The organism is Acidovorax sp. NO-1 (assembly GCF_000238595.1).
Classification (GTDB): Bacteria; Pseudomonadota; Gammaproteobacteria; order Burkholderiales; family Burkholderiaceae_C; genus Acidovorax.
Genome location: NZ_AGTS01000159.1, coordinates 1 through 57,671, shown reverse-complemented (window position 1 = coordinate 57,671; position 57,671 = coordinate 1). Strand labels below are relative to the sequence as shown.

At 66.0% G+C, this 57,671-nt stretch carries 48 protein-coding genes and 3 pseudogenes; 16 read left to right on the top strand and 35 right to left on the bottom strand.

What is annotated here, in order from left to right:
- Positions 1–92: 92 nt before the first annotated feature.
- A complete protein-coding gene (locus tag KYG_RS22810) occupies positions 93–2,228 on the bottom strand; it encodes a SulP family inorganic anion transporter (RefSeq protein WP_008907303.1) in 2,136 nt (711 codons plus the stop codon).
- 191 nt (positions 2,229–2,419) lie between these two features.
- Positions 2,420–3,295: a neutral zinc metallopeptidase gene (locus KYG_RS22805; RefSeq protein WP_008907302.1), complete on the bottom strand. Its 876-nt coding sequence runs from the start codon at positions 3,293–3,295 to the stop codon at positions 2,420–2,422.
- A gap of 111 nt (positions 3,296–3,406) precedes the next feature.
- Between KYG_RS22805 and pcp the strand changes: the two genes are divergently transcribed.
- From pcp to KYG_RS22790, 3 genes are all read left to right on the top strand, one after another.
- Entirely contained in the window at positions 3,407–4,093 is a 687-nt protein-coding gene (pcp, locus tag KYG_RS22800; RefSeq protein WP_008907301.1) for a pyroglutamyl-peptidase I, read from the top strand.
- 109 nt (positions 4,094–4,202) lie between these two features.
- On the top strand, positions 4,203–5,174 hold the full coding sequence (locus tag KYG_RS22795; RefSeq protein WP_008907300.1) for a delta(1)-pyrroline-2-carboxylate reductase family protein: 972 nt from the start codon (positions 4,203–4,205) through the stop codon (positions 5,172–5,174).
- Positions 5,171–6,868, top strand: a complete 1,698-nt coding sequence (locus tag KYG_RS22790; RefSeq protein ID WP_008907299.1) for a diguanylate cyclase — start codon at positions 5,171–5,173, stop codon at positions 6,866–6,868. Before KYG_RS22795 ends, KYG_RS22790 begins: the two co-directional genes overlap by 4 nt.
- 63 nt (positions 6,869–6,931) lie before the next feature.
- On the opposite strand, the gene KYG_RS22785 is transcribed toward KYG_RS22790, so the two are convergent.
- From KYG_RS22785 to KYG_RS22770, 4 genes are all read right to left on the bottom strand, one after another.
- Complete coding sequence (locus KYG_RS22785; RefSeq protein ID WP_008907298.1) at positions 6,932–7,315, bottom strand: hypothetical protein; 384 nt, start codon at positions 7,313–7,315, stop codon at positions 6,932–6,934.
- A gap of 148 nt (positions 7,316–7,463) precedes the next feature.
- A complete protein-coding gene (dcd, locus tag KYG_RS22780) occupies positions 7,464–8,036 on the bottom strand; it encodes a dCTP deaminase (RefSeq protein ID WP_008907297.1) in 573 nt (190 codons plus the stop codon).
- A 79-nt stretch (positions 8,037–8,115) separates the two neighbouring features.
- Positions 8,116–9,426: a guanine deaminase gene (gene guaD, locus KYG_RS22775; protein WP_008907296.1), complete on the bottom strand. Its 1,311-nt coding sequence runs from the start codon at positions 9,424–9,426 to the stop codon at positions 8,116–8,118.
- A gap of 111 nt (positions 9,427–9,537) precedes the next feature.
- Positions 9,538–10,668 (bottom strand): BMP family ABC transporter substrate-binding protein, encoded by a 1,131-nt coding sequence (locus KYG_RS22770; RefSeq protein ID WP_008907295.1) that lies wholly within the window; start codon positions 10,666–10,668, stop codon positions 9,538–9,540.
- Between the two features lie 146 nt (positions 10,669–10,814).
- Here KYG_RS22770 and KYG_RS22765 point away from each other — a divergent pair, with 146 nt between their 5' ends.
- Positions 10,815–11,285, top strand: a complete 471-nt coding sequence (locus tag KYG_RS22765; protein ID WP_008907294.1) for an HIT family protein — start codon at positions 10,815–10,817, stop codon at positions 11,283–11,285.
- On the opposite strand, the gene KYG_RS22760 is transcribed toward KYG_RS22765, so the two are convergent.
- The 7 genes from KYG_RS22760 to KYG_RS22730 all read right to left on the bottom strand — a co-directional run bounded on the left by KYG_RS22760 (position 11,279) and on the right by KYG_RS22730 (position 19,217).
- Positions 11,279–12,331 carry an adenosine deaminase gene (locus KYG_RS22760; RefSeq protein WP_008907293.1) on the bottom strand — a complete coding sequence of 351 codons (1,053 nt, stop codon included), beginning with the start codon at positions 12,329–12,331 and terminating at the stop codon, positions 11,279–11,281. The genes KYG_RS22765 and KYG_RS22760 overlap by 7 nt on opposite strands.
- On the bottom strand, positions 12,331–13,311 hold the full coding sequence (locus KYG_RS22755) for an aromatic ring-hydroxylating dioxygenase subunit alpha (protein ID WP_008907292.1): 981 nt from the start codon (positions 13,309–13,311) through the stop codon (positions 12,331–12,333). The genes KYG_RS22760 and KYG_RS22755 overlap by 1 nt, the downstream gene beginning before the upstream one ends.
- Before the next feature lie 103 nt (positions 13,312–13,414).
- Positions 13,415–14,581 carry a BMP family ABC transporter substrate-binding protein gene (locus KYG_RS22750; protein ID WP_008907291.1) on the bottom strand — a complete coding sequence of 389 codons (1,167 nt, stop codon included), beginning with the start codon at positions 14,579–14,581 and terminating at the stop codon, positions 13,415–13,417.
- Between the two features lie 50 nt (positions 14,582–14,631).
- Positions 14,632–15,552 (bottom strand): ABC transporter permease, encoded by a 921-nt coding sequence (locus KYG_RS22745; RefSeq protein WP_008907290.1) that lies wholly within the window; start codon positions 15,550–15,552, stop codon positions 14,632–14,634.
- Positions 15,552–16,625 carry an ABC transporter permease gene (locus tag KYG_RS22740; protein ID WP_008907289.1) on the bottom strand — a complete coding sequence of 358 codons (1,074 nt, stop codon included), beginning with the start codon at positions 16,623–16,625 and terminating at the stop codon, positions 15,552–15,554. The genes KYG_RS22745 and KYG_RS22740 overlap by 1 nt, the downstream gene beginning before the upstream one ends.
- Entirely contained in the window at positions 16,618–18,204 is a 1,587-nt protein-coding gene (locus tag KYG_RS22735) for an ABC transporter ATP-binding protein (protein WP_034695947.1), read from the bottom strand. Before KYG_RS22735 ends, KYG_RS22740 begins: the two co-directional genes overlap by 8 nt.
- Positions 18,205–18,284: 80 nt before the next feature.
- Positions 18,285–19,217 carry a LysR family transcriptional regulator gene (locus KYG_RS22730; RefSeq protein WP_085942657.1) on the bottom strand — a complete coding sequence of 311 codons (933 nt, stop codon included), beginning with the start codon at positions 19,215–19,217 and terminating at the stop codon, positions 18,285–18,287.
- Between the two features lie 104 nt (positions 19,218–19,321).
- Here KYG_RS22730 and xdhA point away from each other — a divergent pair, with 104 nt between their 5' ends.
- Together xdhA and xdhB are read left to right on the top strand one after the other, a co-directional pair.
- Entirely contained in the window at positions 19,322–20,830 is a 1,509-nt protein-coding gene (xdhA, locus tag KYG_RS22725) for a xanthine dehydrogenase small subunit (RefSeq protein WP_034695941.1), read from the top strand.
- Positions 20,827–23,244, top strand: a complete 2,418-nt coding sequence (gene xdhB / locus KYG_RS22720; protein ID WP_008907285.1) for a xanthine dehydrogenase molybdopterin binding subunit — start codon at positions 20,827–20,829, stop codon at positions 23,242–23,244. The genes xdhA and xdhB overlap by 4 nt, the downstream gene beginning before the upstream one ends.
- A 72-nt stretch (positions 23,245–23,316) precedes the next feature.
- Here xdhB and KYG_RS22715 read toward each other — a convergent pair whose 3' ends face one another.
- Both KYG_RS22715 and KYG_RS22710 read right to left on the bottom strand, forming a co-directional pair.
- Positions 23,317–24,150 carry an NUDIX domain-containing protein gene (locus KYG_RS22715; protein WP_008907284.1) on the bottom strand — a complete coding sequence of 278 codons (834 nt, stop codon included), beginning with the start codon at positions 24,148–24,150 and terminating at the stop codon, positions 23,317–23,319.
- A complete protein-coding gene (locus KYG_RS22710; RefSeq protein WP_008907283.1) occupies positions 24,147–25,130 on the bottom strand; it encodes a quinone oxidoreductase in 984 nt (327 codons plus the stop codon). The genes KYG_RS22715 and KYG_RS22710 overlap by 4 nt, the downstream gene beginning before the upstream one ends.
- Before the next feature lie 152 nt (positions 25,131–25,282).
- On the opposite strand from KYG_RS22710, the gene KYG_RS22705 reads away from it, so the two are divergent.
- The gene (locus KYG_RS22705; RefSeq protein WP_008907282.1) at positions 25,283–26,182 is read left to right on the top strand and encodes a DMT family transporter; all 900 of its coding nucleotides are present in this window, start codon (positions 25,283–25,285) and stop codon (positions 26,180–26,182) included.
- Positions 26,183–26,199: 17 nt separating this feature from the next.
- On the opposite strand, the gene KYG_RS22700 is transcribed toward KYG_RS22705, so the two are convergent.
- The 6 genes and pseudogenes from KYG_RS22700 to KYG_RS22680 all read right to left on the bottom strand — a co-directional run bounded on the left by KYG_RS22700 (position 26,200) and on the right by KYG_RS22680 (position 31,534).
- Positions 26,200–26,772 carry a hypothetical protein gene (locus KYG_RS22700; protein WP_008907281.1) on the bottom strand — a complete coding sequence of 191 codons (573 nt, stop codon included), beginning with the start codon at positions 26,770–26,772 and terminating at the stop codon, positions 26,200–26,202.
- A complete protein-coding gene (locus KYG_RS22695) occupies positions 26,769–28,685 on the bottom strand; it encodes a bifunctional diguanylate cyclase/phosphodiesterase (RefSeq protein WP_237707316.1) in 1,917 nt (638 codons plus the stop codon). The genes KYG_RS22700 and KYG_RS22695 overlap by 4 nt, the downstream gene beginning before the upstream one ends.
- Before the next feature lie 20 nt (positions 28,686–28,705).
- A complete protein-coding gene (locus KYG_RS25315) occupies positions 28,706–29,452 on the bottom strand; it encodes a cache domain-containing protein (protein WP_034695939.1) in 747 nt (248 codons plus the stop codon).
- Positions 29,449–29,883 carry a hypothetical protein gene (locus tag KYG_RS25555; RefSeq protein WP_369750162.1) on the bottom strand — a complete coding sequence of 145 codons (435 nt, stop codon included), beginning with the start codon at positions 29,881–29,883 and terminating at the stop codon, positions 29,449–29,451. Before KYG_RS25555 ends, KYG_RS25315 begins: the two co-directional genes overlap by 4 nt.
- Positions 29,805–30,533: pseudogene (dctP, locus tag KYG_RS22685) on the bottom strand (TRAP transporter substrate-binding protein DctP); the annotation flags it as partial. The pseudogene dctP and the gene KYG_RS25555, both read right to left, overlap by 79 nt.
- A gap of 171 nt (positions 30,534–30,704) precedes the next feature.
- Positions 30,705–31,534 (bottom strand): annotated as a pseudogene (locus KYG_RS22680) (SDR family oxidoreductase).
- 65 nt (positions 31,535–31,599) lie between these two features.
- Here KYG_RS22680 and KYG_RS22675 point away from each other — a divergent pair.
- Complete coding sequence (locus KYG_RS22675; protein WP_008907278.1) at positions 31,600–32,211, top strand: SH3 domain-containing protein; 612 nt, start codon at positions 31,600–31,602, stop codon at positions 32,209–32,211.
- 4 nt (positions 32,212–32,215) lie between these two features.
- Positions 32,216–33,199 carry a M48 family metallopeptidase gene (locus tag KYG_RS22670; RefSeq protein WP_008907277.1) on the top strand — a complete coding sequence of 328 codons (984 nt, stop codon included), beginning with the start codon at positions 32,216–32,218 and terminating at the stop codon, positions 33,197–33,199.
- A 28-nt stretch (positions 33,200–33,227) separates the two neighbouring features.
- On the opposite strand, the gene KYG_RS22665 is transcribed toward KYG_RS22670, so the two are convergent.
- The 10 genes from KYG_RS22665 to KYG_RS22620 all read right to left on the bottom strand — a co-directional run bounded on the left by KYG_RS22665 (position 33,228) and on the right by KYG_RS22620 (position 43,698).
- Complete coding sequence (locus KYG_RS22665; RefSeq protein WP_008907276.1) at positions 33,228–34,289, bottom strand: DMT family transporter; 1,062 nt, start codon at positions 34,287–34,289, stop codon at positions 33,228–33,230.
- A gap of 33 nt (positions 34,290–34,322) precedes the next feature.
- A complete protein-coding gene (locus KYG_RS22660; RefSeq protein WP_034695936.1) occupies positions 34,323–35,627 on the bottom strand; it encodes a DUF3422 family protein in 1,305 nt (434 codons plus the stop codon).
- A 118-nt stretch (positions 35,628–35,745) separates the two neighbouring features.
- On the bottom strand, positions 35,746–37,257 hold the full coding sequence (locus KYG_RS22655; protein WP_008907274.1) for a tripartite tricarboxylate transporter permease: 1,512 nt from the start codon (positions 37,255–37,257) through the stop codon (positions 35,746–35,748).
- Between the two features lie 15 nt (positions 37,258–37,272).
- Positions 37,273–37,761, bottom strand: coding sequence for a tripartite tricarboxylate transporter TctB family protein (locus KYG_RS22650; protein ID WP_008907273.1), 489 nt, complete (start codon positions 37,759–37,761; stop codon positions 37,273–37,275).
- A 131-nt stretch (positions 37,762–37,892) separates the two neighbouring features.
- Complete coding sequence (locus tag KYG_RS22645) at positions 37,893–39,686, bottom strand: GspE/PulE family protein (protein WP_008907272.1); 1,794 nt, start codon at positions 39,684–39,686, stop codon at positions 37,893–37,895.
- Positions 39,687–39,729: 43 nt separating this feature from the next.
- Complete coding sequence (locus KYG_RS22640; protein ID WP_008907271.1) at positions 39,730–40,497, bottom strand: hypothetical protein; 768 nt, start codon at positions 40,495–40,497, stop codon at positions 39,730–39,732.
- Positions 40,498–41,046, bottom strand: a complete 549-nt coding sequence (locus KYG_RS22635; RefSeq protein WP_034695935.1) for a DNA-deoxyinosine glycosylase — start codon at positions 41,044–41,046, stop codon at positions 40,498–40,500.
- Positions 41,043–42,092, bottom strand: a complete 1,050-nt coding sequence (locus KYG_RS22630; protein ID WP_008907269.1) for a hypothetical protein — start codon at positions 42,090–42,092, stop codon at positions 41,043–41,045. Before KYG_RS22630 ends, KYG_RS22635 begins: the two co-directional genes overlap by 4 nt.
- Before the next feature lie 100 nt (positions 42,093–42,192).
- Positions 42,193–42,759, bottom strand: a complete 567-nt coding sequence (locus KYG_RS22625; RefSeq protein ID WP_008907268.1) for a DUF2062 domain-containing protein — start codon at positions 42,757–42,759, stop codon at positions 42,193–42,195.
- Positions 42,760–42,873: 114 nt separating this feature from the next.
- Complete coding sequence (locus KYG_RS22620) at positions 42,874–43,698, bottom strand: TatD family hydrolase (protein WP_008907267.1); 825 nt, start codon at positions 43,696–43,698, stop codon at positions 42,874–42,876.
- Between the two features lie 109 nt (positions 43,699–43,807).
- Between KYG_RS22620 and KYG_RS22615 the strand changes: the two genes are divergently transcribed.
- The 5 genes and pseudogenes from KYG_RS22615 to KYG_RS22595 all read left to right on the top strand — a co-directional run bounded on the left by KYG_RS22615 (position 43,808) and on the right by KYG_RS22595 (position 48,221).
- On the top strand, positions 43,808–44,749 hold the full coding sequence (locus KYG_RS22615) for a S1C family serine protease (RefSeq protein WP_008907266.1): 942 nt from the start codon (positions 43,808–43,810) through the stop codon (positions 44,747–44,749).
- A 35-nt stretch (positions 44,750–44,784) separates the two neighbouring features.
- Positions 44,785–45,792, top strand: coding sequence for a MoxR family ATPase (locus tag KYG_RS22610; RefSeq protein ID WP_008907265.1), 1,008 nt, complete (start codon positions 44,785–44,787; stop codon positions 45,790–45,792).
- A gap of 22 nt (positions 45,793–45,814) precedes the next feature.
- Positions 45,815–46,829: pseudogene (locus KYG_RS22605) on the top strand (DUF58 domain-containing protein).
- 131 nt (positions 46,830–46,960) lie between these two features.
- Positions 46,961–47,935: a VWA domain-containing protein gene (locus tag KYG_RS22600; protein WP_008907263.1), complete on the top strand. Its 975-nt coding sequence runs from the start codon at positions 46,961–46,963 to the stop codon at positions 47,933–47,935.
- 37 nt (positions 47,936–47,972) lie between these two features.
- A complete protein-coding gene (locus tag KYG_RS22595) occupies positions 47,973–48,221 on the top strand; it encodes a hypothetical protein (protein ID WP_008907262.1) in 249 nt (82 codons plus the stop codon).
- 54 nt (positions 48,222–48,275) lie between these two features.
- Here the strand turns inward: KYG_RS22595 and lolD are convergent, their stop codons facing one another.
- A complete protein-coding gene (gene lolD / locus KYG_RS22590) occupies positions 48,276–48,962 on the bottom strand; it encodes a lipoprotein-releasing ABC transporter ATP-binding protein LolD (RefSeq protein WP_008907261.1) in 687 nt (228 codons plus the stop codon).
- 149 nt (positions 48,963–49,111) lie between these two features.
- The gene (locus KYG_RS22585) at positions 49,112–50,365 is read right to left on the bottom strand and encodes a lipoprotein-releasing ABC transporter permease subunit (protein ID WP_008907260.1); all 1,254 of its coding nucleotides are present in this window, start codon (positions 50,363–50,365) and stop codon (positions 49,112–49,114) included.
- A gap of 80 nt (positions 50,366–50,445) precedes the next feature.
- Here KYG_RS22585 and KYG_RS22580 point away from each other — a divergent pair, with 80 nt between their 5' ends.
- Entirely contained in the window at positions 50,446–51,402 is a 957-nt protein-coding gene (locus KYG_RS22580; RefSeq protein ID WP_008907259.1) for a phosphoglycerate mutase, read from the top strand.
- A complete protein-coding gene (gene recJ / locus KYG_RS22575) occupies positions 51,399–53,114 on the top strand; it encodes a single-stranded-DNA-specific exonuclease RecJ (RefSeq protein WP_008907258.1) in 1,716 nt (571 codons plus the stop codon). Before KYG_RS22580 ends, recJ begins: the two co-directional genes overlap by 4 nt.
- Before the next feature lie 298 nt (positions 53,115–53,412).
- Here the strand turns inward: recJ and KYG_RS22570 are convergent, their stop codons facing one another.
- Positions 53,413–56,118 carry a DEAD/DEAH box helicase gene (locus tag KYG_RS22570; RefSeq protein ID WP_008907257.1) on the bottom strand — a complete coding sequence of 902 codons (2,706 nt, stop codon included), beginning with the start codon at positions 56,116–56,118 and terminating at the stop codon, positions 53,413–53,415.
- Between the two features lie 32 nt (positions 56,119–56,150).
- A partial coding sequence (locus tag KYG_RS22565) for a site-specific DNA-methyltransferase (RefSeq protein ID WP_008907256.1) occupies positions 56,151–57,671 on the bottom strand: 1,521 nt, incomplete at its 5' end.

Genomic DNA, 57,671 nt, shown 5'->3' with positions numbered 1-57,671 from the left:
TCTTTCGAGGGCAATTTTCGGCTCGAATGCTTCATATTTGATAGCTTATAGCGCTTACCCATAAAGCGCTGCAGCCGTTTTTCTTACAAAAATTATTCCAGTACGGCCCGCAATTGCCGTGTGGTCACCGCCAGCCGCCTCGCCCCGATCTGGGCGAGGTTATTCATCACCGTGAGCGCTGCCTCGGGGTATTGCCGGGCCCAGGCGTCAAAGTGCGCCCGAGACAGGCGCACCAGGTGCGCGGGCCCCCGCTCGGAGCCCGCGCAGGCGCTGCGGGCCGCACCATTGAGAAACGCCATCTCGCCAAACGCCATGCCCGGCCCCACCGTGGCCAGGCGCAGCCCCTTGTCCGGCGGCCACTGGGTCACCAGCGTGATGTGGCCCGACTTCACCACCAGCAGGTCGTGGTCGGTATCACCCGCGCGGAACACCACCCCATGGGGCGGCACGGCCAGTGGCTCCAGCACCGCCATCAGGGCCTCGGCTGCTGCCCGGGGCACGCCCTCGCCCATCTCGCCCAGCAGGTCCCGCTCCGGGCGGGCCGGGCGCTGCTCGATGGGGCGCTGCGCGAGGATGCCGGCCTCGGCCCATTCCAGGGCGCGGTCGAGGTCGGCAAAGGCGCGCACCGGCTCGCCCGCCTGCTCGGCCGCCACCGGGTCCAGCGAGGCCACGGCGGCGGCAATGCCCTGCTGGTCCAGATCACGCACCAGCGCACGCAGCTGCGCCAAGGCCGTGCTGTCCCAGGCGGGCACGCGGCCTGCATCCAGAATCACCCAGCGGTGGCGCGGCTGCAGCAGCAGGCGCACCTGCTCGGCCAGGTGGGCCGCCACGCCAAACGACATCACGCCCTGCAGTTCAAACACGGCCACCTGGTTCATGCGCGGCGAGAGCCAGGTGTCCGACCCCGCGCGCCGCAGCCGGCGCGAGCGCAGCTCGCCATCGAGCCGCACATGGCGCAGCACCTTGGCCGCAGAGTCGTGCAGCAGCACGAAGGTGGCCACCACCAGCCCCGCCACCAGCGCGCCCACGCCGCCCATCACCGCAAACACCAGCGCCACCAGCCAGCTTTGCGCCCAGGTCACCCGCGAGCGTTGTGCATAGCGCAGCGACCACATGAGCCCCGGAACCTGCATGAGCCCCGCCAGCACCAGCCCCCCCGCCAGACAGGCCATGGGCACCCAGTGCAGCCACCAGGCGCCCGTCAGGGCCACGCCCAGCATGATGCCGGCATGCCAGCGCGGTGCGTCGCGGGACGCACCCGCCTGCGCCAGCACGATGCGCGAACGCGATGCGCTGGTGGATGCGGGAATCATCCCGGCCAGCCCGCACAACACGCCCAGCAGGCTCTCGCGGCGCAGGGTCAGGTTGGCATTGCCGCGCAGGCCGTGGTCCAGCTCCAGCTCCTGGTTGAACACCAGGATCTCCAGGCTGTTGACCAACGCCATCAACAGCGCCAGCACCACCAGCTCCGACCCGTACCGCTGCGCCAGCGCCACCCAGGGAACGCCCGTCCAGTCCGGCCACATCGGGCCGGCAAACACGCTGGGCTGCACGGCAGGAGCAAACACATCCCCCAGCCCGCGGCCCCAGAGCCCCGCCGCTGCCACGGCCAGCGCCACCACGGCCACAGCGGTCATCAGCCCCGGCATGCGGGGCCAGCGCCGGCGCAGACCCCACGCCAGCCCCACTACCGCGACTGCCGCCAACAGGTGCCAACCGGTGCGCGCGTCCCACGAGGCATCTGCGCCCGCGCCAAAGCCGTTGCGCACCTGCCCCACCACCATCGACAGCCCCACCCCGGCCGCAAAGCCATGCGTGACCGAGACGGGCAGGAAACGCGCCACCGAGGCCAGGCGCAGCACCCCCAGCAGCCACTGAAACACAAACGCCAGTGCCACCGTGGCCCCGCTCACCGCCAGTACCTGGCGCGCACTCAGGCCCAGCGCAGGCGCCGCGCCATGGGCGGTGGCCAGCACCGCCGCAAACAGCAGCGCCACCACGGTGGTGGGCGCATAGACCACCCCCGCGCGCCGCAACGCCAGCGTGAGAAGCAGCCCCGGCAGGGCTGCCGACCACAACGCCAGTGCTGCCAGGGAATGGTCTGCCGCCAAGGGCGCAAAAGCCAGCAGGCCCAGGCCGACGGCATGCGGGACCGTGACCGCCGCCGCCGACCACGCGGCGGCGATGCCCGGCGACCGGAGAGGCTGCAGGGACTCAGCAGGGGACATCTCAGTTCTCCATGGCGCCGTATGTCACCCACACCCCACAAAACCGGCGCGGCCCATGCCCGGGCAGCTGCGCAAGGGCCGCCAAGCTGCGTAGCCAGCGCTTCGCTTGCGTGCGCTGGCTGCGTCCCCCTGCCCGCAACGCGCAGCGTTGCGAGAGCGGGGGAAGCCGCGAAGCGGCTCAGGGGGGTGTTTCAAAGACTCCGGGCGGCGAAGGTGTCGCAGGCCTTCACGCTGCCATTTTGCAAACCGGTGTGGAACCACCGCTGGCGCTGCGCACTGGTGCCGTGGGTGAAGCTTTCGGGCACGATCGCCCCGCCGCTCGAGCGCTGCAGTGCATCGTCGCCGATCCTGGCGGCCGCGTTCATGGCTTCCTCGACGTCGCCCTGCTCCAGAACCTGCCGCGCGTTCTGCGCATGATGTGCCCACACGCCAGCGAAGCAGTCGGCCTGCAGCTCCAGCCGCACCGACAGCGCGTTGTATTCCGCCTTGCTCACGCGGCCGCGCATCTGGTCGACCTTGCCACTGATGCCCAGCTGGTTCTGCACATGGTGGCCCACCTCATGGGCAATCACATAGGCCTGGGCAAAGTCGCCCGGCGCTCCCAGGCGGTTCTTGAGGGTTTCGTAAAACCCGAGGTCGATGTACACCTTCTGGTCTGCCGGGCAGTAAAACGGGCCCATCGCCGCCTGCCCGGTGCCACAGGCCGTGGGTGTGGCACCCCGAAACAGCACAAGGCGCGGCTCCTGGTAGGTGCCGCCGCCCTGGCGGAACACGCCCTGCCACACGTCTTCGGTGTCGGCCAGCACGGTCGACACAAAACGGGCCATGGTGTCGTCGGCCGGGGGGCGTTGTGCAGGCCCCTGCGATTGCACCTGTGCCGGCGGCCCGCCGCCACTGAGCAGTCCCAGAATGGTCAGCGGGTTGATACCCAGCACCCAGCCACCCACCAGTGCAATCACAATGGTTCCGATGCCGATGCTGCGCCCACCGAAGATCGGCGAACCACCGCCCCCGCCCTGGCGCCGGTCTTCCACGTTGTCCGACTCGCGATTGCCTTCCCACTTCATACGGTGCCTCCGGTGCCATCCCGAAAGAACGGCCATGCCGCCATATTACGCGCCGTGCACGTACCCGGCGCAGCCACTACCATGGCTCGGGAAGAAACCCTACAGTCCCTCATGGCGCACCCATCAAATCCACAGTCCACACGCACCGCTGACAGCACCGGCGTGATCCTGCTCACGGGCTTCGACCCTTTTGGCACAGACACCCTGAACCCCAGCTGGCTGGTGGCCCAAGCACTGGACGGACAGCGCATTGCCGGGCGCCGCGTGGTGGCTGCGCAACTGTCCACGGTGTTTGGCAAGTCGCTGCAGCAACTGGAAACGCTGGTGGCCACACACCGGCCAGCGCTGGTCGTCTGCCTCGGCCAGGCCGGGGGGCGCAATGCCCTGTCACTGGAGCGGGTGGGGATCAACATCAACGACGCCCGCATCCCCGACAACGCAGGCCACCAGCCGATCGACACGCCGGTGGTGCCCGGCGGGCCTGCTGCATATTTCTCCAGTCTGCCCGTCAAGGCCATTCTGCAGGGCGTGCTGCGCGCCGGGGTGCCCTGCGAGGTTTCACAGACCGCCGGGACCTTTGTCTGCAACCATGTGCTGTATGGCCTGCTGCACCTGCTGCAAACGCAGGGTGCGGGCGCGGCGGGCGCCCGGGGCGGATTTATCCATGTCCCCTGGCTGCCGGGCCAGGGCGTGCCCCACCTGGCGCTGCGAGACATGGTGCGCGGCACCCACGCCGCTTTATGGGCCGCCGTCTTGACGCCAGAAGACATTGCCCTCGGCGCGGGCGCAACCCACTGACCCCCAACACCGGCAGCCGCTTGCAGCCACAAGTTACCCGGGCAACATCCCGCGCGCGACTGGGGCTTGTCCGCTCCCACCGCGTAGCCAGCCTGTGTACAGTTCCGCCATGCCTGTGCAACCATCCTCCCTGACAGCCGGCGCGCTCGACGCCACCGCCACCCGGGCCTGCCTTCCCTGGAACGCGCTGGCCGACGAAATCGGGGCCCTGCTGCGGGACGATACGGTGTCAGTGCCCGCCCGCACGGTACTGCCTCTGCCCGGCGGCGGCAGCCTGTTCGTGATGCCCGCCACCGACAGCCAGGTGGCGATGACCAAGCTGATCACGCTCACGCCCGCCAACGCCGGTACCCACCGGCCCGCGATCCAGGGCGATGTCGTGGTGTTTGATGTTCTGACGGGCGAACGCCGCCTTGTACTGGACGGCCCCACGATCACGGCACGCCGGACGGCCGCTGTCTCGCTGCTGGCTGCCCGGCATCTTGCGCAAAAGCCTGCGGGTCCGCTGCTCATCGTGGGTGCGGGTGTCCAGGGCCTGGCGCACCTGGAGGCGTTCGTGGAAGGCCTGGGGGTGACAGAAGTCTGGATCGCATCGCGCAGCGCGGCCAGCGCCCAAAAGCTCGCCCGGCATGCCGCGACGGTCGGTGCCCAGGCCCACACCGTGACCGATGCGGATGCCGCCCTGCCCCATTGCCCCCTGGTCGCGGTGTGCACGCCCGCGCAAGCGGTGGTGCTGAGTGCGCCGCCACGGGCCGACGCATTCGTGGCGGCAGTGGGCGCGTTCACCGAGAACATGGCCGAGCTTTCTCCATCGTTCTGCCACCATGTGGCAGCGCACGGGCGCATCGTGCTGGACAGCGACGATGCGCGGTACGAAGCCGGTGATTTGCTCCAGGCGGGGCTGGATGCAAATCCATTGCCAACGCTGGGCCAACTTGTGCGCAACGGCTTCCCCCCTGCCACCGGCCCGGTGCTGTTCAAAAGCTGCGGCTGGGCGGGCTGGGACCTTGCAGCCGCCCGGCTGGCCATGCGCCCGCACCCCGCAGGCGCCACCCACCCGGCCGCACGGACGACGCCATGAACTTCAAGCGGTTTTCCGACTACAGCCTGCGCACACAGATCGCGCTGGTGTTCGGCACGCTGGTGGTCGGCCTGGCCGTGCTGCTGTCGCTGGGGTTTGGCGAACTGCTCAAGTACCGCATCGAACGCGACGCCGGCTCGTCACTGCAAGTGATTGCCCACAACGCGGGCAGACTGCTCAGCAATGGTCTGCACGAGCGCAGCCGCGAGGTCGAGGTGCTGGCGGCGTCCGAGGTCATCTGGAGCAAGGGGCTGGACTCTGCCGAGGCGCACCACATGCTGGCACGCAGCCAGGCCACCCAACCCCACAGCGTGTGGATCGGTGTGGCCGACGCGCAGGGCGTGGTGCGCGCCGCCACCGGCAGCCTCCTGGTGGGCCAGAACGTGGCCGAGCGCCCCTGGTTCCAGGAAGGTCTGAAGCATCTGTATGTGGGCGACGTGCACCCTGCCAAATTGCTCGAGAAGTTGCTGCCCCCCACGGCGTCGGGCGAGCCCCACCGCTTTGTCGATTTTTCAGCACCCATCCGGCTGGGACCCACCACGGTGGGCGTGCTGGGCATTCATGGCAGCTGGGAGTGGACGCGGGAGGTGATCGAAAGCCTGACCCCTGAGCGCACCAATGAGACTGCGGTGGAGCTATTCGTGTTTGACCAGCAGGAAGCGCTAATCTATGCCCCCAATGGCAAGACCCGTGCCCTGCAGGACGCCGGGCAGCGCCTGCCGGTAGGTTCCGACCGGCGACAAGGCCTGCGGCGTGAAAAAAACCCCGCAGCGGTGACCCGGTGGGCCGATGGACGCCTGTACCTCACCGCCATCACACCGCTGCCGGCGCGCAACCCCGAGAGCGATCTGGGCTGGTATGTGGTTGCGCGCGAGCCGGTGGAACTGGCCTTTGCCGAAGCCAACAAAGCGGTGCGCATGGCGTTGATGATCGGGCTGGCCGCCGCACTCTTCGCGTCGGTCCTGGCGTGGCTGGCCGCACGCCGCCTCAGCGAAGATCTGTATGCCCTGGCGCACGCCGCCAGCGCCGTGGAGGCAGATCGGCAAGATACGCACATTCCCCAGGCGCACAGCAGCCGTGAGGTGCGGCAGCTTTCGGGGGCGCTCGGCCGCATGACCCACCGGCTCATTGCCGCGCGCGGCGCCATGGAAGAGAAAGTGCGCCTGCGCACGCTGGAGCTCGAGGCGGCCAACCGCGCGCTGGATCTGCAGGCGCGTACCGACGCGCTCACGGGCCTGCTCAACCGCCGGGGCTTTGAAACCCAGATGGCCTTTGCCATGGCGCTGGCACGGCGCAGCCAACGCCCGTTGAGCCTGATTGCCGTCGATGTGGACCACTTCAAGCGGGTCAACGACACCTACGGCCACGAGGTCGGCGACGAAGTGCTGCGCCGGCTTGGGCAAACGCTGGAGACGCGGCTGCGCAGCTCGGACGTGGTGGCGCGCCTGGGAGGCGAGGAATTTGTGGCGCTGCTGCCGGATACAGACCTGGCAGGCGCCCAGGCCATCGCTCAGACTCTGATCGACTCCATGGCGGAACAGCACGATCCCGTGGTCGGGCACATCACCGTGAGTGCCGGGGTGGGCACCCTGCGGGACCTGCAGGACACCGGCGCCGACATGCTGCGGCGGGCGGATGCCGCGCTGTACGAAGCAAAGCGCCGGGGGCGCAACAGGGTCTGCGTGGAAGAGTGATCGCCAGGCGCCTGGGCAGCTCGCCGATGAATAGAGGCCCGCTCCCCACGGGGCGCCTTGGCACTAGTCGATCGCCGCCACCACTTCGCACCCCCGTGGCGCTGCTACCTCGAAGTAGGCCTGCAGGCGGTTTGCAGCAGCGTGCAGACCTTCATCCGGCACGGCACGCGCAGCGGCCAGCTGCTCCAAGGCATACGGCTTGTGGCCCAGCATCATCGCGGTGTTCACGCAGCGGCCCGCTGCTGCCATCCGGAGGATGAAGGCGTTGAGCAGATCACAGGGCCAATAGTGCGAGTGCGAGTGTGAGTGCGACTGAACGTGCGCCGGGTGCTCCATGAGCGCCGTTCCGCACAGTGCACGACTTTCGCGCGCATCGCGCACTGGCAAATGAGAAAGCACATCATCCCGGGCCTTGGCGGGTGCAGATGTTGCAGCAAAGGTCAGCATGGTGGACTCCTTCTGGCCACCGGACCATCCGATGGCATGACCAGATGCTACGGATGTGTCCTCTCGCAACACTTCAGCCAAAGGAACGAGGCCTTGTAGGACACCGGCTTTGCACAGGCGCCGCCAAGTTGCCCTGGCGTGCGAGCGATCAAGCCTTGGGCAGTGTCACGCCCACCTGCCCCTGGTACTTGCCGCCGCGGTCGCGGTAGCTCACCTCGCACACATCGTCCTTGTCGCTTTCGAAGAACAACACCTGGGCACAGCCCTCACCCGCGTAGATGCGCGCAGGCAGCGGGGTGGTATTGGAAAACTCCAGCGTCACATAGCCCTCCCATTCGGGCTCAAAGGGCGTCACGTTGACGATGATGCCGCAGCGGGCGTAGGTGCTTTTGCCCAGGCAGATGGTGAGCACGTTGCGCGGGATGCGAAAGTACTCCACGGTGCGCGCCAGCGCAAAGCTGTTGGGCGGGATGATGCAGCTGTCGCCCTCAAAATCGACAAAGCTCTTTTCGTCGAAGTTCTTGGGGTCCACCACCGTGCTGTGGATGTTGGTGAACACCTTGAATTCTGGCGCGCAGCGGATGTCGTAGCCGTAGCTGCTGGTACCGTAGCTGATGATCTTCTTGCCCTCGGCCTCACGCACCTGGCCGGGTTCGAACGGTTCGATCATGCCGTGCTCGGCCGCCATGCGGCGGATCCATTTGTCGCTCTTGATGCTCATGGCTGAAGTCCCTGCGCTGTGGCCCCAGGGCCGAAAAACCCGGGGCGCTATTAATTTTGTAGCTATTGGCGCTTGATGATCATGCGCTGGAGCCGTATTTTGCTTGAGAAATCACGGTTTTTTCCACAACGCGGTCATCGCCGAGCACGATCAGCGCAAACAACAGCTCATCGAGGTTGCGGGCCTGGCGGGTCTTGCGCGCCAGCAGCGGCGTGGCTGCGGGGTTGAGCACCAGAAAGTCGGCCTCGCACCCGGGCTGCAGGTTGCCCACCACGCCCGCAAGGCCCAGCGCCCGGGCCGCACCCGCGGTGTGTTGCCACCACAGCTGCTGGGGCGAGAGGCTCAGGCCCTGCTTGGTCTGCGGACCTTCGACGGTGGTGCGCCCCACGTAATAGGCCGCCAGCATCGTATGGAAGGGGCTGAAGCTCGTGCCACCGCCCACATCGCTGGCCAGGCCGTAGCCAAACCCCACCCGGTCGGCGCTGGCGTAGTCGAAAAAACCGCTTCCCAGAAAGAGGTTGCTCGTGGGGCTGATGGCTGCCACCGCGCCCGTGTCGCGCATCAGGGCGCGGTCGTCGTCGTCAAAGTGGATGCAATGGGCATACACGGCTCGCTCGCGCATCAGGCCGAAATCGTCGTACACGCCCAGGTAGCTGCGCGAGCGCGGGAACAGCTCGCGCGCCCAGCGGATTTCATCCAGGTTCTCCGCCACATGCGACTGGATCCACACATCGGGGTATCGCGCCGCCAGCTCGCCAGCGCCGCGCAGCTGCGCGGGGGTGCTGGTGGGCGCAAACCGCGGCGTGATGGCATAGCCCAAGCGGTCCACACCATGCCAGCGCTGGATCAGCGCTTCGGTATCGATGAGGCTTTGCTCGGTGTCGTCGCGCACGCCGTCGGGCGAGTGGCGGTCCTGCAGCACCTTGCCGGTTATCAGGCGCATCTGGTGCCGCTGGGCCTCTGCGAACAGAGCCTCAGCCGACGCGGGGTGAGAGGTGGAAAAAGCCAGCGCCGTGGTCACGCCGTTGCGCAACAGCTCTGCTATGAAAAACTGAGCTATCTGCGCACTGTAGTCGGGCGCTGCAAAGCGTTTTTCATGCGGAAAAGTGTAGTTCTCCAGCCAGGGCAGCAACCCGTCGGCGGGCGAGCCGATCACGTCCGTCTGCGGGAAGTGGATGTGCATGTCCACAAACCCGGGCGCAAGGATGCGCCCCGGAAGGTGGGTCACGGGCTGGTCTGCGTATTGCGCGCCCAGTGCCTGCCACGAACCTGCGGCCAGCACCCGCTGGCGGCCCTGCGCATCCGGGCCGATCGCCAGCAGGCCATCTTCGTCATACAGGGCGCGGCCATCATCGGCAAAGCGCAAAAGGGCAGAACGGTATACGGACATGGGCACTAGCTTACCGGCACCCTCCCATGCCCGCATACGGCGCATCCCATAGTGGCTATGGATGCAGTTTGCGGGGCATGGGCCCGGGCAGTATGTGACAGCAAGGGGCGCTCAACGCGCCAGCTTGCCCACCACGCCTTCCACCAGCCAGTTCATCTGCAGGATCTGAGCATCACCCAGCGCCTGGCCTGCGGCGATGCGCTCTTGCCCGTCGTTGTCGCGCACAGGGGTCTTGCCCGCACGGAAAGGCTGGAGCGTGCCCGCTCCAATGGCCTTTTGCGCGTTCAGCACCTCCTGCTGCACCGCCGCCGGCACACGGGTGCCAAAGTCGCCGACGCGGATCATGCCCTCGCGCACACCGCCCCACAGGTCGCCGCTTTTCCAGGTGCCGTTGGCCGCAGCACGAACGCGCTCGGTGTAATAGCGGCCCCACTGGTGCGTGACGGCCACGATCTGCGCGTCCGGCCCGGTACGCCGCATGTCGGAGTGGTAGGCCACTGCCATCTTTCCGCGCTCCTGTGCGGCCGCCATCACGGCCGTAGAGCCGGTGTGAAAGGCAATCACGTCCACATCCTGGTTGAACAATGCCATCGCGGCATCACGCTCCCTGGGCGGGTCAAACCAGACGTTGAGCCACACCACCTTGACGGTGGCCTGCGGGTTGACCGATCGCATACCGAGCGTGAACGCGTTGATACCCTGCAGCACTTCGGGGATGGGAAAGCCGGCCACGAACCCGGCCACGCCAGTCTTGCTCATGCGCCCTGCCGCCATGCCGGCCAGGTAACGGCCTTCGTAGTACCGCGCGTTGGCGGTGGCCACATTGGCGGACTGCTTGTAGCCGGTGATGGATTCAAACTTGACGTTGGGATAGTCCTGCGCCACCTTGAGCGTGGGCTCCATGTAGCCAAAGCTGGGGGTGAAGATGATCTGGTGGCCCGTGGCCGCCAGATCGCGGATCACGCGCTCGGCATCGGCGCCTTCGGCCACGTTCTCGACAAAGGTGGTTGTGACCTGGCCGCCCAGTGCGGCTTGCACCGCCTTGCGCCCCTCATCGTGCTGGCGCGTCCAGCCCGCTTCGGTGACCGGCGTGACATAGACAAACCCTGCCTTGATCGGCGGGGCTGGCTGCACCCTGGCGCTGGGGGCACCCGACTGGGGGAAAACGGGGGAGATGAATACGGCGCCCGCAAGCGCACTCACACAAGCCGCACGCAGTGCGGTGGCGAGGTTTTTGTACATGGTGTTCCTCTACATGGTCCCGGAAGGCAAAACAAAAAGACCGCCGGGACAGCGGTCTTTGCGGCGGATTTTACCGCAGCAGCCGTGGCCGACACGCAGCCCCGGATACGATGCCGACTGAATTGCCATTGCCAAGGAGCCACTGCATGCCCATGTTTGTAGACACCTCGCCCCCGGGACAGTGCATTTTCTGCCGCCTGGTGGCTGGCGAGATCCCGTATGCCGATGTCTATGAGGATGCCCTGACCATCGCCTTTATGGACATCGGCCAGGTGAACCCCGGCCATGTGCTGGTGGCCACCAAGCGCCACGCCGCCACCTTGCTGGATATCACCGCCGAAGAGGCCGCCGCCGTCATGCAGACGGCCCGGCGCGTGGCCCATGCGGTGCAGACCATCTTCAACCCTCCGGGGCTCACGCTGCTGCAGGCCAATGGCCGCGAAGGCGACCAGACCGTGTTCCATTTCCACATGCACGTGGTGCCCCGCCATGCGCAAGACGGAATCGCACTGAGCTGGCCCCGCAAGGAACCCGGTGCACAGGTGCTGCAGGGTTACGCGCTGCAACTGCGCGGCGCTCTGGCGTCCACGCCGGGGCCGCGCGCCGCCAGTCAGTAGTCGTGCTCGACGTAGCGCTCGAAGGTCTCCTTGAGCTTGTGCTCCCACACGCGTTTGTCCGCGTTGCTGGCAAAACTCGCCTCAAAGCTGTTGAAGGCCAGCTGGTAGGCATTGCGCACCGTGAGCCCGGTTGCGGCAAACACCTGCGTGAAGTTGTCGTTGATGTAGCCGCCAAAGTACGCCGGGTCGTCTGAATTGACGGTGGCCGCCAGGCCTGCATCCAGCAGCTTTCCCAGATTGTGGTCTGCGAGGTTAGGGAACACGCACAGCTTCTGGTTCGACAGCGGGCACACCGTCAGTGCAATGCGGTCCTGCGCCAGGCGTTGCATCAGCGCCGCGTCGTGCACCGCCTGCACGCCGTGGTCGATGCGCTCGACCTTCAATACATCGAGCGCGCTCCAGATGTAGGCCGCAGGGCCCTCCTCGCCCGCGTGGGCGACCAGGTGCAGGCCCAGCTCACTGCAGCGGGCGAACACGCGGGCAAACTTTTCCGGCGGGTGACCCAGTTCGCTGGAATCCAGGCCCACACCAACGATCTTGTCGATGAGCGGCATGGCCTGCTCCAGCGTTTCAAACGCGGATTCCTCGCTCAGGTGGCGCAGGAAACACAGGATCAGCGTGGCGCTGATGCCCAGCTCGGTGCGCGCGTCTTCGCAGGCGCGGTGCAGGCCGTTGATCACGGTTTCCATTGCCACGCCGCGCTCGGTATGGGTTTGCGGGTCAAAGAAGATTTCGGTGTGCAGCACGTTGTCGCGCGCCGCGCGCCCCAAGTAGGCGCGCGCCATGTCATAAAAATCCTGCTCGTGCAACAGCACGCTGGCCCCCGCGTAGTAGATGTCCAGAAAGCTCTGCAGGTTGGTAAACGCGTAGGCGTTGCGCAGCTCTTGCACGCTGGCATGTGGCAAGGTCAGCCCGTTGCGCTGCGCGAGCGCAAAAATCAGCTCGGGCTCCAGCGAGCCCTCGATGTGGATGTGCAGCTCGGCCTTGGGCATGGCGCGCAACAGGCCCGGCAGGCGCTCGGCGGAAATGGGGGGCACTTTAAACATCAGCAGACTCCAAAGGTGATACCGCTCTGGCGCAAAAAGCGGCGGTAGGCAGATGATGCCTTGTCGGCAGCGGTATGCAACTCTGCGCGCAGGTCCAGCGGCAGACACTGCGGCACCTGCGACTCCAGCACCGGCTGGTCCTGCGTGAAGATGGTGTGCTGAAAGGCCTGCAGCTTCTCGTCGGGCGACTCAAAATCTGCCACCGCCAGGCGAAACCACACCCGGCTGCGCACCGGGGTGACCGGGCAGATGAACAGCGCAATGGACTCGCGCCAGCCATCCACGGCCGTGGTGCCCGCCTCGGGCACCTTGGTCAGCACGGCCGCATAGGGCGCCGTGACTTCGTAGGCGTACTCGACCTGCGCCGGGGCCGTGGAGTGCAGGTTGGACTGCGGCTGCCAGGCCTTGCAGCCGTTGGCAAGCAACCCGGTGGGCGTGGCCTCCACACGGTAGTCGTCGATGGCCGTGGCATCGCGGCTGCCCAGCCAGCCTTCGTGCACAAAGCCGAAGTGCGACATGTCCAGAAAATTTTCGATGATGCGCGGCGCGCTGGCCGCCACGTCGTAAGGCCCGCAGTTGAGCTTGCGCAGGCGCGCGTCATCTTCGGCCTTGAATGCGGGCAGCGCCGTGGTGCCCTGCTCCATGCGCACCCAGACCAGGCCATGGGCTTCGCGCGCCTCGAAAGCACGCGCGCAGTGCCCGGGCGGCGGCACAAACGCGGGTAGCGCGGGCACATGGGTGCAGCGGCCGCCCGACGCAAACTGCCAGCCGTGGTACGGGCACTCCAGTTGGCCTTGCGGTGTCACGCGGCCCAGCGACAGGCGGGCTCCACGGTGCGGACACTGGTCGGCAAACGCTTGCACCGCACCCGCTGCGTCGCGCCACACCACCACGGGTTGCTCCAGAAGCTGAACGGCAACAGGCGCCTGCGCCACATCGCCCACCAACGCCACCGGATGCCAAAAGCCTGATTCGACCATCTGCCAGCACCTATAAATCCAGAACAGAAATGGAAAAGGGCCCCCCGCAGGCGACCCTCTCCAAGCGCAGCAGGCCCATAGGCCCACTCATTTTTCGACTTGCTTACTTCTTTTCACCGCCGGGGATCTTGCCTTCCACGCCCTTGACGTAGAAGTTCACACCGCCCAGGAACTTGTCATCGGCCACCATGTCTTTGGCGAGCACTTCCTTGCCGTCCTGACCCACGATAGGGCCCTTCCAGATCTGGTAGGTGCCATCGGCCAGGCCCTTCTTGATCTCTTCGACCTTGGCCTTGATGTCGGCAGGCACGTCTTCGGCGATGGAAACGATGTCGATCGCGCCTTCCTTCACGCCCCACCAGCTCTGGCTGGTGCTCCAGGTGCCTTCCAGCGCGTCCTTGGTGGCCTTCACGTAGTACGGGCCCCAGTTGATCACGGCCGATGCCAGGTGCGCCTTGGGGCCGTAGGCGGTCATGTCGCTGTCCCAGCCGAAGGCGCGCTTGCCCTTTTCCTGCGCTGTCTTCAGCACGGCGGGCGAATCGGTGTTCTGGAACAGCACGTCAGCGCCGCCGTTGATCAGGCTGGTGGCGGCTTCGGTTTCCTTCGGTGGGCTGAACCACTCGTTCACCCACACCACCTTGGTCTTGACCTTGGGGTTGACCGACTGGGCGCCCATGGTGAAGCTGTTGATGTTGCGGATCACTTCGGGGATGGGCACCGAGCCGACCACGCCCAGCGTGTTGGACTTGGTCATGGCGCCCGCGATCACACCGGCCATGTACGCGCCTTCGTAGGTGCGGCTGTCATAGGTACGCAGGTTATCGGCCGTCTTGTAGCCGGTGGCATGCTCGAACTTGATGCCAGGGTTGTCGGCTGCCACCTTGAGCATGGATTCCATGTAGCCGAAGGTGGTGCCAAAGATCAGCTTGTTGCCCTGGCCGGCCAGGTCGCGCAGCACACGCTCGGCGTCAGCGGATTCGGGCACGCTCTCGACAAAACTGGTGACGACCTTGTCGCCGAATTCCTTTTCGATGGCCTTGCGTCCGTTGTCGTGCGCGAAGGTCCAGCCGCCGTCGCCCACCGGGCCGACATAGGCAAAGGCGATCTTCAGCGGCTCGGGCTTGGGGGCCGGGGCTTCTGCCACAGGGGCCGGCGCAGGCGCAGGGGCCGGTGCCGGTTCTTCCTTCTTGCCACAGCCCACGAGCGCGGCAGCAGCAACGGCGGAGAGCGCTGCCACCTTGAGCATGGAGCGTTTCTGCAGATCAGTCATGTCGGTTCCTTCTTGAGAACGTTGGGGGTTGAAACACGCGAAAACAATAATTATGAGCCGGGATAAAACGGCTTGCCCAGTGACGCAGGCATGTTGATGCGAATCCACGCCGGATTGCGCGAGATCAGCGCCAGCACCACGATGGTGGCCACATACGGCAGCATGGAGAGCAATTGGCTGGCCACCTGCACGCCCGTGGCCTGCAAGTGGAACTGCAGCATGGTCACGCCGCCAAACAGATAAGCACCAAGCAATACCCGTGCCGGGCGCCAGGTGGCAAAGGTGGTGAGTGCCAGGGCGATCCAGCCGCGACCGGCCACCATGCCTTCGACCCACAGCGGGGTGTAGACAGTGGAGATATACGCCCCGGCCAGCCCGCACAGCGCGCCCCCGGCCACCACCGCCGCCAGGCGAATGCGGCGCACCGGGTAGCCCAGCGCATGCGCCGACTCGGGCGACTCGCCCACCGAGCGCAGCACCAGCCCCGCGCGCGAGCGGTACAAAAACCAGATCATCCCCGCCACCAGCAGCATGGTGAGGTACACCAGCGGGTGCTGGCGGAACAGCGCAGGGCCCACCAGCGGAATGTCGCCGAGCACCGGAATGGTGTACTTGGGCAGCTCTGGCAACTTGGCCTGCACGTAGCTGATACCGGCAAACGCCGAGAAGCCCACACCAAACAGGCTGAGCGCGAGCCCCGTGGCGTACTGGTTGGTGTTGAGCCAGATCACCAGCACGCCAAAGATGGCGGCCAGCAGTGCCCCGGCGGCCATGCCGGCCGCAAACCCCAGCCAGGTGTTGCCCGTGTGCACCACGGTGGCAAAGCCGGCAATGGCGGCGCAGAGCATCATGCCCTCAGCCCCCAGGTTAACGATGCCCGCCTTCTCGTTGATGAGCAGGCCCAGGGCCGCAATGGCCAGCACCGTGCCCGCGCTGAGCGTGGCGCCGATGAGCAGTGCATACGACTCCATCAGACACCTCCTTTCTTGCGGCCCACCCAGCGGATGCGGTAGGCGATCAGCGTGTCACACGCGAGCAACGTGAACAGCAGCAGGCCCTGGAACACGCCCGTGAGCGACTTGGGCAGGCCCAGGCGCGACTGCGCCAGCTCCCCACCGATGTAGAACATGCTCATCAGGATGGCCGAAAGGATCATTCCAACAGGGTGCAGGCGCCCCACAAACGCCACGATGATGGCCGCAAAGCCGTAGCCTGCGGGCACGTACGGTGTGAGCTGGCCGATGGGCCCGGCCACCTCCAGCGCGCCCGCCAGGCCCGCTGCGCCACCCGAGATGAGCAGCGCCGTCCACAGCGCCTTGCGCGACGAAAAGCCCGCATAGCGTGCCGCCGCCGGCGCCAGGCCGCCCACCTGCTGCGCAAAACCCGCACGTGTGCGGAACAGGAACACCCACAGCGCGGCCGCCCCAGCCAGCGCCAGCAAAAGGCCGATGGACACTCTCGAGCCCTGCATCAGGCGCGGGATCTGCGTCACTTTCTCGAACGTCTTGGTCTGCGGAAAGTTGTAGCCCATGGGGTCCTTCCACGGGCCATAGACCAGGTAGCCCAGCACCAGCGTGGCCACATAGACCAGCATCAGGCTCACCAGGATCTCGTTGGCGTTGAACTTGTCGCGCAGCAAGGCCGTAAGCCCCGCCCACACCATGCCGCCCAGCACACCCGCAAGCAGGATGGCGGGCACGATCCACGGGCCCGTGGTCTTGTCGGCCAGCAGCGCCATGCCCCCGGCCGTGACCGCGCCGATCACAAACTGCCCTTCGGCCCCGATGTTCCACACGTTGGAGCGAAAGCACACGGCCAACCCCAGCGCAATCAATAACAGCGGCGTGGCCTTGACCATGAGTTCACCGATGGCGTACTGCGACTTGACGGGCTCCCAGAAGAACACCTGCAGCCCGCGCACCGGGTCTTTACCCAGCGCCACAAACAGCGCGATACCGATCAACACCGTAAACGCCAGCGCCAGCAAGGGCGAGCCGTAGGTCCAGAGCCTGGACGCCTGGGGGCGCGGTTCCAGCTTAAGCATGGTGCACCTCCCCAGCCTGCGCCTTGTGCGCCAGGTGGGCCTGCACATCGGCATGCCACAGCCCGCTCATCCATTCACCAATGCGCTCCACCGTCGCGTCTGCGCGGTCCACGGAGGGCGACAGATGCCCCTTGGCCACCACATGCAGCCGGTCGCAGATTTCAAACAATTCGTCCAGCTCCTCACTGACCACCAGCACCGCGCAGCCCGCATCACGCAAGGCCAGGATGGAGCCGCGAATCTGCGCGGCTGCGCCCACGTCCACGCCCCAGGTGGGCTGCGAGACGATGAGCAGCTTCGGGTTGGCATCGATCTCGCGCCCCACGATGAACTTCTGCAGGTTGCCGCCCGACAGCGACTTGGCCGCCGCGTTGGGGCCACCCGCCTTCACATTGAAACGCCGGATGATGTCTTCGGCATGCTTTTGCAGCGCACCCACCTTGATCCAGCCACTGCCGCTGACCGCATTGGTGCGCGTGAGCAGCAGGTTGTGCGCCAGGCCCATGGTGGGCACGGCGCCGCGCCCCAGGCGCTCTTCGGGCACAAAGTGCAGGCCCAAGGCGCGGCGCTGGTTGGGCGCCATGCGGCCTGCGTTCTGGCCGGAGACCTGGATGCTGGCGGGCTCCGCGCGCTGGTCTTCGCCCGACAGGGCATAGAGCAACTCTCTCTGCCCGTTGCCCGACACGCCAGCAATGCCCACCACTTCGCCTGCCTTCACCTCGAACTGCAGGTCGATCAAGTCCACCCCAAACTGGTCGGCGCGCGGCAGCGACAGGCCCTGCACGCGCAGCACGGTGGCGCCGGTCTGCACGGCACGGTGCTCCAGCGCGGGCGGCTCGGCGCCGATCATCAGCCGCGACAGGGACGCATTGGATTCCTCGGCCGGGTTGCACACGCCCGTGACCTTGCCGCCGCGCAGCACGGTGCAGGCGGTGCACAGCGCCCGAATTTCGTGCAGCTTGTGGCTGATGTAGAGGATGCTGCAGCCCTCACTGGCGAGCTTGCGCAGCACCACAAAGAGCTTTTCGACCGCCTGGGGCGTGAGCACCGAAGTGGGCTCGTCCAGGATCAGCACCTTGGGCGCGGTGAGCAGCGCGCGGATGATCTCCACGCGCTGCATCTCGCCCACACTCAGCGTGTGCACGGGGCGCAGGGGGTCGATGTCGAGGCCGTATTCGGCCGCCTTGGCGGTGATGCGGCTGGTCACTTCGGCCAGCGTCAGGCTCTTGTCCAGCCCCAGCCACACGTTCTCGGCCACGGTGAGGGTGTCAAACAGGCTGAAATGCTGGAACACCATGGCAATGCCCAGGGCCCGCGCCTCTTGCGGGTTGCGCACCTGCACGGCCTGGCCGTTGAAGAACACGCTGCCTTCGTCGGGCTTGACCGAGCCGTAGATGATTTTCATCAGCGTGGACTTGCCCGCGCCGTTTTCGCCCAGCACGGCGTGGATTTCGCCCGGCAGCACCGTGAGCGACACGCCGCTGTTGGCCACCACGGCCGGGTAGCGTTTGGTGATGCCCACCAGCTGCAGCCGTGGCGGCGCCGCACCAGGCGCTAAAGGATTGGGGGGAGAACTCATGCGGGGGATTGTCTCTCAGTTTTACAACTTGTTATAAGAATCAAAACACCTTCTTGCGCTTATTCAGCATGCGCCAACAGCTATTCTTTTCGTAGCGAAGCAGCCACGGTTTTCACACATTCGCGCAACCAGGCCGCCGCGGCCGAGTGGTGCGTGCGTGCATGCCACAGCTGGTAATACATGAGCCGGGGAAACGGCACCGGGCACGGCAGGATGGCCAGCGGCAGTTGCTCGACATACCGTTCGCAGTACTGGCGGCCGGTGGTCAGCACAAGCAAGCTCGATGCCACGATGCTGGGGATCAGGCTGAAATGCGCACAGCGCGCCGTGATGTGACGCTGCATGGAGAGACTGTCCAGGTGGGCGTCGATCACGCCGCGCGCGCCGGGGTGGGTGGGCGTGGGCGCAATGTGCTCGGCGGCCAGCCAGCTTTCCACGTCCCAGCCGCGCCGCACGGCGGGGTGGTCCTTGCTGACCAGGCACACCACCTCGTCGCCAAACAGGCGGCCCATGTGCAGGTCATCCGGCGGCTGGGGCCAGTTGCCGATCACCACATCCACCTCGCCCTGTGCCAGGTGCGCGTGGTAGTGCGCGTCGGCCGACAGGGGCAGGATTTCGATCGGGCACAAAGGGGCTTCGACCTTGATGCGCGCCACGAGCTGGGGTAAAAAAAGTGGGTCGAGGTAGTCGCTGGCCGCCACACGGAAGGTGCGGGTGGCCGTGCGCGGATCAAACCCCCGCGCATCCGAAAACAGCGCCTCGGCCGCGCGCAGGATGGCCCCTGCGGGCTCCACCATGCGCAGCGCGGCATCGGTGGGCATCATGCTGGCGCCAGAGCGCACCAAGAGCGGGTCGCCTGCCAGGTCGCGCAGGCGCTTGAGCGCAGCCGACACCGCCGGCTGGTGCATGCCCAGGCGGACGGCGGCCCTCGATACGCTGCGTTCTGTGAGCACGGTGTGCAAGACCCTTATGAGATGGAGGTCTATCTTGTCGAAAAGGGCGTGGTCTCTCATAGCGGTGGGGGCATGGGTGCCATAAGCTTGCGCATATGCCGGTAGCGGGACTGCGTTCTACCCTCTGCTGAACCTTTCCATCCAAGATCGAAGTGGCGTTTGTCATGACAACAAGACCCTTGCAATTCCTGCGCCGAGGCCAGCCCGTGGCGCTGGGCAATGTACCACCCGACCGCACCCTGCTGGAGGTGCTGCGCGAAGACCTGGGCTGCACCGGCACCAAGGAAGGCTGCGGCGAAGGCGACTGCGGCGCCTGCACCGTGGTGCTGGGCGAGGCGCGCGGCGGCAAGGTGCACTACAGCGCGGTGAACAGCTGCATCCGCCTGGCGCATTCGGTGGATGGCATGGCGCTGTGGACGGTGGAGGACCTGGCCGAGGACCCGCTGATCCAGCCGGTGGGTGATACGGCGCCCGCTGCACAACAAACCATCACGCTCCATCCGGCACAGGAGGCGATGGTCCAGTGCCACGGCTCGCAGTGCGGCTTCTGCACACCGGGGTTCGTCATGAGCCTCTTCGGCATGTACCAGAACCACGTTTGCCACGGTGAACCCATCACCCGCGAACTGGCGCAGGAAGAACTCTCGGGCAACCTGTGCCGCTGCACCGGCTACCGTCCCATCCTCGATGCCGCGCAGCAGATGGCCGCCCTGCCCGCCATGGCGGTGAACGAGGCTCAGTTGCTACAAAAACTGGAGCTTCTTGCGCTTGACCAGCAAGCGCTGGAGGCCAATTCTTCCTATATTTCCCCCACCACCCTGCCCGACCTTCTGGCCGCGCGCGCGGCGCACCCCACGGCGCAGGTGGTGGCCGGCTGCACCGACGTGGGCCTGTGGATCACCAAGCAGCACAAGCAGTACGGGCGCATCCTGGACGTGACCCGTGTGGCCGAGCTGCGCCAGGTGCAGCAGGACACACGCGCCATCACCCTCGGCGCAGCCGTCACGCTGACGGATGCGTTTGCCGCCCTCACCGCGCAATGGCCGCAGCTGCACAGCTTTGCCACGCGCTTTGCGGGCCTGCCGGTGCGCAACTCGGGCACGCTGGGGGGCAACGTGGCCAATGGCTCGCCCATTGGCGATTCCATGCCGCTGCTCATCGCGCTGCGTGCCCAGGTGGTGCTGGCCAGCGTGCGCGGCGAGCGCACGCTGGCGCTGGAAGACCTGTACACCGGCTACCGCCAGAACGTGATGGCGCCCGACGAGCTGCTGGTGCGCATCGTGGTGCCCAGGCCGGGCGTCACGGAAGTGCTTCGGGCTTACAAGATTTCCAAGCGCTTCGACGACGATATTTCTGCCGTCTGCCTTGTCATCAATCTGGACATCGAAGCCGACGTGGTGCGCCGCGCCAGCATCGGCGCGGGCGGTGTGGCTGCCACCCCGGCCCGCGCGCGCCAGACCGAGGCCGCACTCACCGGCCAGCCCTGGACCGCCGACACCATCGCCCGCGCAGCACACACGCTGCAGGCCGAGTTCAGCCCCATCTCCGACATGCGCGCCAGTGGCGCCTACCGCAGCGCGGTGCTGGCCAGCCTGTGGCAGCGGTTCTGGCTCGAAAGCCAGGGCGAAGACGCGGTGAGCGTGGAAAACTTCCGCCTGGAGGAAACAGCATGAACCAGCGCGGCCCCCTTCCCGTCAGCCGCGACGCGGTGAACGACCCCGCAGTTGCTGCTGCCGACGCCAAAGCGAGCGCGCACACCCCCGCGCCACAGCCCGGCTCGCCAGCCAACACGCGCGCCATGGGCCAGTCGCACATCCACGAAAGCGCCCGCGCCCAAGTGGCCGGTGCCGCCCACTACATCGACGACCTGCCGGAGGTAAAGGGCACGCTGTATGCCGCCCCCATCCTCGCCACCGTGGCCCACGGCACGTTGAACAGCGTGGATGCCAGCGCGGCCCTCGCCCTGCCCGGCGTGCGCGGCGTGGTGCTGGCCGCAGACGTGCCCGGCGACAAGCTGCTGGCCGCCTTCGCGCACGACGAGCCCGTGTTCGCCATCGACACCGTGCAGCACATCGGCCAGGTCATCGGCCTGGTGGTGGCCGACTCGGTGATGCAGGCGCGCCGCGCCGTGCGTGCCGTGCAGCTGGACATCACCCCACTGCCCGCCGTGCTTTCCGTGCACGAGGCACTGAAAGCCGAAAGCTACGTGCTGCCCCCCGTGTTCGTGCGCCGGGGCGACGCGGCGCAGGGTCTTGCGCAATCGGCACACCGCCTGCAAGGCGCGTTCGAGGTGGGCGGGCAAGAGCACTTTTATCTGGAAGGCCAGATCGCCTACGCGCTGCCGCTGGAGCAAAAGCAGTGGTGGATCTACTCCAGCACCCAGCACCCCGGCGAGGTGCAGCACTGGGTGGCGCACGCGCTGGGCATCGACAACCACGCGGTCAAGGTGGAATGCCGCCGCATGGGCGGCGGCTTTGGCGGCAAGGAGACGCAGGCCGGTCATCTGGCCGTGTGGGCCGCCGTGGCTGCCAATAAGTTCGGCCGCGCCGTCAAGCTGCGGCTGGACCGCGACGAAGACTTCATGGTCACCGGCAAGCGCCACCCGTTTGCGTACGAGTACGACGTGGGATTTGACGACACCGGCCGCATCACGGGCCTCAAGCTCCAGATGGCGGCCAACTGCGGCTTCAGCGCCGACCTGTCCGGCCCCGTGGCCGACCGCGCCGTGTTCCATGCCGACAACGCGTACTACCTGAGCGATGTGGAAATCGCATCCTACCGCTGCAAAACGAATACGCAGAGCCACACGGCGTTTCGCGGCTTCGGCGGGCCGCAGGGCGTGATCGTGATCGAGGCCATCCTGGGCGACATCGCGCGCGCGCTGGGCCGCGATGCGCAGGATGTGCGCATGGTCAACCTGTACGGCAAGGACGGCTCGGAAGGCCGCAACGTCACCCACTACCAGATGACGGTGGAGGACAACATCCTGCACGCACTGATGCCGCAGCTGGAGCGCAATGCCGACTACCGCCGCCGCCAGGCCACCATCGCGGCGTGGAACGCCACCAACCCGGTGCTCAAGCGTGGCCTCGCCATCACGCCCGTCAAGTTCGGCATCAGCTTCACGGCCACGCTGTTCAACCAGGCCGGCGCGCTGGTGCATGTGTACACCGACGGCAGCGTGCAGGTGAACCACGGCGGCACCGAAATGGGCCAGGGCCTGCACACCAAGGTGGCGCAGATCGTGGCCGACGAGCTGGGCGTGCCGCTGCCCCGCGTGCTGGTCACCGCCAGCGACACCAGCAAGGTGCCCAACGCCAGCGCCACCGCCGCCAGCAGCGGCACCGACCTGAACGGCCGCGCTGCGCAGTTCGCAGCCCGCAATGTGCGGGACAACCTGGCCTCGTTCGTGTGCGGGCTCGATGGCTGCGGCGCGGGCGCCATCCGCTTCGAGGGCGGCCAGGTCATCTCGCCCAAGAAGGTGCGCGCGTGGGGCGACGTGGTGAAAGAGGCCTATGCCAACCGCATCCAGCTGTGGAGCGACGGCTTTTACCGCACGCCCAAGATCCACTACGACAAGGCCACGCTCACGGGGCGGCCGTTCTACTACTTCAGCTACGGCGCAGCGTGCTCCGAGGTCGTCATCGACACCCTCACCGGCGAGAGCCGCGTGATGCGCGTGGACATCCTGCACGACGTGGGCCACAGCATCAACCCGGCCATCGACATCGGCCAGATCGAAGGCGGCTTTGTGCAGGGCATGGGCTGGCTCACCACCGAGCAGCTGGTGTGGAACGACAAAGGGTATCTGGCCACCCACGCCCCCAGCACCTACAAGATTCCGGCCACGGGCGACATCCCCCGGCACTTCAAGGTGGACTTGTGGCCGGAGGCCAACCGCGAGGACAACGTGGGCGGCAGCAAGGCCGTGGGCGAGCCACCGTTCATGCTGGCGATCAGCGTGTACGAGGCACTGCGCAATGCCGTGGCCGCGGGGCGAGGCGGCGATGCAGCTGCGCCCGTGGTGCTGACCGCACCAGCGACGGCAGAGAATGTGCTGCGGGCGCTGGGGCGTTTGAAAAATTGAGCCAAAACAGGCTTCAGCGCTTTACAGCATTGCGCATACAGCTATATTTTCAATAGCGAAATAATAGCGTACTTACAGGCCCAGGAATCCGCCGATCACCAGGCCCGCTTCGAGCGTGAACTGCCCCTGCGCCACCTGCTCGCGCACGGTGGCCAGGGGCTGCAACTCAAAGCGTTCGACTTCGCCGTCCTGGTTCTCGGGCACCAGGCCTTCGGGCACCTGTGCGCTGAACCAGTCGATGCGCTCGCGCATGTAACCTGCGCCGCCGCCTTCGCGGCTGGGGCGGCTGAAATCCACATGGCCGCCGTGCTGCAGGCCGTGCAGCGCGTCAACCCGCAGGCCGGCCTCTTCCCAGGTCTCGCGCGCCAGGGCCTGTGGCAGCGAATCGGCAGCCGCCACCATGCCCCCCATCAGCGTGTCCCACAGGCCGGGGTTGTTGGGCTTGGTCAGTGAGCGCTTTTGCACCCACATGCGCCCGTCGGGCGCGGTGCCCACCAGGTGCACGGCGCGCGTGGCAATGCCCAGCACGCGCACGGCGCCACGCTCCACCGTTCCCACCACCTCGCCCGCCGGGTTGCAAACGGCCAGCTGCTCGTCGCGCCAGGGGCCGCACAAGCCGTGCTCGCGCAGGGCGTGCGCCAGGGCGTTGAGCGCGCCCGTGATACCACCGTGCAGCCCATCGATGTGCCACGCCAGGCCCTCTGATTGCTCGCTTTTCAATAGCTGGTAGCGCTTACCCCACAAGCGCTGGGGGCCGATTTGATCAAGAAAACCATGCGCCACCGAGCCCACGCCCTGCCCACCCACCACCAGCGGCAGGCGCGGCTGGGCGGGTGGCTGCTGCGCAGCGCGGCGCGCACGCGCCAGCCAGTCGTCGAAGGTTGCCGGCGGGGCCAGGGCGCTCACAGCGTGAGGATGGTGCAGCCGGTGGTCTTGCGCGCTTCCAGGTCGCGGTGCGCCTGCTGCACCTCGGCCAGCGGGTAGCGCTGGTCGATGTGGATCTTCACCTGCCCGCTGGCCACCACGGCAAACAGGTCGTCGGCCATGGCCTGCGTGGCCTCGCGCGTGGCGATGTGGGTGAACAGCGTCTGGCGCGTGACATAAAGCGAGCCCTTGGCACCCAGGCTGCCCGGCGCAAACGGAGCCACCGGGCCCGATGCGTTGCCGAAGCTGGCCATCAGGCCGAAGGGGCGCAGGCATTCGAGCGACTTGTCCCAGGTGTCCTTGCCCACCGAGTCGTACACCACCTTCACGCCCTTGCCGCCGGTGATCTCCTTCACCCGGGCGGCAAAGTCTTCGGTGCTGTAGTTGATGGCGTGCGCCGCGCCGTTGGCCAGGGCCAGCTGGCACTTGGCATCACTGCCTGCGGTGCCGATGAGCTGCAGGCCCAGCGCTTTCGCCCACTGGCAGGCGATCAGGCCCACACCACCCGCCGCAGCATGGAACAGCACATGGTCGCCGCTTTGCAGGCCTTCCACGGGCAGCGTTTTCTTGAGCAGGTATTGCGCCGTCAGGCCCTTGAGCATCATGGCCGCGCCGGTTTCAAAGCTGATGGCGTCCGGCAGCTTGCACACGCACTTGGCGGGCATCACGCGCACTTCGCAGTAGGCACCGGGCGGGTTGCTGGCGTATGCGGCGCGGTCGCCCACCTTCAGGTGCGTGACGCCCTCGCCCACCGCCTCGACCACACCCGCACCTTCCATGCCGATGGTGGCGGGCATGTTCAGGGGATACAGCCCCGTGCGGTGGTAGACGTCGATGAAATTGAGGCCGATGGCGTGGTGGCGGATGCGGATCTCGCCCGGGCCGGGCTCGCCCACGGCAACGTCAACAAGGTGGAGTTCTTCGGGACCGCCGTGCTGGCGGATCTGGACGGCAAGGCTCATGGTTAAACGCTCCTGGATAACGGGTTTTGAAGGGGTTTTGAAGGGGATCTCGAACAGCCATGCACAAGGCCTGTAACGGGCGAGACAAACGGCGGCCATCCTGCCATGAATTTGAAAGCCTTGCCCTGCCCTGCACCGTTACAGTGCAGCCCATGACGCAAAGACTCACGCCCGGCACGGCGGCGCTGCTGGTGATACCGCCGCTGCTGTGGGCTGGCAACGCCGTGGTGGGGCGGATGGTGCATGACCTCATCCCGCCCATCACGCTCAATTTCATTCGCTGGGTGCTGGCGTTTGCCATCCTGCTGCCGCTGGCCCACAGCGTGCTGCGTGCCGACAGCCCGCTGTGGGCGCACTGGCGCCGCTACGCGATGCTGGGGCTGCTGGGCATCGGGCTGTACAACGCCCTGCAATACATGGCACTGCAGACGTCCACGCCCATCAACGTGACACTGGTGGGCGCGAGCATGCCGGTGTGGATGCTGGCAGTGGGGGCACTTTTCTTCGGTGCGACCGTCACGCGGCGGCAGGTGGTGGGCGCTCTGCTGTCGGTGTGTGGCGTGCTGCTGGTGCTCAGCCGGGGCGAGTGGTCGCAGCTGCTGGCTTTCCGCCTGGTGCCGGGCGATGTGTTCATGCTGCTGGCCACCATCTCGTGGGCGTTTTACAGCTGGCTGCTGGCACGCACCAGCGAGCCCGCCCGCCTGCGCAGCGACTGGGCGGCGTTCCTGATGGCCCAGATGGTGTTTGGCCTCGCGTGGTCGGGCAGCTTTGCGGGTGTGGAATGGGCCGTGGGCCGCACCCACATCGAATGGGGCTGGCCGCTGATTGCCGCGCTCGTGTTCATCGCAGTGGGCCCGGCCGTGCTGGCCTACCGCTGCTGGGGCGTGGGCGTGCAGCGCGCGGGGCCTGCGGTGGCGGGGTTCTTCATCAATCTCACGCCGCTGTTCGCGGGCATCCTGTCGGCAGCGTTCCTGGGCGAGACGCCGCAGGTGTTTCACGGTGTGGCGTTTGCGCTCATCGTGGGCGGGATTGTGGTGTCGTCGCGGCGGTAGGCCGCGATCCGCGCGCGTTACGGTTCGGCCTTCAGCGTGGCGGCGGCGCTGCCAAAGCCTGCCTCCTGCGCAGGAAATTCCGCCTCGGTCGCGTTGAAATTCACGGCCACCATGTGCCCGCCGAGGTCGGTGACGTACATGAGGTTGCGGATGGACGTGTCCACTGCGGGCGCCGTGCTGTCCATGCGCACCCAGCTTCGTCCCGCGATGGTCACCAGCGATGCATCGTGCATCACCATGCCCGGTGTGAGCCTGAGCAGGGTGGACTCCAGCGAAGCTTTGAACGCAGGCAACTGATCGCTGGTCAGCGGCTTTTGCACCATGCGCGACCAGGTGACGGCCACGGTGCTTGTGCGGCGTGCATTGCCCCAGGCGGCCAGGGGGCGCCGCCCATGGCGGCCGAACTTGGCGTGCATTTCCTCGGCGTCGAGCGCGGTGTAGCCGGGTGGCGCCTGCAATCGCAGCGTTCCGCTGGGGGTTTGCACATCGACAGGCGCGGCATGGGCCGCAGCAAAGATGGCGGCGCCACCCAGCAGCAGCGCACGGATGCCTGTGCGAAAGAGTCGGGGTATTGAGGGAGATCGTGTCATGGCGCAAGGGGTGGGAAGGCCGAAGGATGCGCAGCAGCCCAGTCGAGCACAGACTCCAGATCCGCCACGGGCATGGGGTGGCCCAGCAGGTAGCCCTGAAACAGCTGGCAACCATGTTCGGCCAGAAAGTCCTTCTGCTCCTGCGTTTCCACGCCTTCGGCAATCACATCCAGCTCCAGATTGCGCGCCATGCCGATGATGGTCTGCACGATCACGTCATCCGTATGGCGCACGCCCAGGTTGTGCACAAAAGACTGGTCGATCTTGAGCTGGTCCAGAGGAAGCCGCGTGAGGTAGGCCAGCGACGAATAGCCGGTGCCGAAGTCGTCCACCGAAAAGCGCACGCCCTTGGTCTTGAGCAGGCCCATCTTGGCCACCGTGTCGTCCACGTCGTCCAGCACCAGCGACTCGGTCAGCTCCAGCTTGAGCAGGTGCGGGCGCGCCCCCGTGCCCCGCAGCACCTCGACCACACGGGCCACAAAGTCCCGCTGGCGAAACTGCCGGGCGCTCACGTTGACCGACAGCTGTATGTGCCGAAAGCGCTCATCCTGCGCCCACGCCGCCAGTTGCTCGCACGCGGTGCGCAGCACCCAGTGGCCCATGGGCACGATGAGTTCGCTCTCCTCCGCCACGCTGATGAAACTGCCCGGTGCAATCAGGCCACGCTCCGGGTGGTTCCAGCGGATCAGCGCCTCGGCGCCCACGATGCGCCCGTCCAGATGGAACTGGGGCTGGTAGTGCAGCACGAACTGCCGTGCCGAGAGCGCGGCCTGCAGGTCCACCTCCAGCTGCGCACGGGCGCTGATGGCGATCTGCATCTTCGGGTCAAAAAAGCACAGCGCATTGCGCCCCTGAGACTTGACCTGGTACATGGCAATGTCGGCCTGCTTGAGCAAATCCACCGACGGCTGCAGCGTGCCCCCCAGCAGCGTGACGCCGATGCTGGGCGTGCTGTGGTGGATGATTCCGTCGAGCGAGTACGGCATGTTCAGCGCGCGCAGGATTTTTTCTCCGACGCGGCGTGCAAAGGCGGCCGCCTCGTCGCTGCGGGTGGACAACTCGTGCAGCATGACCACAAACTCGTCACCGCCCAGGCGCGCCACCGTGTCCTCGCGGCGCACGCAGGTCTTCAGGCGCTCGGCCACCTGGCGCAGCAGCATGTCGCCCACCTCATGGCCACGGGTGTCGTTCAGCGTCTTGAAGTGGTCCAGGTCGAGAAACAGCAACGCCCCGTACTGCCCGCTGCGCACGCTGGCGGCAATCACCTGCTGCATGCGGTCCATCAGCAGGCGGCGGTTGGGCAGGTTGGTCAGCGGGTCGTAGAAGGCCAGGTTTTCGATTTCGGCGCTGGCGCGGCGCAGGGCCGTGACGTCGTGGTACGAAATCACCAGCCCGCCATCGGGCGTGGGCCGCTCGGTGATCTGGATGGTCAGCCCGTTGGGCAGCACCTGTTCGTGCGGCTCCTGGTGCTGCCGCTGCTTGAGAAGGCGCAGATCGACCCAGCGCATGCGCTCCTCCTCGCTGGCACCGGGCAGGTGGTGGCGGGAGGTTTCTTCCATCACGCGCCGAAACGGCACCGACGGCGCCATCACGCTGCGCAGCCACGGGAAGATCTCCTCGAACCGGCTGTTCCACTGCACCACGCGTTGCTCGCCATCGAGCAGCAAAAAGCCGCTGACCATGGATTCCAGCGCCTGGTCGAGCGTGGCCTTGGACTGCGCGATCGCCAGGCGCGCCTGCGAGATGCGGTGCAGATAGCGCAGCGCCAGGTTGCCTGCCGCGACGATCATGGCCACGAACAGCAGGCCGGTGAGCGTGATGGCGTTGCGCTGGCCGCGCCAGCCCTCCAGCGCGTCGCGCAGCGGGATGCTGGCCGAGATGCGCAGATCCTGGTAGAGGATGGGGCGATACACCACCAGCGCGTTCGCGCCGCTCAGGCGCGCTGGCGCCTTCCACTGCGCACCCCGGGCTTCGATCTCCTGCAGCGGGGGGTGAGCGTGGGTGCGATGGCTTCCTCGCGGTGGGGCACGCTCAGCAGCAGCTGGCCACCAGCGCGCTCCAGCGTCACCTGCAGGCCGCGGATGTCCACGCCTTGCACCAGCACCGAGCTGAGCGCGCCCACAGGCAACTCGGCGAGTGCGACCACACGCGAGCTGTCGGCCATGCGCAGGTGGCGCGCAATGTAAAGCACACGCTCGGCTGTCGCAAAGCTCACCACGGGCGGGCTGATCATCAGTGTGGAGACGGGCTGCTCCAGCACGGCGGACAGAAAACCCGGGGGCAACTGCACCTGCAGTGCACTGCCCGACGTATCAGAGGATGCGAGCGTCTTGCCCTGGGCGTCGAGCAGGGCCACGTAGCGCACCATCAGGTTCTGCCGGGCACCGCTGCGCAGGCGCTGGCTGGCCAACTCGGGGTCAATCCAGTCGGTCATGATGCCCGACAGGCCCATCAGCTCGTCCATGCTGGCCAGGAGCACATCCACCGCCAGCAGGGACCGGTTGAGCGCAGCCTCCGCACCCGCAACAAAACGCGTGGCCTGGGCTTCGTTGTCGGCCAGCGCCACGTCGCGGGCGTTCCACACCAGGGCGGCAGACACCAGCACCACGGCTGCCATGAACACCGATGCCCCGGCCCAGACAAAGGCCCTGATGCGCGGCTGGGAAGCGGCTTCCTTCATTTCGCCGGGATCGCGACCAGGGCGCGCACGGGGCCGATGGTCTGGTTCCACACCTGGGCACAGCGCGCACCGCAGCGCTGCACCCAGCGCGGCAGCACGGTGGTCTCCAGGATCTCGCGGCGGCTGCGCTCGTCCTGCGCCGACACGGGCACCAACACCATGCTGCCCTTGCGCCCGCCCACGCAGTCGTTGCTGCCCCGGTTGCAGGCCATGCCGTCAGAGGTTTCGCGCTCGGACTCCTGCCAGATGGCGGCCTCCAGCCGGGGCAGTTCGTGCCGCAGCAGCGCCCGCAGGTCGGGGGCAGCGACTCCCAGGCTGCGCGGTTCACCCCAAACAGCGCGAGCCCCCAGGTCACGGGCAGTGCATGCATGTGCGAGGTGAGCGTATGCAGGCCCAGCGTGTTGCCGGACATGGTGCCGGTGATGGCGCATTCGGTATTGCCTGCCGTCAGGCTGGGCACGATCTGCGCAAAGTCCGTGAGCACCGCAACGCCCCCCAGCGCCCCGACAAAATCGGCCTGGGTGGACGAAGACACGCGGATGCGCCGGCCCGACAGGTCAGCCAGGCCCCGCAACGGCTTCTTGCAGTACACCACCTGGGCCGGGTACACATACACCGCCAGCATCTCGACGCCAAACTGGTCGCGCAGGCTTTTTTCAAGATAGGGGCGAAACGCCGCAAGCGTGGACTTGAGCGTGGCGATGTCCGGGTTCAGGCCCGCAAGATCGGGCGCGGTGTACTCCGGATACTGGGCCGTGAGCGAGCTCATGAGCGTGGTACCAAAAGGCACCACCCCGAGCTGCAGCAGGCGCAGCATCTCGGTGCCGGGCACGCCGGCGCGGTCGAAGGGGACGATCTCGGCCTCGAAGCGCCCGTTGCTCAGGCGCCGCAGCTCCTTGCTCCAGAATGGTTCTTCCTGGCGGGTGTACTGGTTCAGGCCCGCCAGCCCCCCCACGATGCGCAGTTTGTAAGGTGCCGCAGACGCTGCCACAGAGGCATCGGGTGCAGGGGGCGGGGTCTGTGCATGCAGGCTCCCGGCCAATGCCAGCGCCGCACACAGCCACGCAGTGCTGCGGCGCATCGCAGGGATTAAGGCAGGCAAGATGTGCATTGGCATTGTCTCCGGCCCCATTCTTGATCAAGTTCTTCCGCAGACCGGAAGCGCTGTCGGCAAAACGCCACGGGTGAGGCTCATGCATCGCGCCGCACCGGGGCCGCGCCCCTGCGCAGACACGGGCGCAGCCTGCCACCGCTAGAACGTGCCGGGGTAGGCGCCCCCGTCCGCCAGCACATTCTGCCCCGTCATGTAGCCAGCGTGCACACTGCACAGAAACGCGCAGATAGCGCCGAACTCGTCGGCGCGGCCATAACGCCCGGCCGGGATCTGCGCCTGCTGCGCGGCCCGCACGTCCTCAACGTTCTTGCCGGCCTTGCTGGCGGCGGCGTTCACGGTGGCGGCCAGCCGGTCGGTGTCGAACTTGCCGGGCAGCAGGTTGTTGATGGTCACGCCACGGGCGGCGATATTGCTGCGCGAAACCCCGGCAACAAAGCCGGTCAGCCCGCTGCGCGCGCCGTTGGACAGGCCCAGGATGTCGATGGGTGCCTTCACCGCGCTCGATGTGATGTTGACGATGCGGCCAAAGCCGCGTGCGGCCATGCCGTCCACCGTGGCCTGGATGAGCTCGATGGGGGTCAGCATGTTGGCATCCACCGCCTTGATCCAGGCGTCGCGGTCCCAGTCGCGGAAGTCGCCGGTGGGGGGCCGCCGGCATTGGTCACCACGATGTCGAAGTCGCGCCCCGGGCCACCGGCCACCGAGAACACGGCGGCCCGCCCCTCGGCGGTGGTGATGTCTGCGGCCACCGCCAGCACCACGGGTTGAGAGTGTTCTTGGCCTCCAGCGCTTGCCAGTTCTGCGCCTTCAGCTATTAATTTTGCAGCAGCCTCATCCAACGCCTGGGCGTTGCGCGCATTGATGACCACGTTCACGCCCTCGCGCACCAGCGCTTGCGCGCAGCCATAGCCCAGCCCCTTGCTGGCGCCGCACACCAGCGCCCATTTGCCTGCGATACCCAAATCCATAACAATCTCCAAGTTGCACACTGATACATGTGCTTTCGCCCAAATCATAATTGGAGAGCACGACGATGAACTGGCTGCCCCGTGGAGCCCTTGCCCTCTGGCTGTCATTGCCTGCGCTGGCGCTGCTGGCAGGCGGTGCGCAGGCGCAGGAGGCCGCAGTGGTCAAGCGTGCCACGCAGCTGCGCGACACCCCCGCCGACAGCGGCGCGAGCGTGGCGGCGCTGGAGGCCAACGCGGTGGTCACGCGCAGCAACGAGCGCAAGGGCCCTTGGACGCGGGTCACCACACCGCAGGGCGCATCAGGCTGGGTGCACATGTTTGACCTGGGCCCGTCATCCGGCTCAGCGGCACCCGCCAACAACGCGGCCACCAGTGGCTTGCGCGGGCTGGGCGGGTTGTTTGGCGGCAACAGCGGGCCCACCACCACCGCCACTTCGACGGTAGGTATCCGCGGGCTGGGCGCCGAAGACATTGCCAACGCGCAGCCCAACCCGGCCGCCGTCGGCCGGGCCGAGGCACTGCGCGTCAATGCCGACCAGGCGCGGCAGTTTGCCAGCACGGCGTCGCTGAAGGCGCGCGATGTGCCTGCGCTGGCCCAGCCCCCCCTGCCCACCTCCAGCGGACGCTCCGGCGGCAGCTTCAGCAGCCCGTCGGACCCCAACCACAGCCCCAACTGAGGAGATGAACGTGCCCCGAACTCCCGCATGGACGCGCTGTGCCCGCCTGGCAACGCTGGCGGCGGCGCTGGCGGCAGCCCCGCTGCTGGCCCACAGCCAGAACGTGATGAACATCCTGAACTCCCTGGGCGGCGGGCTGGGCTCGGCCCTCACCGGTGCTGCGGGTGCGCCACCTGCGCAGGGTGATGACCTCATCAGCTTGCTGACCCAGTCGATGGAGAACATCGATGAACCCAGGGAGATCGAGATCGGCCGCCAGCTGGCCGCGTTGCTGCTGGGCGCCAAGCCCGCGCATCCCGACATGGCGCTGCAGGGCTACGTGAACCGCCTGGGCCGCTGGATCAGCCTGCACTCGCCGCGCCCCGGCCTGCCCTGGACCTTTGTGGTGCTGGACGACAACGGCTACAACGCCTTTGCCGCACCCGGCGGTTATGTGTTCGTGACCAAGGGGCTCATTGACCGCTGCGCCGACGAGTCCGAACTGGCGGGCATCCTCGCGCACGAGATCACACACGTCACCTCCAGGCACCATCTGCAGGCCATCCGCCAGAGCGCGATGGCCGGGCTGGGCACCCGGGTGCTGGCCTCGCAGATCCGCACCAGCAATGTGGCCGGCCAGCTCGTGCGCGACCAGCTGCTGTCGCTGTTCCGCACCGTCTACACCAAGGGCCTGAGCCAAACGGACGAGTTCGAAGCCGACCGCACCGGCGTATCGCTGGCGGCCAAGGCGGGGTTTGACCCCTACGGCCTGGTGTCGGTGCTGCAGCATCTGCGCACCGTGACGCCCGACAACCCGCTGTTCACGCTGCAGATGTCCACCCACCCCGCCGCGCAGGCGCGCATGGAGTACCTGGAGCAATCGATGGGCCGCCAGCTCGACGGGCTGGGCGGCTCGCGCGCCACCCTTGCCGAACGCCTTGCCGCGCCGCCCCTCCGCCCTGCCCCCGCGCCACCTGCCCGGCCCGCTGCGGCCCGCAAATCCGGCTGAGCGTAGTTTTTGCGCCTGGTGCCTGGTATCAGCGGCGCGCCAGCTGGGTGAACACAAAGATGCCCACCAGAACCAGGGCCGTACCGGCAGCCACCCACACGGTGAACGGCTCCCCCAGAATCCACACCCCCATGAGGATGGTGGACAGCGGCCCCACCATGCCGGTCTGCGCGGTGGTGCCCGCGCCGATGCGCTCGATGGCCATCATCACCATCAGCACCGGTGCCGCGGTGCACAGCGTGGCGTTGAGGACGGACAGCCAGATCACCTCCGGGGCCACCACCGCGGCGCTCAAAGGGCGCAGCAGCACGAACTGCAGCAGGCACAGCAGGCAGGCCACGGTGGTGGCCAGGCCCACCAGGCGCAATGCGCCCAGGCGCTGCACCAGCTCACCGCTGTAGACCAGATAGATGGCATAGCTGACCGCGCTCATGAACACCAGCAGCGCACCCCATGCGGCGTCAGCACCCTGCAGGTTGGCTTCGTGGCCGAATACCAGCACCACCCCGGCATAGCTGATGAGCATGCCCAGCGCCTGCCCCCAGCGAATGCCGCGCCGGTACAGCACCCAGCCAAGCATCACCACCAGGGTGGGGTTGAGGTACAGGATCAGGCGTTCCAGGCTGGCGCTGATGTAGGCCAGCCCTGCGAAGTCGAGAAAGCTCGCCAGGTAGTAACCGGTGAGCCCCAGCCCCAGCACGCCCAGCCAGTCCTTGCGGGTGAGCGGCGGCTTACCCCGGCTGGCCCACCAGGCCATCACGGCAAAGATGGGCAGTGCAAACAGCATGCGGTACATGATGAGCGTGACCGCATCCACCCCATGGCGGTATGCCAGCTTCACGATGATGGCCTTGCCACTGAAGGCGATGGAGCCCAGGAGGGCCAGCGTGATGCCAGTCGCTACATTTTTAGTAGCTACTTGCGCTTTACCAGATTGCGTTTGAACCAATTTTGATGAGAATTTTCGCAAGAGAATGACGGCACGGCCGTACCCGGCCGCTGCGGCGATGGCCCACGTGGCAGGCATGGCCCAGTGTCGCACGGGGCCCAGCCCCGCGCCATCGACGCTGCGTGCGGGTGGCACCGCCATGCACGATGGCACGGCGATAGCGGCCGGGGTCTGTCAGCCCGCCGGGGGCTTGCGAAACACCCGGTGGTGCAGGCGCCGCAGCGACCACCACACACCGGCCGCCACCACCGGGATCGCCAGCGCCGCCGTGGTTTCGGGCGACAGGGGCCAGCCCAGCGCCTGCGCGGCCTTCGCCAGATAACTGACCAGGCCCACGATGTAGTAAGTGATGGCCGCCACCGACAGCCCCTCCACGGTGGACTGCATCTGCAGCTGCAGATCCTGCCGGTGGTTCATCGCGGTCAGCAGCGACTGGCTGCTTTGCTGCTGCTCAATCTCCACCCGTGTGCGCAGCAGGTTGCTCATGCGCGATACCCGTTGCGACAGCGCATCCTGCCGCCGGGCAGCCCATTCACAGGTGCTGCGTGCGGGCGTGAGGCGCCGGTCCATGAACTCGCGGATGGTCTGCATGCCGGCCAGGCGCGATTCGGCGATGTCCTGGATGCGGCGGTCCAGCAATTCAAAGTAGGCACTGCTGGCCGAAAAACGCGAGTGCGTGGCTGCATACTGGCTCTCCACCTGCCCGGCCAGCCGGGTGAGCCGGTCCAGCAGTGCGGGCTCGGCATCGCGGTTGGCGGTGCGGATCGCGTCCGCCAGCGCAGCGAGCTCCCGCTCGGCAAAGGCCAGTGCGCTGGCCGCCTCGCGTGCGGCGGGCAGGCCCAGCAGCGCGGCCATGCGGTAGGTTTCGATTTCGAGCAGGCGCTGCACCAGGCGGCCCAGGCGCCGCTGGGTCATGCCGCCGGCCAGCAGCACCATGCGCGAGAACCCATCGGCGTGGATCGCAAAGTCGGTGTACACCTCGCCATGCCCATCGGCCACGGTGGAGGCCACCAGCGTGTCCTCATGCAGCACATGCCTGACCAGCGAACCCGATCCGAACGTGTGCGTGGGCAGCACCCACAGGTTGAGGCTGCACAGGCACTGCCCGGGCAATGCGGCCAGCCAGTCCCGCGGCACCACATCGGCGGCGCTGGCGGGCTCGCGCTCGCCAAAGGCCTCGGCGCTCATGGGCACCATGAAGGTCCAGGAGACAAACTCGGTGTGCAGCTCCCAGCGCAGGCGGTAGGCCCCCAGGTCCATGCGCAGGTGGTTGGTATCCGCATCGGGCAGGGCCAGGTGGTGGTTGCGCAAAAGGGCGGCCACATGCGCCCGGCTCGCCTCACGCCCGGCGGCATCGGCCAGCATGACAATGTGCACGATGGCCACGGGCGACGTGATCGCCTCGGGCGGGCGGGCGTGGATTTCGTTGTGCAGCATCGCCCGGTGGGGATGCTGCCGGGGGTGAAACGGTATGGGCATGCGGACCTCGGTGCGCGATTGTGTACTGGTACACCGCCCGTGAAACTGAATCGCCTCTCCAAAAAAAACGGCACCCGAGGGTGCCGTTGTTCATGTCGGAAGCTGGAAGCGCGCCCGGTCAGTCTTCCACGAAGGCTTCCTCGCGCTTGCTCTTCACTGAAGGCAGCAGCACGATGATGAGCAGCAGTAACGCTGCAGCCAGCAGGCCCGCCGACAGCGGACGCGTGACAAACACGCTCCAATCGCCGCGCGAGAGCAGCAGCGCGCGGCGCAGGTTCTCTTCCATCATCGGGCCCAGAATGAAGCCCAGCAGCAAGGGCGCAGGTTCGGTACCCAGCTTGTGGAAGATGTAACCCACCAGTCCGAACAGGCCCACCATCCAGATATCCCACGTGTTGTTGTTGGTGGAATACACGCCCACCGCACAGAACAGCACGATGGAGGGGAACAGCCAGCGGTAAGGCACCGTCAGCAGCTTGATCCAGATGCCGATCAGCGGCAGGTTCAGCACTACCAGCATCGCGTTACCAATCCACATCGAGGCGATCAGGCCCCAGAACAACTCGGGGTTGCTGGTCATCACCTGCGGGCCGGGCTGGATGTTGTGGATGGTCATGGCACCCACCATCAGCGCCATCACCGCATTGGGTGGAATGCCCAGTGTCAGCAGGGGAATGAAGGACGTCTGCGATCCGGCATTGTTGGCAGCTTCAGGCGCAGCGACACCGCGGATGTTGCCTTGGCCAAAAGGAACTTCACCGGGGTGCAGCTTGGTCTTCTTTTCGATCGTGTAGGCAGCAAAAGCCGACAGCAGAGCGCCACCGCCCGGCAGGATGCCCAGGGCAGAACCCAGAGCGGTACCGCGGATCACTGCGGGCAGCATCCGCTTGAAGTCTTCCTTGGTGGGGAACAGGCCTTCCACCTTGGCGGTGAAAACCTCACGCTCGTCCTCCGGACGGGACAGGTTGGCAATGATTTCACCGTAGCCGAACACGCCCATCGCAATGGTGACGAAACCAATGCCGTCGGTCAGTTCGGGCACATCGAAGCTGAAGCGGGCAACGCCGGAGTTCACGTCGGTACCCACCAGGCCCATCAGCAGGCCCAGCACGATCATGGCCACGGCCTTGAGCAGCGAGCCAGAGGCCAGCACCACGGCACCAATCAGGCCCAGCACCATCAGCGAGAAATATTCAGCAGGGCCGAACTTGAACGCTACCTCGGTCAGTGGCGGCGCGAAGGCTGCCAGGATCAGCGTGCCCACGCACCCTGCAAAGAACGAACCCAGACCGGCAGCAGCCAGCGCCGGCCCCGCACGGCCCTTGCGCGCCATCTGGTAGCCGTCAATCACGGTGACCACCGACGATGACTCACCCGGCAGGTTCACCAGAATGGCCGTGGTGGAGCCGCCGTACTGGGCGCCGTAATAGATACCTGCCAGCATGATCAGCGCAGCCACCGGGGGCAGCGCGTAGGTGGCAGGCAGCAGCATGGCGATGGTTGCCACCGGGCCGATGCCGGGCAACACACCGATCAGCGTGCCCAGCAGGCAGCCCACGAAGCAGTAAATGAGGTTCTGGAAGGTGAACGCAACACCAAAACCCAGCGATAGGTTGTCAATAAGATCCATGGTCGGTGCTCCTGCTTAACCCGTGATGAAACTCGGCCACACAGGGAACTGCAGCTTGAGCGCCCAGACGAATGCCACGTAACTGCCCACTGCGAGTATGGTGGCCAGGATGAACACGGACTTCGCGTTGAACTCCTGACCCGCCAGGCTTGAAATGAAGGTCAGGGCATAAATCGCGACGATAAGGCCCATCGCCGGAACTCCGAAGCTGGGAAGGCCTGCCAGCAGAATGCCAAACACGAAGTTGGCAGCCAGAACGAAGAACAGCGGCTTCCAGGCCCACTTGCCGATCTTGTCGCCGTCCTGGGTTTCCACCGTCATGGCCTTGAAGGTGATCAAGCCGCCGATAAAGGCGAGCAGGATACCCAGCATCAGTGGAAAGTACCCGGGGCCCATGCGCGCACCGGTTCCGACGTTGTACGTGGTGGCACCCCACGCAAACGCCACGCCCACCCCCATGAACATGAGGCCGGCAAAGAAGTCTTTTTGACTTTTGATTTTCACGAATTGTCTCCTTGGCGGGAATCTCGACTGCGCGATTGTGCGTGCAACGGGGGGCCAAACAGATGTGGATTCCACCTACACCTGGTAACGCATGGCCGCTCGGAGAGGAGAAACCGCCGGGGAAAGTGCGGCTATTCCAGCGGGGGCGTCGCCGCAATCACCTCTTCCAGGGTGGTCAAGCCCTCGGCCACCCGCAGCGCGCCCGCCAGCCGCAAGGGGCGCATGCCATCTTGTACCGCCTGGCGGCGCAGCTGGTCGATCGACGGAGCCTGGTTGATCTTGTCCTTGAGCGCTTCAGTCACCGTCAGCAGCTCATACAAACCCATGCGTCCGCGAAAGCCGCCCATGCGGCAGTCCACGCAACCCACCGGCTTGTAGGGGTGGTACCCGCCGCTGAGTTTCCAGGGTTTGACCACCGCCGCCAGGGTTTCGCGCTGTGCCGCTTCGTCCTTCTGCTTGCACTGCTTGCACAGCGTGCGCACCAGCCGCTGGGCCAGCACCCCCAGCAGCGTGGCATTGAGCAGATAGGGGGGGACGCCCAGTTCCATCATGCGGGTGATGGCCGACGGGGCATCGTTGGTGTGCAGCGTGGAGAACACCAGATGCCCGGTCAGGGCGGCCTGGATGGCCATCTCGGCCGTCTCCAGGTCGCGGATTTCGCCCACCATGATGATGTCCGGGTCCTGGCGCATGAGGGCACGCAGGCCCTCGGCAAAGTTGAAGTCGAGCTGGGGCTGCACCTGGGTCTGGTTGAAGCTGGGCTCGATCATTTCGATCGGGTCTTCCACCGTGCTCACGTTCACCTCTTCGGTCGCCACGCGCTTCAAGGTGGAATACAGCGTGGTGGTCTTGCCCGAGCCCGTGGGCCCCGTCACGAGAATGATGCCGTGCGGGCGCTTGACCAGGCTTTCCCAGCGCTCGGCATCGTGCTGGGCAAAGCCCAGGGCGTCCAGATCCTTGACCGCGTTGTCGGGGTCAAAGATCCGCATGACCATCTTCTCGCCAAACGCCGTGGGCAGCGTGGACAGGCGCATTTCCACCTCGTCCCCGCGCTGGTTGCGCGTCTTGATGCGGCCATCCTGCGGACGGCGCTTTTCCACCACGTCGATGCGGCCCAGGAGCTTGATGCGCGAGACCATGGCGTTGTGCACACCCATGGGCATCTGGTAGACGGGGTGCAACACGCCGTCAATGCGAAAGCGGATCACGCCCTGGTCGCGCCGGGGTTCCAGGTGGATGTCGCTGGCACGCTGGTCAAAGGCATATTGCCAGAGCCAGTCCACCACCTTGACCACGCCCTGGTCGTTGGCGTCGAGCTGCTTGTTGCTCTTGCCCAGTTCTACCAGCTGCTCGAAGCTGCTGCCGCCGGAGTTGCCGCCCGCCTTCTGGGCGGCGCGCACGGATTTGGCGAGGGCAAAAAATTCGGCGGTAAACCGGTGAATGTCCAGCGGGCTAGCCACCACACGGCGTACCGAGCGGCGGGACTGCCGCTCCACCTCGGCCACCCAGTCATCAATGAACGGCTCGGAAGTGGCTACCACCACTTCCTTGGTAGTCACCTGGACCGGCAGCACCTTGTGGCGCTCTGCATAGGTGGCGCTCATGGTGTCGGAGACACGGCCCACATCCACCTTGAGCGGGTCAATGCGCAAATAGGGCAGACCGGCCCGCTTCGCCAGGTATTCGGACAAGGCCTCGATGTCCAGCGGTTTGCCGTCGCTCACCCGCTCCATGGCGACGTTGGCCAGCCGCACCAGTGCGTGCTGCGAGCTCTCGGCCTGCGAGCAACGCGAAATCGTGCGCCTGGCCTCCTCGCGCGAAATCACGCCGTCGTCGCTGAGCCACTCCACCACGCGGCGCCAGTCCACCGGACCGCGGTAGGGCGCCGCGTTCGCGGCAGTGGCGAGGTCCGAATCAGCTTTCATTTCAATCCTTTCAAAGGCATGCAGCGCACCGCAGGCCCAAATATCAGGCGGCTACAGGCTTGAACACCCGAAGCCACTTGCTGGCGGGCAGGCCCCAGCGGTCTTGTACGGCTTCGGCGCGGGCGACCAGCTCAGCCCGCTTGGGGCGGGATGCCGTGCGCTGGGCCAGCACCACGGTATTGCCCTCCCGCGTGGGTTTGAATGCCCAGAGGGCATCGTCGCCAAACGCCTGCGCCATGCTTTTGAGACTGCGGTCAAAGCTGGACGCGCGGCCAAACAGGTTCACGGTCATGCTCCCGGTGTCCGACAGCAGGGCCCGGCAGTCGGCATAAAACGCCGCACTGTCGAGCACGGGCGCGGCGGCCTCGTGGTCGTACAGGTCCACCGCCAGGGCGTCCACCGTTCCCAGCCACATGGGGTTGCGGATCTCCTGCGCAGCGTCGGCGATCACCACCCGCAGCTTGGGACCATCCGGCGGCAGCTTGAACCACTGTCGGCACACCGCCAGCACCTGGGGATTGAGTTCGATGGTGGTGGTGCACACGCGCAGCTTCTTGTGGCAGAACTTGGTGATGGCTCCCGCGCCCAGACCCAGCTGCATCGCGTGGCCTTTGGACACCTGGGCAGGGTCCACAAAAAGGAGCCAGGCCATCATGCGCTGTACATATTCCAGCTCGATATCAAAGGGCTGGTCGACCCGCATGGAGCCCTGTATCCAGGGCGTGCCCAAATGCAGGTGCCGGACTTCGCCGTCGTCCGACACACTGACTTCCGGCAGTTCGGCCAATTTGTTTTCTTTCTTGCGGGTCATTCACAGCAATCCGTGCCGGGCCATCACATCGGTCCAGGCGGCCAATTTACGATCAAAATTCCAGGCGGCATTTGCCGGACTAGTGGACGGCAGCTTAATGGATTCGATAGACGCCCCTGCATGCTGCCCGGCGCCGCCCTGCAGGCCGCGCAGCACCGCAGGCGCGTGCCCGAAGCTCTCCGCACCATTGTGAGCAACCGCGCTGAGCCGGGGGCAGTGCACCCGCAGCGACACAAAGTCGTTCATGGCGGCGTCGCGTATCGATGCATCAAGGCTGCCCGCGCGCACGCAACTCGCATACACGTCCCACACCCCCAAACCGCGATCCAGCAGCCACTGGCACCGACCGTCGTAAACGGCGGGAAGGGGATGGCGCGGCCACAGCGCCTGCAAGATGCGCCAGAAGTGGTTCTGCGGGTGCGCGTAGTACTGCTGCATGCGCAGCGAGGCCGCTCCGGGAAAACTGCCCAGCACCAGAACCCGTGTGCGGGGCGACACCACGGCCGGCAAACCTTCCAAGCGATCAGCCGGACTGGGGCGCTCCGTCATGACAGCACGGTCGGCGACGGCCCGGCCGGTTCGCCAGCAACCTCCTGCTCCACCCCGTTGCGCTGGTGCTTGCGCGCCTTCACGGCCTGCTGCGCGGCGTGCCGCAGGGCGCTGAGGTGCCCCAGCGAATCCTCCATGGAAACAAGACGGAACTGGCCCTGGGCACCAGCGGCCAGCAATGCAGCCTTCACACTCTGGTACGACGCTTCCATGGCGTCTGCGCAAGCCAGGACTTCGGCCAGGCTGACATGGCCCGCCAGCGGATCGCACAGGGCCAACACGGCATCCGCCTTCTCCACAAACGCGGTGTGCTGCGTGCGCACGGGTTCTCCGGGCATGGGGGCCAGACGGGCAGCGTCCAATGCGCGCTGCGCGGTCGTCTGGTAATAGCGTTGCACTCTCAGTACCTGGGCCAGCCTCTCACTGGTGCCCTGGGCCATGGCTGTGCGATTCATGCGCTCGACAAAGGCGTCTGCAGCGGCATCCAGCTGGGCAACCACATATTGATCGCGCTCCAGCTCGCGCAGTGGCGTTCCATACAGGACCGAGCGCGCGAGCCGCACGGCGGCGTACCCCATGCGTGCCACCTCCATCTCCAGCGCCTCCCGCGCTACGGCGATGCCTGGCACCAGCCAGGGCAGAAGCACCAGCGCTACCGCGCCGGTGATCCCGTAGGTGGGCGGGGCGCCCCTGGCCGCGTGGTGGGGCATTGGCGCCGACATCGACACCCTGGTGGCGCTCGCCGCGATCGTTGCGCTGTCACTCACCGGCGTGCTTACCTGGAAGGACGTTGAGCAGAACGTGCAATGGGGCATGTTGCTGCTGTTTAGCGCCTGGCGCACCGACATGATCCCTGCCAAAACGGCCAGCAGCGGTACGGCCAAAGCGGTCACCGCCAACGGAAGGGCCTGTGTCATCCACAGCCCGCCGATGATTACAAACAGCGCAATGCCTTCCCGCAGCTGTCCCTGCGCCGGGACCGACCAGGCAGCGATCGCTGCAAGCGCCGCGCACATCGCCAGGCGGGCCAAAGGGGCGATGTTCATGACGGAGGACTCAGCCTGCCGCCACTGCAGGCAAAGAGCGGGCCGCGTTGCACAGCGGGTGGGTAACAGGAAGGGGCGAGGGCGTGCATGCTCGCGGCGGTTAATCCGCGGCAGCCCGGCCGGGTGCGGCGCGCCGCTTGTGGCGCGACCATTTCACCTTGGCAAACCAGATCCACGTCACCAGCACGTAGGTCAACAACCCCACACCCGTGGCCACCAGCGCAAGCCCCAGCATGAGCGGTTTGCCCACACTGCGAAGGCGCAACACCAGGGTCTCCCACCAGCTGCGTTCGGGTGATTCGACGATAACGTCATCGGGCAAGGGGAGCTCCTGCCCCGGCAGCACCGGGTCGCCCAGAATGGCGCTGCCCAGGCGCCAGGCCGCATAGTAGACGGGGCCAAACGTGACCGGGTTGGTCACCAGCGTGCTTGCCACCGCAGCCGGCACATTCGCGCGCAGCGCCACGGCAGCCCCGGCCGCAAACGGGATCTGGGCGATAGGGATGAGGAGACCAAAGAACACGCCGAGCGCCATCCCGAGCGCGATGCCCCGGCGACTCATGTGCCACAGGCGAGGGTGGTGCAATGCTGGCCCCAGCCAGCGCAACCAGCGGTTGCCGCGCAGCGCTTCGGGGGAGGGCATCAGGCCCAGCAGGCGTTGTTTCATGGGGTCTTCAAAACATCATCCAACAAATTCTGGGGGCAACACCCCCGCCAAGTTTTGCATCCTACCCAGCGCCTATTGCCCCTTTGCAAAAATCGCCATCTCTCGCAGGTATTTTCAAATCCCCAGCGCCGCCAGCCGCGGCAGCGCCTGCACGGCATTGGCCCGCGTGGCCTGCGCCAGCTGGTCCAGGGAAAGGTGGCGCAGGCGCGCGGCCTCCTGGGCAATGCGCGGCAATTCGCCCGGCGTGTTGCGGCCCTGCGGCAGTCCGGCGGCGCGCTGGGCAGCGGTGGCATACAACCAGTGGGGCGGGATGTCGGGTGCGTCGGTTTCCAGCACCAGCGCATCCAGGGGCAGCTCAGTGGCCAGGCGGTGCAGGTGCAGCGCGCGGTCAAAGGTGAGTGCACCACCAAACCCCAGCTTGAAACCCATGCCCACAAACGCACGCGCCTGCTGCAGGCTGCCGTTGAATGCATGCGCAATGCCTCCCCGCACGGGCAATTCGCGCAGGCCCTTGAGCAGGCGGTCGGCCGAACGCCGCACATGCAGCACTACGGGCAGGTCAAAGCGGCGGGCCAGCGACAGCTGGGCCCGGTAAAACCGTTCCTGGCGGTCCGGATCGAGACCAGGAGCGAAAAAATCCAGCCCCACCTCGCCGATGGCCACCAGCCGCGGGTCTGCGTGTTGCTCTGTCAGTTCGTGCTCCAGAAGCTCCAGATCGGCGTCAAGCGCATGCCCCGTGTACAGGGGGTGGATGCCCAGCGCATAGCTGTCGCCGTGTCGGTGTGCCAGCCCGCGCACGGCGGCCCAGTTGCTGCGCTCCACCGCAGGAATCACGCAGTGGATGACGCCCCGGCTTCGCGCCAGATCACGCACGGCGTCGCGGTCGGGGTCAAACTCAGGCGCATCCAGATGGCAATGGGTGTCTATCCAGGCAGTCATGCGGGGATGATGCCCCATGAAACCTTGCAAGTGCACTTCCCGGCGATCCGTGCTAACGTAAAAACCGTGCGCCACCTGGAGTGGTGTTATCCGTAGAAAAGGTGACAGGATGCCCCGGCCCGCCCTCTACAGCAGCTCCCGCCCCGCCCGCCGCCCTGCGCAGGAGTCGGCCGCCAGCGGGGGCGCGCCGCAAGCGCCTGCAGGCGGCCACGATGCGCCTGCACCCGTGGCGCCCGCCAACCCGGCAGTCGCCACCACCAGCCTTTCCAAACGCCACGTCAGGGTTCTCTGGACGCTGATTGCGCTGCTTGCCGCGCTGCTGGTGTACAGCCTGTGGCTGCACCAGCGCCCGGGGCCCCGCCGCATCACCCAGGACGACATCGACGCGGCCGTGCTGCGCACTCTGGAGACCACCACGCCGCCGTCTGCCGCGGCGCGGGCGGCGAACGCCATTGCCCCGTCGGTGGTGCGGGTGGTGGGCTATGGCCGCAGCAAGAACGGCAAGCAGGAGGTGGAACGGGGTGTGGGCACCGGTGTGGTGATCGTGGACAAGGGCATCATCCTGACCAACCTGCATGTGGTGGCGGGCTCCGACCGGATCACCGTCACCTTCCACGACGGGCTGGAAACCACAGCCAGCATCACCGGCGCCCAACCCGAGAACGACCTGGCGGTGCTGCAGGCGCACAAGGTGCCCGACGACCTGGAGGCCGCGCCCCTGCGCTCCACCCAGGATCTGCGCGCAGGCGACCATGTGGTCGCAGTGGGCTTTCCCTTCGGCATCGGGCCTTCGGCATCGGCGGGAGTGGTGTCCGGGCTCAAGCGGGAGTTCACGTCGCCCGAGGGGCAGCGCCAGCTCAGCAACCTGATCCAGTTTGACGCGGCCGCCAACCCCGGCAATTCCGGCGGCCCCCTGATCACGCTCGATGGCGAGGTGGTGGGCATTGTCACCGCCATTCTCAACCCCACGCCGGCACGCACCTTCATCGGCATCGGATTCGCAGTACCTATTGAAAACGCGGCCTCGGCCGTGGGCATGCCGCCGTTTTGACGGCATCTTTCTGTCCAACCGCCCCAAGGAGCACCATGGAACCCATCACGTCGCCCACCGCCGCCACCGCCACCCTGATGGAGCAGGTGCTCTACGAAGTCAAACGCGTGGTGGTCGGCCAGGACCGCTTTCTGGAGCGCGTCATGGTCGCCATGCTGGCCCAGGGCCACCTGCTGGTCGAGGGCGTGCCTGGCCTGGCCAAGACGCTGACGGTGAAGACGCTGGCGAACACCATCCAGGGCAGCTTCAAGCGCATCCAGTTCACGCCCGACCTGGTGCCCGCCGACCTGGTGGGCACGCGCATGTACAACCAGAAAACCGGCGAATTCAGCACTACGCTGGGCCCGGTGTTCACCCACCTGCTGCTGGCCGACGAGATCAACCGCGCCCCGGCCAAGGTGCAAAGCGCACTGCTGGAGGTGATGCAGGAGCGCCAGGTGACCATTGCGGGAGAAACGCACAAGGTGCCCGAGCCTTTCCTGGTGATGGCCACGCAAAACCCCATCGAGACCGAAGGCACCTACGCGCTGCCCGAGGCGCAGGTGGACCGCTTCATGATGAAGGTGCTGCTGGGCTACCCCACCGAGGAGGAAGAATTCGTGATCGCCCAGCGCGCGCTCGATGTGCCCGTGCAGGTGCTGCCCGTGGCCACCACCGCACAGCTGGCGGCGCTGCAGGCCGAATGCCGCACGGTGTATGTAGACCCGTCCATGCTGCAATACGCCGTGAAGCTGGTGGCTGCCACCCGGGATCCCGATCGCCACGGCCTGAAGGACCTGGCCGGCTACATCAGCTGCGGTGCCAGCCCGCGTGCCACCATTGCGCTCGCCGAGGGCGCCCAGGCGCTGGCCATGCTGCGCGGGCGCAACTATGTGCTGCCCGAAGACATGACCGACCTGGCCGCCGATGTGCTGCGCCACCGTGTGGCACTGTCGTACGAGGCCTTGTCCGAAGGGCTGGACGCCGACGCACTGATCTCCCGCATCATGGCCAAGGTGCCCGCGCCTGCGCGGCCGCTGCACCACGAAAAGAAAGCCGCCTGAACACCCGCCGAGCGCCCCCACCATGAGCCCCACCCCGTCCGCCCCAAACGCTGCGCCCCGAACCCTGCCCACCCTGCCCGGGCAGGCCGACCGGCTGCTGCGCGAGCTCGAATGGAAGGTGATCCGCCGGCTGGATGGTCTGCTGCAGGGCGACTACCGCACGCTCATGCGCGGCGCGGGGCTGGATCTGGCGGACCTGCGCGAATACCAGCCCCATGACGATGTGCGCCACATCGACTGGAACGTGACTGCGCGCCTGAGCATTCCCCACGTGCGTGTGTTCACCGAAGACCGCGAGATGTCCGCCTGGTTCCTGCTGGACCTGAGCCCGTCCATCAATTTCGGGCCCCAGGGCAACGCCAAGCGCGACATCCTCACCGGCTTTGTGGCCGTGCTGTCGCGCCTGCTCACACGCCATGGCAACCGGGTGGGCGCCATGCTCTACGGCGCGGGCAACGCCGCAGACCGCGCCGTAGATACCGTGCTGCCCCCCGCAGCAGCCGCGCCCATGTGCTGCATCTGGTGCACCGGCTGCTGGCGCCCCCGCCCCCGCGCACGGCAAGGCCCCCCAGGGGGGCGCCACCGAGCTGCACCGGCTGCTGCAAACCGGCCTGGCCAACCTGCGCCGCCGCTCCACGGTGTTTGTGGTGTCCGACTTCATCAGCGCACCCGGTTGGGAAAAGCCCCTGGCCCAGCTGGCGCAGCGCCACGATGTGGTGGCCGTGCGCCTGCTCGACCCGCTGGAGCTGGAGTTGCCCGACGTGGGCCTGGTGACGCTGCGCGATGCCGAAAGCGGCGAGCAGCTGCAGGTGGACACGCACGACGCGGGTTTTCGCCACCGCTTTGCACGCCTGGCCGCCCAGCGCGAAGCCGTGCTGCGCGAGGGCCTGGCCAAAGCTGGCGCCGACGCGCTGGAGCTGTGTACCGACGACGACCTGGTGGACGCGCTGCTGCGCTTCATGGACATGCGCCAGCGCCGCGTGCGCCGCCCCCCGACCCCGTCGTTGCCATGGGCCTCCGTGCCGGTGGCCGCCTGACCCCGCCCTTTACAGCCCGCGCCACCGCCCACCCCAACCCATGCACCCCTAGGACACGCCACCATGGTTTTTCTCTGGCCCACCCTGCTCTGGCTGATGCTGGCAGTCCCCGTGCTGGTGCTGCTGTACTGGTGGCTTCTGCATCGCCGCAAAAAAACGCGCTCAGCTATTCCAGCCTGTCGCTGGTGCGCGAGGCCATGGGCCCCGGCCAGCGTCTGCGCCGCCACATACCGCCTGCGCTGTTCCTGCTGGCGCTGGTGGCCCTGCTGCTGGCGGCGGCACGGCCGCTGGCGGTGATCACCCTGCCCTCGCAGGACCAGACCATCATGCTGGCCATGGATGTGTCGGGCAGCATGCGTGCAACCGACGTGGAGCCCGACCGCCTGACGGCCGCGCAGAACGCGGCCAAGGCCTTCATTGCCGAGCTGCCACGCCACGTGCGCGTGGGCATCGTGGCGTTTGCCGGTAGCGCGCAACTGGCCCAGCTGCCCACGCAAAGCCGTGAGGACCTCGTCAAAGCCATCGACAGCTTCCAGCTGCAGCGCGGCACCGCCACGGGCAACGGCATCATGCTGTCGCTGGCCACCATCTTTCCGGACGCGGGCATCGACATCTCCGCCCTGGGGGGCCGCCAGGCCATGCGTGCCCAGCCCATCGACGAAATCGGCAAGCAGGACCCGGCCAAGAGCTTCACGCCCGTGGCACCGGGCTCGTACAACTCCGCCGCCATCATCATGCTGACCGACGGCCAGCGCACCACCGGCGTGGACCCGCTGGAGGCCGCCAAGTGGGCCGCTGATCGCGGCGTGCGTGTGTACACCGTGGGTGTGGGCACGGTGCAGGGCGAAACCATTGGCTTCGAGGGCTGGTCGATGCGCGTGCGGCTGGACGAGGAAACACTGAAGGCCGTGGCCACCCGCACCAACGCCGAATACTTCCATGCCGCAACGGCGGCCGACCTGAAAAAGGTGTACGAAACCCTCAGCTCACGGCTGACGGTGGAAAAGAAGGAGACCGAGATCTCTGCGCTGCTGGCCCTGGCCGGCGCTGCGCTGGCCCTGCTGGCGGCGGCGCTGTCGGTGTGGTGGTACGGGAGGGTGATGTAGTGAAGTCGGCAACATGTTCCAACCCCAGGAGACTCTCATGCGTTCATTGATCCGGGCCTCGGCCCTGGTGCTGCTTTCCATGGCCGCGGGCGCCGCCATGGCCCACAACTGCCCCAACGAGATGAAGGCCATCGACGCCAGGCTGGCCACCAACCCCAGCCTGACGGCCGACAACGCCGCCAAGGTCAAACAGCTGCGCGCCGATGGCGAGGCACAGCACAAGGCGGGCAAACACGACGACTCGATGAAGTCGCTGGCCGAAGCCAAAAAGATCCTCGGCCTCTGAGTGCAAGGCCCGGCGGGCGGGCGGCAATGCCTTCCCGCCGGCGTTCCCCCAGCGCTAGCTCAGCCGCCCCAGCACCAGCCGCACCACGCGGTCGCAGCGCGCGGCCAGAGATTCATCGTGCGTGACCATCACAAACGCCGTGCCCTGGTCCCGCGCGAGCTGCAGCATCAAATCGAACACGCCGTCTGCCGTGGTGCGGTCGAGGTTGCCCGTGGGCTCGTCCGCCAACACGCAGGCGGGCCGGGTGACGAGCGCCCGCGCAATGGCCACACGCTGGCGCTCGCCGCCCGACAGCTCGGCGGGGCGGTGCATCAGGCGCTCTTTCAAACCCACCGAGGTGAGCACACGCTCTGCCTCGGCATGGCACTGATCCAACGGCAGGCGGCGAATGCGCAGCGGCATGGCCACGTTGTCCAGCGCGCTGAATTCGGGCAGCAGGTGGTGAAACTGGTAGATGAAGCCCAGGTGCTGGTTGCGCAGCTGGCCCTGGCGTTCGGCAGAGAGGGAAGACATCTCTTCGCCCTTCAACCGCACTGTGCCCGACGTGGGCGCATCCAGCCCACCCAGCAGGTGCAGCAGGGTGCTCTTGCCCGAGCCCGACGCGCCGACGATGGCCAGCGTTTCACCCGCGTGGATCTGCAGGTCCACGCCTTGCAGCACCGTCACGTCCAGACGGCCTTCGGTAAAGCGCTTGGTGATGCCGCGGGCTTCGAGCACCACGGCGTTATTTACAGTGTTCATCTCAGATATCCATGGCATGAAACTGGCGCTCGCCAGGCCAAGGCAGCCGCGCAAGGGCCGCCCCGCCGCGCTGGCTGCGTCCCCCTGCCCGCATTGCGCAGCAATGCGAGAGCGGGGGGAAGACGCGAAGCGTCTCAGGGGGGTGTTTCTCATTCATAGCGAAGAGCCTCGGCGGGGTTGACGCGGCTGGCACGCCAGCTGGGGTACAGGGTGGCCACAAAAGCCAGGATCAGCGAGATGACGCCGATAGGCACGATATCGCTGCTTTGCGGCTCGCTCGGCATCTTGCTGATGAGGTAGATGTCCTTGGGCAAGAAGCTCGCGTTCAGCGCCTTCTCGATGGCAGGCACGATCACGTCGATGTTGAACGCGATGCCCAGGCCCAGCAGCAGGCCCACGGCCGTGCCGATGACGCCGACCATGGCGCCCTGCACCACAAAGATGCCCATGATGCTTTTGGGGCTGGCGCCCAGGGTGCGCAGGATGGCGATGTCGGCACGCTTGTCGGTCACCGTCATCACCAGGGTCGATACCAGGTTGAACGCCGCCACCGCCACGATGAGCGTGAGGATGATAAACATCATGCGTTTTTCCAACTGCACGGCCGCAAACCAGGTGCGGTTCTGCTGCGTCCAGTCGCGGATCAGCAGCTGGCCACTCAGGGTGCCCGCCAGTTGCTGGGCCACCTCGCGCGCCTGGTGCAGGTCTTTGAGCTTCAGCCGCACGCCCGTGGGGCCTTCGAGGCGGAAGATGCGCTGCGCATCCTCGTGGTGCAGCAGCACCAGGGCCGAGTCGTATTCGTAGTGGCCCGAATCGAACGTGCCCGCCACCGTCATCTGCTTGAGGCGCGGCACCACGCCCGCCGGGGTGACCTGGCCAGCGGGGGCGATGAGGGTGACCACATCGCCAGCGCGCACGCCCAAAGCGCGGGCCAGCTCGCCGCCCAGCACCACGCGGAATTCACCGGGCACGAGCAGGTTGAGCGTTTTTTCATTGGTGGCGGCCAAGTCCGTCACCGAGCCTTCCAGCGCCGGGTCGATGCCGCGCACCAGCGCGCCCTTCATGTCCTCGCCGCGCGCCAGCAGCGCCTGCGCAGCCACAAAGGGTGCAGCGCCCACCACGTTGGGGTTTTGTTTGGCCTCGGCCAGCGTGAGCGCCGGGTCGGCCAACGCAGCGCCCTGGGGCGCAAAAATCTCGATGTGCGAGACCACGCTGAGCATGCGGTCGCGCACCTCTTTCTGAAAACCGTTCATCACGCTCAGCACGATGATCAGCGCCGCCACCCCGAGCGCAATGCCCAGCATGGACACGCCCGAGATGAACGAGATAAAGCCGTTGCGCCGCGTGGCGCGGCCCGCGCGCGTGTAGCGCCAGCCCAGGGCCAGTTCGTAGGGGATTTGCATGGATCAATAAGGTGGCGCCCGCAACAGACGGAATGTCTGGCGCGGGCGGGGCAGATTGTGGCATCCCGGACAATAGGCCCATGTCGGACACCAACCATTTGCTCATTCCCTACGCCGCCAGCGCAGCCACCGGATGCCAGCAAGCCCTGCAGGGCCTGGCCCTGCCCCACCTGGACCGGCTCCTGGCCCGGCTCAGCCCCCATCCCACCCACAGTGACAGCGGCGAGGAGACCAGCTTCTCCGCCCCCCACGAACGCGCCCTGGCGTGCGCCCTCGGCCTGCCCGCGCAGGACGGCCGCATCCCCTGGGCCGCGTGGCACCGCCACCAGCAGGGCCAGTCACCCAGCAGTGACGCCTGGGCGTTTGTCAACCCCTGCCAGTGGCAGGTCAGCACCGACCACGTCACGCTGCGCAACCCTGAGCACCTCGCGCTGGATGACGCCGCATCGCGCGCGCTGCTGGCCATCGTCTCGCCCTGGTTTGCCGAAGACGGCATCACCCTGCACTACGACCAGCCCACACGCTGGCTGGCCACCAGCCCGCTGTTTGCCGACCTGGCAACCGCCTCGCTGGAGCGCGTGCTGCAACGCGACGTGCGCGCCTGGATGCCCGATGCGAAAGCGGCCCGCACCCTGCATCGCCTGCACAGCGAGATGCAGATGCTGCTTTACACCCACGCTTTCAACGACGAGCGCTCGGAGCGCGGGTTGCCGGTGATCAACTCGTTCTGGGTGCATGGCACCGGCGTTCTTGTCTCTCCCCCGGCCTCTGCCGCCACTGCACCGACGGTGCCCACCACCTTGCACGACGCGGCACTGAACGAAGACTGGCGCGCCTGGACCGCTGCGTGGACGGCGCTGGACGCAGGCCCGGTGGCCGATCTGCTGCGCACAGCCGAAAGCGGCGCGGCGGTGCAACTGACCCTGTGCGGCGAGCGCAACACGCTGGCCTTCCACACCGCCCCCCGCACGCTGGCCCAGCGTTTTCAAAGCCTTTTCAGGCCCCAGCGCTTTACAGATCTGCGCAACCAGCTATGAAAATAGTAGCAAGAGACATTCCTCCCCGCGCCGCCTGGGCGCTGGAGCAGGCCGGGGTACACCCGCTGCTGGCCCGCCTGTACGCCGCACGCGGCGTGCGCGCCAAGGACGAACTGGACGACGGCCTGGGCCGATTGCTGCCCCCCTCGGGCCTCAAAGGCATTGACACCGCCGCCCGCCTGCTGGCCGACGCCATCGCGCAAAACCAGCGCCTCGTCATCGTGGCCGACTATGACTGCGACGGCGCAACCGCCTGCGCCGTGGGCGTGCGCGGCCTGCGTTTGCTGGGCGCCCGCAACGTGGACTACCTGGTGCCCGACCGCGTGACGGACGGTTATGGCCTCACCGCATCCATCGCCCGCCGCGTGGCCGAGCGCGGGGCCGATGTGCTGATCACCGTGGACAACGGCATCGCCAGCGTGGAGGGCGTGGCCGAAGCCAAGGCGCTGGGCCTCACGGTCGTCGTCACCGACCACCACCTGCCCGGCCCCGAGCTGCCCGCGGCCGATGCCATCGTCAACCCCAACCAGCCCGGCTGCACTTTCGAGAGCAAGTCCATGGCCGGTGTGGGCGTGATGTTCTACGTGCTGCTGGCGCTGCGGGCCGAACTGCGGGCGCGCGGAAACTTCGACGCCGCCACCCAACCCAAGCTCGACCCGCTGCTCACCCTGGTCGCGCTGGGCACCGTGGCCGACGTGGTCAAGCTCGACGCCAACAACCGCCGCCTGGTCGCCCAGGGCCTGAAGCGCATCCGCGCAGGGCAAATGCCTGCCGGGGTTGCAGCCCTATTCCACGCCGCCGGCCGCAAGGCGCCCGTGGCCACCACCTTCGACTTTGGCTTTGCCTTAGGCCCGCGCATCAACGCCGCAGGGCGCCTGGCCGACATGACGCTGGGCATCGAATGCCTGCTGACCGACGACGCAGTCCGCGCCGCCGAGCTGGCGGGCCTGCTTGACGGCATCAACCGCGAACGCCGCGAGATCGAGGGCGGCATGCGCGACCAGGCCATGCTGATGGCCGAGAGCCTGTTCCAGGAAGACGAAGAGCCGCCGCCGGCCATCAGCGTGTTCGACCCGGACTTTCACGAGGGCGTGGTGGGCATCGTGGCCAGCCGCATCAAGGACAAGCTGCACCGCCCGACCTTTGTGTTTGCCGCCAGCAGCGCGCCGGGCAAGGCGCACGAGCTCAAGGGCTCCGGCCGCTCCATCCCCGGCTTTCACCTGCGCGATGCGCTCGACCTGGTGGCCAAGCGCCACCCGGGCGTGCTGCTCAAGTTTGGCGGCCACGCCATGGCGGCGGGCTGCACGGTAGATGCCGACGCGTTCGACACCTTCGAGCAGGCGCTGGCCCAGGTCGCGCAGGAATGGCTGGACGCCGCCACCCTCACCCGCAAGATAGAAACCGACGGCCCGCTGGCGCCCGAATACTGCCGCGCCGACATCGTGGACACCCTGCACCGCGAGGTCTGGGGCCAGGGCTTCTTGCCGCCCACCTTCAGCGAAGAAGTGCAAATCGTGAGCCAGCGCCTGGTGGGGGAGGCCAAAAACCACCTGTCCATCAAGATCATCCACCAGGGCAACCCGGTGGACGCCATCTGGTTCGGTCACACCGAGCAGCTGCCTGCGCGCGTGCTGCTGGCCTTCCGGCTGGATGTGAACGAATGGAAGGGCGAGCGCAAGGTGCAGTTTCTGGTGGAGGGGGCGCAGCTGTAGGGCTCCACGCCCAGGCCAACGCCGAGGCCATGGGTGCATGCCCAGCCACCGCGCGTTGGGCCTGTCGAAGCCAGGGCGCTTGCTTCTCCCAGTTCCACAGGCAAGGCAAACGGCGCTCAGTCCCTATCAAGCCAAATTGGCCTCCAGCGCTTGAAATACAAGCGCCGCAAGCTACGCTTTCAATAGCAAATCCCTCTTTTCCTCAGCAGCCCACCCAATTCGGCCGATCGGCCCCGGCGGGAAACCCGCCAACCGTTCATGCAAAAGTTCACCGATGCATCCGCGGATGTTTTGAACCTCACAACTGACCAATCTTCTTCAGCGCATCTGACAGCCGCTCTGCACCTTCGATAGGGTTGTTGTCGAACACCATCATGTACCGGTAGTCCCGACCTGCCTTGGCCTCCCAAAGTTTGCCCAGCTTGAGCTTCAGCTCCGAGTCACTGTTGTCGCGGTCATCGCCTTTGGTTTCCAGCGCGATGATCTTGCCTGCCTTGGTCTTCACAATGAAGTCCGGGTAGTGATTGAGGAAGCCGTTGATACGGAACCCCTTGCCCCGAGACAGATTTCGGTGCCACCACTGCACGCTGTCCAGGTTGGCTATGTCGTTGATCAATCGTCGTTCAAAGTCACCCATGGCCGCCTCTGTCACATACAAGCTCTTCGGTACTGCGCTGGCATTGGCGCTGGGTGTGATTGATTCGGGCAGCTTGAACCCCGGCTGCAGCACGATGCGGTCAACATCCAGCAGGTCGGTAAACGCTTTCACTGCGTGAACATCGGCCAGCGCCGAAATCTTCTTTTTGATCTTGCGCACATAGGCAACGTCGCGCTCGATGCAGTCTCGCATCTGCTCCGCGCTCATGCCAACCACAATGCGCCCCACATACTCCTTCACCTCGGGGTCCGTAATGGGATACATGTTGCCGATCAACTCCGTGATGCGGCTCACCAGATTGGCAATCTGGCTTTCTTGCGGCAGGCTCAGCAGGTAAGCGGTAAACCGAGCGCGTTCATTCACTGCGAGCTTAAAGGCCTTGGGGGCATAGTTCTCTACGCCCAACTGCTCCAAGTCCACGCGATACACCTCGGTTTCCACGTCATCAAAGGAAATCGTGGCGTCGGCTTGCGACAAGCGGAAATCCCTCAAAAGCTCCTCACGCTCGAAGGTTTGATAGGGCTGGTCCGCATCAAAAAAACCACCGTTCTGGACTTTGATAAAAAACTGCGGCAGCGCCAAATTCATGGCTTCGTCGCGGAACAGTTCTTTCAACCGGTGTCGATTCATCTTGTCCTCCAGCTCTTGCGTCACGCCCTCTTCCGCAGCCTGCGCCTTGGCCTCAAAAGCCTGGTTTTCCGCCTTGGCTTGCGCCTTGATTTGATCCACAAACGCCGTAGAGGGCGAAGCATCCCCGCCTGTAGCCGCTACCGCAGGAGCTGCGTTTTCGTCCCACTGGGCGGCGGCTTGCCAGTCTGGCGCCAGAGCGTTCGCATCCAACTCGTCAATGGCATGACTTGGCGCATCGGTACCTTGCGCATCCGGTAGGGCATCAAACAAACCCAGCGATGGCGCTGGTACTCCGCAGCCCGGAGCCGGGGCCAGGCATTCTTGCTCCAGCGCGCGAAAGTCCTTGTCGGTAAAGCCCGCCCGGTTCAACCCTTTCACCACACTTTGCAAGGTGTCCATGAACCGATTGCTGGCCGTAAACACGTACGACAGGTTTAAAAGATCATGGCTGTGTTGCTGCACATGGGGCATGCGCAGCACGCGACCCAAAATCTGCTCCACGTCCACGGCAGACGTTTTGTCGGCCAGTGATGCCAGGATGTATGCGTTCGGGCAATCCCAACCTTCCTTGAGCGCGTTGACGGTGATGATGTAGCGCACCGGGCAATCCCGGCTCATCAAGTCGATGCCCTTGAGTTCATTAATGTCGGCCGTTTTGATCTTGATCTGCTCGGCAGGCACCTTCCACTGCACCAAGGTTTCACGAATTTTCTCGAACGTCGTGTTGTCATCGGCCGTACGAGGCTGCGCCTGGAACAGCACGATGGGCCGGATGTGCTTGCCGCCAGCAGCCTCTTCCCTCTGGGCCATAGCCTCCAGTTGCCCCCGCAAAATCAGCGCGGCCTCCATCACCTCAGTCTTGCTGCTGCGGTTGGCCACGATCACCGGCAACTTCACCATGTGCTGCTTTTTGAGCGCCAGCGCATCCACGAAGCTGATGATGTTGCTGTTGTTGCGCGGCGTGGCCGTCAGGTCCAGGATGAAGTCCGGGTTCAGGTTCTTCATCATCTCCACCGACAACTGGCTTTCTGCGTTGTGGCTCTCGTCCACCACCACCACAGGCCGCATGCGGCGAATCACATTGATAAGGGCTGAGGGGTCATGCTCGGGCAAAAGCCAGTCGCTGCCGTCGCCCTGGTCGGGCAGCAGGAACGAGGCCAGATTGCCGTTCTCCTGGTAAATCTTGCGGTCTTCCTTGTTCTTGGCGCGCAGCGAATCAAAGCTCATCACCACAATCGACAGTTGTTCTTGGGCCGTGTCGTACGAGAACCCCGCGCCCATCAGCAAGTCGCGCTTTTCGTACACCGCCACGCGGTGGCGGAACAACTGGTCAAGCCGCCTGCGATAAGGATGCTCGGGGTTACCCAGCGCCTGCACGGTTTGGTCCAAGATGGTGAGCGATGGCACAAGCCACACCACCATCTTGGGCCGCCTGGGGCTTCGCTTGGTCAGCGCGGTAAACACCGTCTCCAATGCATTCACCGCAATAAAGGTCTTGCCCCCCGCCGTGGGCACCTTGGCGCAGATGTGCGGCACACCGGGCACCGTGTTTTTGTACGGCTCCATACCTGCCTGCGCACCGGTACTGCCCACGCGCACACCCCGGCTGGACCAATACTCCGCGAAGGCCTGCGCCAGATTGGGCGTGCGGTCCAGTGCGTCCAGATAGTCGGCCAAATCAACCAGTACGCGCGCTTGGTAATCCTTGAGTTCCATGGTGTCGCTATTCCCTGTGGTGGTGGTCTGGCTCAGAAGCGCGTGATGTCGCGCGGAATCTTCTTGAAGATGATTCCGTGCTTGGCCATGAAAGCCGCAGACAACAGGCAGCGGTCGGCGTAAATGATGACCGTGCCTGGCTTTCTGGCACCCGTATCGGCACCAAAACGCAGGCCCGACAAAAACTCCATATCAAGACGGGTCGCCCTTTCGGGCTCGTAGTGGAAGATCCAGGCCGTTTCCCGGTTCAGCCCCAGAAGGTAAGGGCTGTGCGGGTTCTCCGCCGTGGTTTGATCGTCAGACGGGATGCCTTCGCTGTAAGCCACATAGGCGCGGATAGCGTCAGTACCGACGGCCTCGTTGAGATTTTCGTCAGGCAGGAATATCGGCTCGCCGACGGTGTAGTAGTCGAAGCCGCCGCCGAGCGCAGGTCGATCTGACGTATCGACGTCCCCGCTGATGGCCGCTTTAACGCGTTCAGAAGTCAATGAAGACGCGTAGCTTTCCATTTCAATAAGAATGAAGCGGCGCCTCTCGCCCTCTTGAAGATTGAGATCGAGCACAGCATGCGCAGTGGTGCCGGAGCCAGCAAAGGAGTCGAGAACAATGCATTCTTCGTCATCGATCATGCTGATGAGATATCGAACTAAGCTGCGCGGTTTCGGGTATGAAAACGTGATCCCATGCTCAGCCAAGTCAACCGAGGCTGCCTGGGTGCTGCCTTGGCCCGTCAAGACAGTGATGACATGACTCGGCTTACGTGTCTTCACGCTCTCGATAGCACCAGAAGGCATGAGCCGGAAGACAGTTTCTTGCTGCTTGCGATCAAGCAACGGCTTAAAACCATTTGATATGAAGGCCTGCAACATATCGAGCGAACTCCAGCCGCTCTTGATGGTGACCTCATTAGTCAAGTGACCGCCTGCGACCTTGGCAGCGTTCAAGAAGTGCGGCCACTTGTCTGTCCTTCGGGCGATCGTCCCTGCCTCGAAATCTGCGGGGAAACCGATCGGTAGAGTGATCTTTGACGGCGGGTTTTTCGTACCGTTTTTCACTACGGTGTTTCGAATGACGGGGCGGAACAGCTTGCTATCCGCTGGCGTGGCGGGATCGACCACCGAGGGATATGGGAAAGCGTCTGGTGACTTGGAGTACATGTAAATGTACTCATGGCAATTCTTAATTTTTGCTTGGTTGTCGAAGTTGCCGTCAGTGCGCCAAACGAACGTCGCAAGCCTTCCATGTCTTCCGAAAATCTCGTCCAGAACCAAGCGAAGGGTATGCGCCTCGTCGTCATCGATGCTGACAAACAGCACACCTTCCGGATGAAGAAGTCGGTGCAGCAACTTCAGGCGCGGATACATCATGCAGAGCCACTTGTCATGACGCGACAGGTCATCCCCCTCCTTGCCAACCACCTGGCCCAGCCAGCGTTTGATCTTTGGATCATTGACGGCATCGTTGTAAACCCAACCCTCATTGCCGGTGTTGTAGGGCGGATCGATATAGATGCACTTCACCTTGCCCTCGAACTCGGGCAACAGGCTCTTTAA

Bases quoted from the DNA above. Each gene is read 5' to 3' on its own strand.
- KYG_RS22810 (WP_008907303.1), bottom strand. From the start codon at position 2,228: ATGTCCCCTGCTGAGTCCCTGCAGCCTCTCCGGTCGCCGGGCATCGCC.
- KYG_RS22805 (WP_008907302.1), bottom strand. From the start codon at position 3,295: ATGAAGTGGGAAGGCAATCGCGAGTCGGACAACGTGGAAGACCGGCGC.
- pcp (WP_008907301.1), top strand. From the start codon at position 3,407: ATGGCGCACCCATCAAATCCACAGTCCACACGCACCGCTGACAGCACC.
- KYG_RS22795 (WP_008907300.1), top strand. From the start codon at position 4,203: ATGCCTGTGCAACCATCCTCCCTGACAGCCGGCGCGCTCGACGCCACC.
- KYG_RS22790 (WP_008907299.1), top strand. From the start codon at position 5,171: ATGAACTTCAAGCGGTTTTCCGACTACAGCCTGCGCACACAGATCGCG.
- KYG_RS22785 (WP_008907298.1), bottom strand. From the start codon at position 7,315: ATGCTGACCTTTGCTGCAACATCTGCACCCGCCAAGGCCCGGGATGAT.
- dcd (WP_008907297.1), bottom strand. From the start codon at position 8,036: ATGAGCATCAAGAGCGACAAATGGATCCGCCGCATGGCGGCCGAGCAC.
- guaD (WP_008907296.1), bottom strand. From the start codon at position 9,426: ATGTCCGTATACCGTTCTGCCCTTTTGCGCTTTGCCGATGATGGCCGC.
- KYG_RS22770 (WP_008907295.1), bottom strand. From the start codon at position 10,668: ATGTACAAAAACCTCGCCACCGCACTGCGTGCGGCTTGTGTGAGTGCG.
- KYG_RS22765 (WP_008907294.1), top strand. From the start codon at position 10,815: ATGCCCATGTTTGTAGACACCTCGCCCCCGGGACAGTGCATTTTCTGC.
- KYG_RS22760 (WP_008907293.1), bottom strand. From the start codon at position 12,331: ATGTTTAAAGTGCCCCCCATTTCCGCCGAGCGCCTGCCGGGCCTGTTG.
- KYG_RS22755 (WP_008907292.1), bottom strand. From the start codon at position 13,311: ATGGTCGAATCAGGCTTTTGGCATCCGGTGGCGTTGGTGGGCGATGTG.
- KYG_RS22750 (WP_008907291.1), bottom strand. From the start codon at position 14,581: ATGACTGATCTGCAGAAACGCTCCATGCTCAAGGTGGCAGCGCTCTCC.
- KYG_RS22745 (WP_008907290.1), bottom strand. From the start codon at position 15,552: ATGGAGTCGTATGCACTGCTCATCGGCGCCACGCTCAGCGCGGGCACG.
- KYG_RS22740 (WP_008907289.1), bottom strand. From the start codon at position 16,625: ATGCTTAAGCTGGAACCGCGCCCCCAGGCGTCCAGGCTCTGGACCTAC.
- KYG_RS22735 (WP_034695947.1), bottom strand. From the start codon at position 18,204: ATGAGTTCTCCCCCCAATCCTTTAGCGCCTGGTGCGGCGCCGCCACGG.
- KYG_RS22730 (WP_085942657.1), bottom strand. From the start codon at position 19,217: ATGAGAGACCACGCCCTTTTCGACAAGATAGACCTCCATCTCATAAGG.
- xdhA (WP_034695941.1), top strand. From the start codon at position 19,322: ATGACAACAAGACCCTTGCAATTCCTGCGCCGAGGCCAGCCCGTGGCG.
- xdhB (WP_008907285.1), top strand. From the start codon at position 20,827: ATGAACCAGCGCGGCCCCCTTCCCGTCAGCCGCGACGCGGTGAACGAC.
- KYG_RS22710 (WP_008907283.1), bottom strand. From the start codon at position 25,130: ATGAGCCTTGCCGTCCAGATCCGCCAGCACGGCGGTCCCGAAGAACTC.
- KYG_RS22705 (WP_008907282.1), top strand. From the start codon at position 25,283: ATGACGCAAAGACTCACGCCCGGCACGGCGGCGCTGCTGGTGATACCG.
- KYG_RS22700 (WP_008907281.1), bottom strand. From the start codon at position 26,772: ATGACACGATCTCCCTCAATACCCCGACTCTTTCGCACAGGCATCCGT.
- KYG_RS25315 (WP_034695939.1), bottom strand. From the start codon at position 29,452: ATGAAGGAAGCCGCTTCCCAGCCGCGCATCAGGGCCTTTGTCTGGGCC.
- KYG_RS25555 (WP_369750162.1), bottom strand. From the start codon at position 29,883: ATGCGCCATCACCGGCACCATGTCCGGCAACACGCTGGGCCTGCATAC.
- KYG_RS22675 (WP_008907278.1), top strand. From the start codon at position 31,600: ATGAACTGGCTGCCCCGTGGAGCCCTTGCCCTCTGGCTGTCATTGCCT.
- KYG_RS22670 (WP_008907277.1), top strand. From the start codon at position 32,216: ATGAACGTGCCCCGAACTCCCGCATGGACGCGCTGTGCCCGCCTGGCA.
- KYG_RS22665 (WP_008907276.1), bottom strand. From the start codon at position 34,289: ATGGCGGTGCCACCCGCACGCAGCGTCGATGGCGCGGGGCTGGGCCCC.
- KYG_RS22660 (WP_034695936.1), bottom strand. From the start codon at position 35,627: ATGCCCATACCGTTTCACCCCCGGCAGCATCCCCACCGGGCGATGCTG.
- KYG_RS22655 (WP_008907274.1), bottom strand. From the start codon at position 37,257: ATGGATCTTATTGACAACCTATCGCTGGGTTTTGGTGTTGCGTTCACC.
- KYG_RS22645 (WP_008907272.1), bottom strand. From the start codon at position 39,686: ATGAAAGCTGATTCGGACCTCGCCACTGCCGCGAACGCGGCGCCCTAC.
- KYG_RS22640 (WP_008907271.1), bottom strand. From the start codon at position 40,497: ATGACCCGCAAGAAAGAAAACAAATTGGCCGAACTGCCGGAAGTCAGT.
- KYG_RS22635 (WP_034695935.1), bottom strand. From the start codon at position 41,046: ATGACGGAGCGCCCCAGTCCGGCTGATCGCTTGGAAGGTTTGCCGGCC.
- KYG_RS22630 (WP_008907269.1), bottom strand. From the start codon at position 42,092: ATGAACATCGCCCCTTTGGCCCGCCTGGCGATGTGCGCGGCGCTTGCA.
- KYG_RS22625 (WP_008907268.1), bottom strand. From the start codon at position 42,759: ATGAAACAACGCCTGCTGGGCCTGATGCCCTCCCCCGAAGCGCTGCGC.
- KYG_RS22620 (WP_008907267.1), bottom strand. From the start codon at position 43,698: ATGACTGCCTGGATAGACACCCATTGCCATCTGGATGCGCCTGAGTTT.
- KYG_RS22615 (WP_008907266.1), top strand. From the start codon at position 43,808: ATGCCCCGGCCCGCCCTCTACAGCAGCTCCCGCCCCGCCCGCCGCCCT.
- KYG_RS22610 (WP_008907265.1), top strand. From the start codon at position 44,785: ATGGAACCCATCACGTCGCCCACCGCCGCCACCGCCACCCTGATGGAG.
- KYG_RS22595 (WP_008907262.1), top strand. From the start codon at position 47,973: ATGCGTTCATTGATCCGGGCCTCGGCCCTGGTGCTGCTTTCCATGGCC.
- lolD (WP_008907261.1), bottom strand. From the start codon at position 48,962: ATGAACACTGTAAATAACGCCGTGGTGCTCGAAGCCCGCGGCATCACC.
- KYG_RS22585 (WP_008907260.1), bottom strand. From the start codon at position 50,365: ATGCAAATCCCCTACGAACTGGCCCTGGGCTGGCGCTACACGCGCGCG.
- KYG_RS22580 (WP_008907259.1), top strand. From the start codon at position 50,446: ATGTCGGACACCAACCATTTGCTCATTCCCTACGCCGCCAGCGCAGCC.
- recJ (WP_008907258.1), top strand. From the start codon at position 51,399: ATGAAAATAGTAGCAAGAGACATTCCTCCCCGCGCCGCCTGGGCGCTG.
- KYG_RS22570 (WP_008907257.1), bottom strand. From the start codon at position 56,118: ATGGAACTCAAGGATTACCAAGCGCGCGTACTGGTTGATTTGGCCGAC.